Origin of the sequence: Rhodopseudomonas palustris (assembly GCF_003226555.1) — a bacterium.
GTDB lineage: Bacteria > Pseudomonadota > Alphaproteobacteria > Rhizobiales > Xanthobacteraceae > Rhodopseudomonas > Rhodopseudomonas palustris_I.
The window spans coordinates 41,494-96,090 of record NZ_QKQS01000007.1 but is presented as its reverse complement, the minus strand read 5'-3'; the positions used below and the strand labels follow the sequence as shown (position 1 = coordinate 96,090).

At 65.0% G+C, this 54,597-nt stretch carries 61 protein-coding genes (1 of these 61 only partly in view); 30 read left to right on the top strand and 31 right to left on the bottom strand.

The features are described 5' to 3' along the window. The 4 genes from DNX69_RS05130 to DNX69_RS05115 all read right to left on the bottom strand — a co-directional run. On the bottom strand, positions 1-426 hold the 5' portion of the coding sequence (locus tag DNX69_RS05130; RefSeq protein WP_110784944.1) for an ABC transporter permease. It extends 390 nt beyond the left edge of the window; only the first 426 of its 816 coding nucleotides appear in the window; it begins with the start codon at positions 424-426; its stop codon lies beyond the left edge, outside the window. Then, on the bottom strand, positions 426-1,340 hold the full coding sequence (locus DNX69_RS05125; protein WP_110784943.1) for an ABC transporter permease: 915 nt from the start codon (positions 1,338-1,340) through the stop codon (positions 426-428). The genes DNX69_RS05130 and DNX69_RS05125 overlap by 1 nt, the downstream gene beginning before the upstream one ends. Continuing rightward, entirely contained in the window at positions 1,337-2,482 is a 1,146-nt protein-coding gene (locus DNX69_RS05120) for an ABC transporter ATP-binding protein (protein ID WP_110784942.1), read from the bottom strand. The genes DNX69_RS05125 and DNX69_RS05120 overlap by 4 nt, the downstream gene beginning before the upstream one ends. A 99-nt stretch (positions 2,483-2,581) precedes the next feature. Further along, on the bottom strand, positions 2,582-3,388 hold the full coding sequence (locus DNX69_RS05115) for a TrmB family transcriptional regulator (protein ID WP_110784941.1): 807 nt from the start codon (positions 3,386-3,388) through the stop codon (positions 2,582-2,584). A 230-nt stretch (positions 3,389-3,618) separates the two neighbouring features. On the opposite strand from DNX69_RS05115, the gene DNX69_RS05110 reads away from it, so the two are divergent. From DNX69_RS05110 to DNX69_RS05090, 5 genes are all read left to right on the top strand, one after another. Then, a complete protein-coding gene (locus tag DNX69_RS05110; RefSeq protein ID WP_110784940.1) occupies positions 3,619-4,452 on the top strand; it encodes an ABC transporter permease in 834 nt (277 codons plus the stop codon). Between the two features lie 11 nt (positions 4,453-4,463). Continuing rightward, positions 4,464-5,309: an ABC transporter ATP-binding protein gene (locus tag DNX69_RS05105; RefSeq protein WP_110784980.1), complete on the top strand. Its 846-nt coding sequence runs from the start codon at positions 4,464-4,466 to the stop codon at positions 5,307-5,309. Positions 5,310-5,312: 3 nt separating this feature from the next. Then, positions 5,313-6,368 carry an ABC transporter substrate-binding protein gene (locus DNX69_RS05100; RefSeq protein ID WP_110784939.1) on the top strand — a complete coding sequence of 352 codons (1,056 nt, stop codon included), beginning with the start codon at positions 5,313-5,315 and terminating at the stop codon, positions 6,366-6,368. 110 nt (positions 6,369-6,478) lie between these two features. Further along, positions 6,479-7,174 carry a flavin reductase family protein gene (locus DNX69_RS05095; protein WP_110784938.1) on the top strand — a complete coding sequence of 232 codons (696 nt, stop codon included), beginning with the start codon at positions 6,479-6,481 and terminating at the stop codon, positions 7,172-7,174. 12 nt (positions 7,175-7,186) lie between these two features. Beyond that, positions 7,187-8,140 carry a carbon-nitrogen hydrolase family protein gene (locus DNX69_RS05090; RefSeq protein ID WP_110784937.1) on the top strand — a complete coding sequence of 318 codons (954 nt, stop codon included), beginning with the start codon at positions 7,187-7,189 and terminating at the stop codon, positions 8,138-8,140. A gap of 40 nt (positions 8,141-8,180) precedes the next feature. Here DNX69_RS05090 and DNX69_RS05085 read toward each other — a convergent pair whose 3' ends face one another. Continuing rightward, positions 8,181-10,859, bottom strand: coding sequence for a sensor domain-containing protein (locus DNX69_RS05085; protein ID WP_110784936.1), 2,679 nt, complete (start codon positions 10,857-10,859; stop codon positions 8,181-8,183). A gap of 169 nt (positions 10,860-11,028) precedes the next feature. Here DNX69_RS05085 and DNX69_RS05080 point away from each other — a divergent pair, with 169 nt between their 5' ends. Then, a complete protein-coding gene (locus DNX69_RS05080) occupies positions 11,029-12,132 on the top strand; it encodes an NAD(P)/FAD-dependent oxidoreductase (RefSeq protein ID WP_110784935.1) in 1,104 nt (367 codons plus the stop codon). 169 nt (positions 12,133-12,301) lie between these two features. Here DNX69_RS05080 and DNX69_RS05075 read toward each other — a convergent pair whose 3' ends face one another. After that, positions 12,302-12,484, bottom strand: coding sequence for a YdcH family protein (locus DNX69_RS05075; protein ID WP_110784979.1), 183 nt, complete (start codon positions 12,482-12,484; stop codon positions 12,302-12,304). 353 nt (positions 12,485-12,837) lie between these two features. Between DNX69_RS05075 and DNX69_RS05070 the strand changes: the two genes are divergently transcribed. Then, positions 12,838-13,044: a YdcH family protein gene (locus tag DNX69_RS05070; RefSeq protein ID WP_012497433.1), complete on the top strand. Its 207-nt coding sequence runs from the start codon at positions 12,838-12,840 to the stop codon at positions 13,042-13,044. On the opposite strand, the gene DNX69_RS05065 is transcribed toward DNX69_RS05070, so the two are convergent. Further along, a complete protein-coding gene (locus DNX69_RS05065) occupies positions 13,034-13,762 on the bottom strand; it encodes a GGDEF domain-containing protein (RefSeq protein ID WP_110784978.1) in 729 nt (242 codons plus the stop codon). The genes DNX69_RS05070 and DNX69_RS05065 overlap by 11 nt on opposite strands. Before the next feature lie 152 nt (positions 13,763-13,914). Between DNX69_RS05065 and purE the strand changes: the two genes are divergently transcribed. Both purE and DNX69_RS05055 read left to right on the top strand, forming a co-directional pair. Further along, the gene (gene purE / locus DNX69_RS05060) at positions 13,915-14,403 is read left to right on the top strand and encodes a 5-(carboxyamino)imidazole ribonucleotide mutase (RefSeq protein WP_110784934.1); all 489 of its coding nucleotides are present in this window, start codon (positions 13,915-13,917) and stop codon (positions 14,401-14,403) included. Further along, the gene (locus DNX69_RS05055) at positions 14,400-15,509 is read left to right on the top strand and encodes a 5-(carboxyamino)imidazole ribonucleotide synthase (protein ID WP_110784933.1); all 1,110 of its coding nucleotides are present in this window, start codon (positions 14,400-14,402) and stop codon (positions 15,507-15,509) included. Before purE ends, DNX69_RS05055 begins: the two co-directional genes overlap by 4 nt. A 24-nt stretch (positions 15,510-15,533) precedes the next feature. Here the strand turns inward: DNX69_RS05055 and aqpZ are convergent, their stop codons facing one another. Beyond that, positions 15,534-16,256 carry an aquaporin Z gene (gene aqpZ, locus DNX69_RS05050; protein ID WP_110784932.1) on the bottom strand — a complete coding sequence of 241 codons (723 nt, stop codon included), beginning with the start codon at positions 16,254-16,256 and terminating at the stop codon, positions 15,534-15,536. A 256-nt stretch (positions 16,257-16,512) separates the two neighbouring features. Here aqpZ and rpsU point away from each other — a divergent pair, with 256 nt between their 5' ends. Next, positions 16,513-16,779 (top strand): 30S ribosomal protein S21, encoded by a 267-nt coding sequence (gene rpsU, locus DNX69_RS05045; protein WP_110784931.1) that lies wholly within the window; start codon positions 16,513-16,515, stop codon positions 16,777-16,779. A gap of 180 nt (positions 16,780-16,959) precedes the next feature. Here rpsU and DNX69_RS05040 read toward each other — a convergent pair whose 3' ends face one another. Both DNX69_RS05040 and DNX69_RS05035 read right to left on the bottom strand, forming a co-directional pair. Beyond that, positions 16,960-17,826, bottom strand: coding sequence for a hypothetical protein (locus DNX69_RS05040; protein ID WP_110784930.1), 867 nt, complete (start codon positions 17,824-17,826; stop codon positions 16,960-16,962). A 150-nt stretch (positions 17,827-17,976) separates the two neighbouring features. Beyond that, the gene (locus DNX69_RS05035; RefSeq protein WP_110784929.1) at positions 17,977-18,264 is read right to left on the bottom strand and encodes a cupin domain-containing protein; all 288 of its coding nucleotides are present in this window, start codon (positions 18,262-18,264) and stop codon (positions 17,977-17,979) included. A gap of 204 nt (positions 18,265-18,468) precedes the next feature. On the opposite strand from DNX69_RS05035, the gene DNX69_RS05030 reads away from it, so the two are divergent. Further along, a complete protein-coding gene (locus DNX69_RS05030) occupies positions 18,469-18,843 on the top strand; it encodes a VOC family protein (RefSeq protein WP_110784928.1) in 375 nt (124 codons plus the stop codon). Positions 18,844-19,022: 179 nt separating this feature from the next. Here the strand turns inward: DNX69_RS05030 and DNX69_RS05025 are convergent, their stop codons facing one another. The 7 genes from DNX69_RS05025 to DNX69_RS04995 form a co-directional block, all read right to left on the bottom strand. Continuing rightward, positions 19,023-20,426 (bottom strand): NAD(P)(+) transhydrogenase (Re/Si-specific) subunit beta, encoded by a 1,404-nt coding sequence (locus tag DNX69_RS05025; protein ID WP_110784927.1) that lies wholly within the window; start codon positions 20,424-20,426, stop codon positions 19,023-19,025. A gap of 13 nt (positions 20,427-20,439) precedes the next feature. Next, complete coding sequence (locus tag DNX69_RS05020) at positions 20,440-20,763, bottom strand: proton-translocating transhydrogenase family protein (RefSeq protein ID WP_011159716.1); 324 nt, start codon at positions 20,761-20,763, stop codon at positions 20,440-20,442. A 25-nt stretch (positions 20,764-20,788) separates the two neighbouring features. After that, entirely contained in the window at positions 20,789-21,916 is a 1,128-nt protein-coding gene (locus tag DNX69_RS05015) for a Re/Si-specific NAD(P)(+) transhydrogenase subunit alpha (RefSeq protein ID WP_110784926.1), read from the bottom strand. Positions 21,917-22,110: 194 nt separating this feature from the next. Next, complete coding sequence (locus tag DNX69_RS05010; RefSeq protein ID WP_110784925.1) at positions 22,111-22,263, bottom strand: aa3-type cytochrome c oxidase subunit IV; 153 nt, start codon at positions 22,261-22,263, stop codon at positions 22,111-22,113. A gap of 284 nt (positions 22,264-22,547) precedes the next feature. After that, a complete protein-coding gene (locus DNX69_RS05005; RefSeq protein ID WP_110784924.1) occupies positions 22,548-22,940 on the bottom strand; it encodes a type II toxin-antitoxin system death-on-curing family toxin in 393 nt (130 codons plus the stop codon). Further along, positions 22,937-23,197, bottom strand: coding sequence for an AbrB/MazE/SpoVT family DNA-binding domain-containing protein (locus DNX69_RS05000; protein WP_110784923.1), 261 nt, complete (start codon positions 23,195-23,197; stop codon positions 22,937-22,939). Before DNX69_RS05000 ends, DNX69_RS05005 begins: the two co-directional genes overlap by 4 nt. Positions 23,198-23,276: 79 nt before the next feature. Then, positions 23,277-25,193 (bottom strand): M3 family oligoendopeptidase, encoded by a 1,917-nt coding sequence (locus tag DNX69_RS04995; protein ID WP_110784922.1) that lies wholly within the window; start codon positions 25,191-25,193, stop codon positions 23,277-23,279. A gap of 365 nt (positions 25,194-25,558) precedes the next feature. Between DNX69_RS04995 and DNX69_RS04990 the strand changes: the two genes are divergently transcribed. From DNX69_RS04990 to DNX69_RS04975, 4 genes are all read left to right on the top strand, one after another. After that, the gene (locus DNX69_RS04990) at positions 25,559-26,194 is read left to right on the top strand and encodes a TerC family protein (RefSeq protein WP_110784977.1); all 636 of its coding nucleotides are present in this window, start codon (positions 25,559-25,561) and stop codon (positions 26,192-26,194) included. Positions 26,195-26,289: 95 nt separating this feature from the next. Further along, positions 26,290-27,777 (top strand): sigma-54-dependent transcriptional regulator, encoded by a 1,488-nt coding sequence (locus DNX69_RS04985; RefSeq protein WP_110784921.1) that lies wholly within the window; start codon positions 26,290-26,292, stop codon positions 27,775-27,777. Positions 27,778-28,128: 351 nt separating this feature from the next. Beyond that, entirely contained in the window at positions 28,129-30,324 is a 2,196-nt protein-coding gene (locus DNX69_RS04980) for a L,D-transpeptidase family protein (RefSeq protein WP_110784920.1), read from the top strand. Positions 30,325-30,645: 321 nt separating this feature from the next. Then, a complete protein-coding gene (locus DNX69_RS04975) occupies positions 30,646-32,232 on the top strand; it encodes a DUF882 domain-containing protein (protein ID WP_110784976.1) in 1,587 nt (528 codons plus the stop codon). Positions 32,233-32,364: 132 nt separating this feature from the next. Here the strand turns inward: DNX69_RS04975 and DNX69_RS04970 are convergent, their stop codons facing one another. Beyond that, positions 32,365-32,637 (bottom strand): DUF2312 domain-containing protein, encoded by a 273-nt coding sequence (locus DNX69_RS04970; RefSeq protein WP_013504056.1) that lies wholly within the window; start codon positions 32,635-32,637, stop codon positions 32,365-32,367. A gap of 185 nt (positions 32,638-32,822) precedes the next feature. Next, on the bottom strand, positions 32,823-33,122 hold the full coding sequence (locus DNX69_RS04965; RefSeq protein WP_110784919.1) for a DUF1244 domain-containing protein: 300 nt from the start codon (positions 33,120-33,122) through the stop codon (positions 32,823-32,825). Positions 33,123-33,313: 191 nt separating this feature from the next. Between DNX69_RS04965 and DNX69_RS04960 the strand changes: the two genes are divergently transcribed. Next, positions 33,314-33,898, top strand: a complete 585-nt coding sequence (locus tag DNX69_RS04960) for a DUF1036 domain-containing protein (RefSeq protein ID WP_110784918.1) — start codon at positions 33,314-33,316, stop codon at positions 33,896-33,898. Next, entirely contained in the window at positions 33,895-35,328 is a 1,434-nt protein-coding gene (gene pyk / locus DNX69_RS04955; RefSeq protein ID WP_110784917.1) for a pyruvate kinase, read from the top strand. The genes DNX69_RS04960 and pyk overlap by 4 nt, the downstream gene beginning before the upstream one ends. 153 nt (positions 35,329-35,481) lie before the next feature. On the opposite strand, the gene DNX69_RS04950 is transcribed toward pyk, so the two are convergent. The 3 genes from DNX69_RS04950 to ykgO all read right to left on the bottom strand — a co-directional run bounded on the left by DNX69_RS04950 (position 35,482) and on the right by ykgO (position 36,912). Continuing rightward, on the bottom strand, positions 35,482-35,910 hold the full coding sequence (locus tag DNX69_RS04950) for an OsmC family protein (RefSeq protein WP_110784916.1): 429 nt from the start codon (positions 35,908-35,910) through the stop codon (positions 35,482-35,484). A 115-nt stretch (positions 35,911-36,025) separates the two neighbouring features. Next, the gene (locus DNX69_RS04945; RefSeq protein WP_110784915.1) at positions 36,026-36,688 is read right to left on the bottom strand and encodes a tetratricopeptide repeat protein; all 663 of its coding nucleotides are present in this window, start codon (positions 36,686-36,688) and stop codon (positions 36,026-36,028) included. Positions 36,689-36,786: 98 nt separating this feature from the next. Then, positions 36,787-36,912, bottom strand: coding sequence for a type B 50S ribosomal protein L36 (ykgO, locus tag DNX69_RS04940; RefSeq protein ID WP_013504065.1), 126 nt, complete (start codon positions 36,910-36,912; stop codon positions 36,787-36,789). Between the two features lie 301 nt (positions 36,913-37,213). Between ykgO and DNX69_RS04935 the strand changes: the two genes are divergently transcribed. From DNX69_RS04935 to DNX69_RS04910, 6 genes are all read left to right on the top strand, one after another. Continuing rightward, positions 37,214-38,083 (top strand): amidohydrolase family protein, encoded by an 870-nt coding sequence (locus DNX69_RS04935; protein WP_110784914.1) that lies wholly within the window; start codon positions 37,214-37,216, stop codon positions 38,081-38,083. Positions 38,084-38,344: 261 nt separating this feature from the next. Next, on the top strand, positions 38,345-39,085 hold the full coding sequence (locus DNX69_RS04930) for a haloacid dehalogenase type II (protein WP_110784913.1): 741 nt from the start codon (positions 38,345-38,347) through the stop codon (positions 39,083-39,085). A 93-nt stretch (positions 39,086-39,178) separates the two neighbouring features. Beyond that, positions 39,179-39,646: a YbaK/EbsC family protein gene (locus DNX69_RS04925; RefSeq protein ID WP_110784912.1), complete on the top strand. Its 468-nt coding sequence runs from the start codon at positions 39,179-39,181 to the stop codon at positions 39,644-39,646. A 228-nt stretch (positions 39,647-39,874) separates the two neighbouring features. Beyond that, the gene (locus DNX69_RS04920) at positions 39,875-40,396 is read left to right on the top strand and encodes a TRAP transporter small permease (RefSeq protein WP_110784911.1); all 522 of its coding nucleotides are present in this window, start codon (positions 39,875-39,877) and stop codon (positions 40,394-40,396) included. Positions 40,397-40,426: 30 nt separating this feature from the next. Further along, the gene (locus tag DNX69_RS04915) at positions 40,427-41,734 is read left to right on the top strand and encodes a TRAP transporter large permease (RefSeq protein WP_110784910.1); all 1,308 of its coding nucleotides are present in this window, start codon (positions 40,427-40,429) and stop codon (positions 41,732-41,734) included. A gap of 68 nt (positions 41,735-41,802) precedes the next feature. Beyond that, complete coding sequence (locus DNX69_RS04910) at positions 41,803-42,933, top strand: C4-dicarboxylate TRAP transporter substrate-binding protein (RefSeq protein ID WP_110784909.1); 1,131 nt, start codon at positions 41,803-41,805, stop codon at positions 42,931-42,933. 112 nt (positions 42,934-43,045) lie between these two features. On the opposite strand, the gene DNX69_RS04905 is transcribed toward DNX69_RS04910, so the two are convergent. The 4 genes from DNX69_RS04905 to DNX69_RS04890 all read right to left on the bottom strand — a co-directional run bounded on the left by DNX69_RS04905 (position 43,046) and on the right by DNX69_RS04890 (position 45,775). Continuing rightward, positions 43,046-43,348 (bottom strand): hypothetical protein, encoded by a 303-nt coding sequence (locus DNX69_RS04905; protein ID WP_110784908.1) that lies wholly within the window; start codon positions 43,346-43,348, stop codon positions 43,046-43,048. A gap of 160 nt (positions 43,349-43,508) precedes the next feature. Further along, positions 43,509-44,834: a methyl-accepting chemotaxis protein gene (locus DNX69_RS04900; protein WP_110784907.1), complete on the bottom strand. Its 1,326-nt coding sequence runs from the start codon at positions 44,832-44,834 to the stop codon at positions 43,509-43,511. After that, a complete protein-coding gene (locus DNX69_RS04895) occupies positions 44,809-45,330 on the bottom strand; it encodes a PAS domain-containing protein (RefSeq protein WP_110784906.1) in 522 nt (173 codons plus the stop codon). The genes DNX69_RS04900 and DNX69_RS04895 overlap by 26 nt, the downstream gene beginning before the upstream one ends. Before the next feature lie 235 nt (positions 45,331-45,565). Next, positions 45,566-45,775: a hypothetical protein gene (locus DNX69_RS04890; protein WP_234826855.1), complete on the bottom strand. Its 210-nt coding sequence runs from the start codon at positions 45,773-45,775 to the stop codon at positions 45,566-45,568. A gap of 260 nt (positions 45,776-46,035) precedes the next feature. On the opposite strand from DNX69_RS04890, the gene DNX69_RS04885 reads away from it, so the two are divergent. The 5 genes from DNX69_RS04885 (at position 46,036) to DNX69_RS04865 (ending at position 48,783) form a co-directional block, all read left to right on the top strand. Next, entirely contained in the window at positions 46,036-47,397 is a 1,362-nt protein-coding gene (locus tag DNX69_RS04885; RefSeq protein WP_110784904.1) for a lipopolysaccharide biosynthesis protein, read from the top strand. Positions 47,398-47,475: 78 nt separating this feature from the next. Next, complete coding sequence (locus DNX69_RS04880) at positions 47,476-47,793, top strand: BrnT family toxin (protein ID WP_110784903.1); 318 nt, start codon at positions 47,476-47,478, stop codon at positions 47,791-47,793. After that, positions 47,762-48,022 (top strand): BrnA antitoxin family protein, encoded by a 261-nt coding sequence (locus DNX69_RS04875; protein WP_110784902.1) that lies wholly within the window; start codon positions 47,762-47,764, stop codon positions 48,020-48,022. Before DNX69_RS04880 ends, DNX69_RS04875 begins: the two co-directional genes overlap by 32 nt. Before the next feature lie 156 nt (positions 48,023-48,178). Beyond that, the gene (locus DNX69_RS04870) at positions 48,179-48,412 is read left to right on the top strand and encodes a hypothetical protein (RefSeq protein WP_110784901.1); all 234 of its coding nucleotides are present in this window, start codon (positions 48,179-48,181) and stop codon (positions 48,410-48,412) included. After that, on the top strand, positions 48,409-48,783 hold the full coding sequence (locus DNX69_RS04865) for a type II toxin-antitoxin system RelE/ParE family toxin (protein ID WP_110784900.1): 375 nt from the start codon (positions 48,409-48,411) through the stop codon (positions 48,781-48,783). The genes DNX69_RS04870 and DNX69_RS04865 overlap by 4 nt, the downstream gene beginning before the upstream one ends. A gap of 54 nt (positions 48,784-48,837) precedes the next feature. Here the strand turns inward: DNX69_RS04865 and DNX69_RS04860 are convergent, their stop codons facing one another. From DNX69_RS04860 to DNX69_RS04845, 4 genes are all read right to left on the bottom strand, one after another. Continuing rightward, positions 48,838-49,626 carry a 3-hydroxybutyrate dehydrogenase gene (locus tag DNX69_RS04860; protein ID WP_110784899.1) on the bottom strand — a complete coding sequence of 263 codons (789 nt, stop codon included), beginning with the start codon at positions 49,624-49,626 and terminating at the stop codon, positions 48,838-48,840. Between the two features lie 48 nt (positions 49,627-49,674). Continuing rightward, positions 49,675-50,814, bottom strand: coding sequence for a DUF3734 domain-containing protein (locus DNX69_RS04855; RefSeq protein WP_110784898.1), 1,140 nt, complete (start codon positions 50,812-50,814; stop codon positions 49,675-49,677). A 95-nt stretch (positions 50,815-50,909) separates the two neighbouring features. After that, positions 50,910-51,422, bottom strand: a complete 513-nt coding sequence (locus DNX69_RS04850; RefSeq protein WP_110784897.1) for a CAP domain-containing protein — start codon at positions 51,420-51,422, stop codon at positions 50,910-50,912. Positions 51,423-51,611: 189 nt separating this feature from the next. Next, positions 51,612-52,649 carry a glutamine synthetase beta-grasp domain-containing protein gene (locus DNX69_RS04845; RefSeq protein WP_110784896.1) on the bottom strand — a complete coding sequence of 346 codons (1,038 nt, stop codon included), beginning with the start codon at positions 52,647-52,649 and terminating at the stop codon, positions 51,612-51,614. Between the two features lie 284 nt (positions 52,650-52,933). Here DNX69_RS04845 and DNX69_RS26025 point away from each other — a divergent pair, with 284 nt between their 5' ends. Next, a complete protein-coding gene (locus DNX69_RS26025) occupies positions 52,934-53,149 on the top strand; it encodes a hypothetical protein (protein WP_133255971.1) in 216 nt (71 codons plus the stop codon). Beyond that, positions 53,146-53,328 (top strand): DUF2735 domain-containing protein, encoded by a 183-nt coding sequence (locus DNX69_RS04840; RefSeq protein ID WP_110784895.1) that lies wholly within the window; start codon positions 53,146-53,148, stop codon positions 53,326-53,328. Before DNX69_RS26025 ends, DNX69_RS04840 begins: the two co-directional genes overlap by 4 nt. A gap of 99 nt (positions 53,329-53,427) precedes the next feature. Here DNX69_RS04840 and DNX69_RS04835 read toward each other — a convergent pair whose 3' ends face one another. Continuing rightward, positions 53,428-54,363, bottom strand: coding sequence for a glutaminase (locus tag DNX69_RS04835; protein WP_110784894.1), 936 nt, complete (start codon positions 54,361-54,363; stop codon positions 53,428-53,430). Positions 54,364-54,597: the final 234 nt, after the last annotated feature.

The window sequence follows — 54,597 nt, the reverse complement described above, 5'->3', positions numbered from 1 at the left end:
GGTGTGGGCGATCACCACCGTCCAAAACCCGCGCTCGGCGTTGATCGCGACGAACAGCAGCAGCAGCGACAGCCCGGTGATCACTTCCGGCATCACCAGCGGTGCGTACAGCATCCCGGAGAACAGCGTGCGGCCCCTGAAATGCCCGGCGCGCGACAGCGCCACCGCCGCCAGCGTGCCGAGCACCGCCGCCGCGGTAGCCGACGTCAGCGCGACGCGCAGGCTCATCCAGGCGGCATCGAGCATCGGCTGGTCCTGGAAGAACTCGCGATACCAGCGCAGCGACCAGCCGCCCCACACCGTGACCAGCCGGGAGTCGTTGAACGAGTACAGCACCAGGATCACGATCGGCAGATACAGGAACGCCAGCCCCAGCGTCAGCGACACCAGGTTGAAACGGGACAGCCGAGGCGCACGCGCCGCCATCACGACCTCCCCTCGAGCTGACGCCGCTGCGCCCGCTCGTAGATCAGGAGCGGCAGCAGCAACACGCCGAGCAGCAGCACGGCCAGTGCGGATGCGACGGGCCAATCGCGGTTGGTGAAGAATTCCAGCCACAGCGTCTGGCCGATCATCGGCGAGGTCGAACCGCCGAGCAGGTCCGGGATCACGAACTCGCCGACGATCGGAATGAAGCACAGCAGCACGCCGGCGCCGATGCCGGGCAGCGACAGTGGAAACGTCACCAGCCAGAACGCCTGGCGCGGCGAGGCGCCGAGATCGGCGGCGGCTTCCGACAGCGCATGCGGCAGCTTCGCCAGCGTCGCGTACAGCGGCAGCACCATGAACGGCAGATACGAATAGACGATGCCGACATACATCGCGGTGTCGGTCGACAGCCACACCACCGGCTTCGACACGATGTGCAGCGCCAGCAGCAGCTGATTGAGCAGGCCATCGTGCTGTAGAATGTTGATCCAGGCGTAGATCCGGATCAGGAACGAGGTCCAGAACGGCACGATCACCAGCATCATCGCCAGCGGCTGCCAGCCGCGCGGCAGCCGCGCCATGGCGTAGGCGATCGGATAGCCGATCAGCAGCAGGATCGCGGTCGACACCGCCGCGACGGTGAGGCTGCGCACATACGAGACGACATAGAGGTGGTCGCCGAGGATCAGCTTGAAATTGTCGACCGACAGCGCATCGAACGCGGCGCGCAGCGCCGTCCAGCCGGCGGCGAGATCGAACACCGGCGTATAAGGCGGCTGTGCGATCGCGGTCTGCGACAGGCTGATCTTCACCACGAAGCCGAACGGCACCAGGAAGAACAGCAGCATCCACAGATAGGGCGCAACGGCCGCGAGCCGTGCCGGCTTGGTGAAAATCCGGCGGCCGCTCATCGGGTCAGCACCACGCAATCGTCGGGGGAGAACCACGCCACCACGTGCTGACCGGCCTGATAGGCGTCGACGTCGAGCCGCGTGGTGTTGGCCATCGCGGCGAGCAAGGTCGCGCCATGGTCGAGCCGAACCTTGTAGCTGGTCATGCCGCCGGCATAGCCGATATCGGTGATGGTGCCGTCGAGCCGGTTGATCGCATCGGCATGGCCGGCATCGGCCGCCGGTCCGCGCAGCGACAGTTTGATCTTCTCCGGCCGGATCGCCACGCAAATCGCGTCGTCCGTCACAGCATCGCGCGGCTCGGTCGCCACCACCTCCCCGGCCCCGCCGGTCGCGACGGTGACGCGGCCGTGCTCACGCCCCGCGACGCTGCCTTCCAACATGTTGACGTCGCCGACGAACTCGGCGACCCAGCGCGATGCCGGCGCCTCGTAGAGCCGCCGCGGCGTCGCGACCTGATCGAGCTTGCCGGCGCGCATCACGCCGATACGATCGGCCACCGTCATCGCCTCCTGCTGATCATGGGTGACGATCACGAAGGTGGTGCCGAGCCGCTTCTGCAGCGCCATCAGTTCCAGTTGGGTGCTTTCGCGCAGCTTCTTGTCGAGCGCCGCCATCGGCTCGTCGAGCAGCAGCAGCTTTGGCCGCAACGCCAGCGCCCGTGCCAGCGCGACGCGCTGCTGCTGGCCGCCGGAGAGCTGATCCGGCTTGCGCTTGCCGAGCCCTTCGAGCTTGACCAGCGCCAGCATCTCGGCGACGCGCGTTTTGATCTCCTTGCGCGGCAGCCGGGCGCGCTTCAGCCCGAACGCGATATTGGCCGCGACGTTGAGGTGTGGAAACAGCGCGTAGTTCTGGAACATCATGTTGACCGGACGCTCGTGCGGCAGCACCGCGGCGATATCCACGCCGTTCAGCATGATCCGCCCGGCATCCGGCGTCTCGAAGCCCGCCAGCATCCGCAGCAGCGTCGTCTTGCCGCAACCGCTGGGGCCGAGCAGCGCAAAGAACTCACCGGCCTTGATATCCAGCGACAGCCGGTCGACGGCGACGAACCCAGCGAACCGTTTCTCCACGGCTTCGATACGCAACAGCGGCTCACCGGCAATCTCGGCCGGCGCGGGATATCCAGCGTGCTCCGTCATGTCCCCAGCGTCTCTAAGCTCCAAGCCCATTCGGTCAGAACCGCCAGCTGTAGCGGCCTATCGCACGCTCCTCAACTGTCGCGAACGCCGCGCCTTCGCTCATTCCTCGCCGTCGGGCGTCGGAACCGCCAACTCGGCGTCCGGCGTACTGAGACTCCACATCGCGTCGAACATCGAGGCCTGGAACGCGGCAAATTCGGCACTGTCGATGATCAGCCCGTAACTCTCGCGGGCCGACGAGATCAGGCACACTTTGTTGCCGTAGATGAAGCAGGTCATCCCCAGAGTGTGCTCGTGCGGCGCGTAGCGCAGCTCGCGGCACAGCTCCTGGCTGGACGGCCAGATCGGCGCGATGTCGCGCTCGACCGAGCGGATCACTCGCAGCCAAATGCCGCGGCGGGCGCGCTCCTGCAGATAGCGCTCCATTTCCTCCAGCCCGGGCTCGGCCATCAGTTCGCGCATCGACAGCGTGGCGCGCAGCACCTTGTCGCCACCGGACAGGGTATCCCACAGCGTGGTGCGGATCCCCTCGGGCCCCGGGTGGAAGCGCACGTTCGGCTGGCCGCTCTCGTGATGATACATCGAGCGCAGCACCGGCATCACGTCGTCCAGCATCTGCCGACGCGCTTCCAGCCGCTCCATCAGAATTCCTGGGTCCTGCGCGACGACGAAGCGCCGCTTGCCATGGTCGACGAACCGGATCAGTCCCTCGGCCTCCAGCTTGGCGAGCGCATCGTGCGCCGTGGTGCGCGGCAGCCCAGCCTTCGCCGCGACCGCCGTGACCGACGCGCCGCCGAGGCCGACGGCGGTCAGATACAGCTTGTACAGCGTCCCGCTGATGCCGATCCGGGCCAATTTTTCTTCGATATTCAACGTCGTCCCCCAGCGCCGAAGCGCGCCGACCATGTCCGATCTCGGGGGCGGCGTCTATTGTCGGATTTTTCCGTCAATTTATCCCCTAAACCGGCCGCAATGCACAATGCGCCGGCATGTGGCGTCAAGTTAATCGCATATTTCGCGGTTTTGCTCGTTTTATATACCGCCAGAGCTCCGATTCCGGATTGACGAAAATATCCGACATATTTCAAAGTTGGATCGTCACGCGAGCATGAAGCGCGACCAAAGGAGGATTGCAGATGGAAGCGGAAGCCGATGCGGGCCGCCTGCCGGTCGACACCATGAGGCCGCGGTTCACGATGATTCAGAACGCGTTTTCAGGACGACCGATGCGGGCAGCGATTGGCCTGACGGCGTTTTTCGCAATCTGGCAGGCGGTCACCCAGCTCAATCTGGTCGACGGTTTTCTGTTGCCCTCGCCGGTCGCGATCGCCCAGGCGCTGTGGGAGCTCGCGCTCGACGGTTCACTGTGGGTACACCTCGGCGCCAGCCTTCAACGCGTCGCGGTCGGCTTTCTGTTCGCCTGCGTGGTCGGACTCGCACTCGGCCTGCTCTGCGGCTGGTGGCGCACGGTGTCAGACTACGTGCGACCAGTGATCGAGGCGCTGCGGCCGATCCCGCCGCTGGCCTGGATCCCGATCACCATCCTGTGGTTCGGGCTCGGCGACGCCGCCTCCTACTTTCTGGTCTTCCTCGGCGCGGTGTTTCCGGTGTTCATCGCCACCTACACGGCGATCCGCGGCCTCGACCGCAACCAGATGAACGCCGCGCTCTGCCTCGGCGCCAAGCCCTGGCAGCTGTTCACCGACGTGCTGATCCCGGCGTCGCTGCCGATCATCCTGCCGGGCCTGCGCATCGCGCTCGGCGTCGGCTGGATGTGCGTCGTCACCGCCGAGCTGATCGCCGCCCAGACCGGCCTCGGCTACCTGATCCAGCAATCGCGCATGCTGTTCCAGATCAACAACGTCGTCGCCGGCATGGTCGCGATCGGACTGATCGGCTTCGCGATGTCCGCCATCCTTGAACGTATCGAGCGGCGCGTGAACGCGTGGGCTCCTTCCGAGCGCAGCTGAGGGCCCGCACCATGAACGCACAATTCGCACCTGCCACCCTTGCCGCCGCCGAACTCGCGGTGCCGCAAGCCTCGACCGCCGAGATCCAGATCGACATCCGCAACGTCGGCAAGGTCTACGACTCCAAGACCACCCACCAGGCGGTGATCGCGCTCGACGGCGTGTCGCTGCGCATCAAGAAAGGCGAGTTCATCTCGCTACTCGGCCCGTCGGGCTGCGGAAAGTCGACGCTGCTCGGCATCATCGCCGGCTTCCAGTCCGCCTCGAGCGGCCAGATCCTGCAGAACGGCCGGCCGATCTCCAAGCCCGACGCCTCACGCACGGTGGTGTTCCAGGACTACGCGCTGTTCGGCTGGATGACGGTGCAGCAGAACGTCGAGTTCGGCCTGAAGGCGAAAGGCCTGCCGAAAGCGCAGCGTGCCGAGATCGCCCGCTCGCTGATCAAAACCGTTCATCTTGCCGGTTTCGAAGACAAGTACCCGCATCAGATGTCCGGCGGCATGAAGCAGCGCGCCGCGATTGCGCGCGCGCTGGCGCCCGATCCCGACATCCTCTTGATGGACGAGCCGTTCGGCGCGCTCGACGCGCAGACCCGCGTGCTGCTGCAGGAAGAAATCGCGCGGATCTCCACCGAGGCCGGCAAGACGGTGATCTTCGTCACCCACGGCATCGACGAGGCTGTGTTCCTCGCCGACCGCGTCGTGGTGATGAGTCCGCGGCCCGGCCGGGTGCGGGACGAAGTGCTGGTGCCGCTGCCGCGGCCGCGCACCGCCGAAATGCGCTCCGATCCATGGTTCGTCTCCACCGTCAAAGACCTGTGGGAGACGCTGAAGCCTGAATGGCAAAAAGGGGAATAGACAGTGACCAACACGCTCTCGCGCCGCCGCTTCGGTCAGCTCGCTGCTGGCCTTGCCGCCACCATGCCGTTCGCGGCACCGTCGATCCTGCACGCCCAGAGCGGCGATGTGGTCAAGATGGGCTGGTTCAATACCACCACGGTGTCGGCCCAGATCGCCCATGTGCTGATGCGCACCGACATCGCCGCGCGCAACGGCCTGAAGATGGACATGATCCAGCTCGCCGCCTCGCCGGCGATCACCGAAGCGCTGGTCTCCGGCGCGGCCGACATCGGCACGCTGTCCGACTTCGCCGCCGTCACCACGATGGCAATCGGCGCGCCGGTGACCACGGTGTCGTCGCAGGCGATCTTCCGCTCGGCGGTGCTGACCACCAAGAAGTCCGGCATCAATGATCTCGCCGGCCTCAAGGGCAAGCAGGTGTTCGGCACCTTCGGCATCACCGCGTTCCAGAATGCGCAGGAAGCGGTGTCGAAGGCCGGGCTGGTGCCGGGCAAGGACGTCACCTTCGTCAATGTCGGCCCTGCCGAACTCGCCGACGCGGTCGGCGCGCAGCGGATCGATGCATTCTTCACCTACGATCCGTTCGTGTCGTTCTTCGAGAACGCCGGCTTCGCCAAGGTGGTGTCGCAGAACGTCACGCCGGTGATCGCGCTCGCTGCGAACAACCGCTTCTTCAAGGAACGCCCGGACGTGCTGAAGCGCATGCTGAAGGCGAACTCCGAAGCGCTGTTCTTCGCCAGCCAGAACCACGATCTGGTCAACGGCTGGTTCCGGACGCTGGAGCCGGCCAAGAATATTCCGGTCGAAGTCCTGGAGAAGGCCTCGAGCTACGATCCGGCCTGGAGCGCCAAGTCGTTCACCGACATCAAGGCCACTCTGACGCCGGCACAGATCGCCAAGATGGACACGCTCGCCAAATGGGGCGTGGAGAACAAGCTGCTGCCGCGCGTGCCCGACGTGACCAAATTCGTCGACACCACGGTCGCCAGCGCGGCCGACAAGGAAGCAGCAGCGCAGGGCTTCGACCCGAAGAGCGTGAAGATCACCCGCGCCTGATCGGGCCCAGGTTGGACGTCTGAGTTCGTCATGCCCGGCCTTGTGCCGGGCATCCACGCCTTGGAGTGCCAACTTAAGGAAAGACGTGGATGGCCGGGACAAGCCCGGCCATGACGAAAGCCGCGAGTAAGCGAGTGCACGACTTGGTATCACAGCCGCAACGCCACTTCGACTTCGCCCAGATATCCGGTGCGGATCGCTATCGGTTGATGGCCTCGACCATCATGCCGCGCCCGATCGCATGGGTCGTCACGCGCTCGCCCGACGGCTGCATCAACGCCGCGCCCTATTCGTTTTTCAACATGTTCGGCTCCGACCGGCCCGTCGTGGCGTTCGGCATTCTGGCACGGCCCGACGTGCCGAAAGACACAGCCGCCAACATCCGCGCCACCGGCGAATTCGTCGTCAACCTGGTGCCGTTTGATCTCGTCGAGGCGATGAACGCGACCTGCGTCGAGGCTCCGCCGGAGGTCGACGAGCTCGATCTCGCCGGGCTGGAGACGCTGCCGAGCATTGCTGTTGCTCCGCCGCGCATCGCCGCCTCGCCGGTCGCGTTCGAATGCCGGCGTACCCATTGGCTCGACACCGGTCCCGGCCAGGTGATGGTGGTGGGTGAAGTGCTGCACGCGCACTACGCCCAGCATGTTCTGACCGGAGATCCGCAGCGTCCGCGTGTCGATCACGCCGCGCTCGATCTCGTCGGCCGGATGCACGGCGCCTCCGCCTACACCCGCACCCGCGATCTGTTCGATCTCGACCGTCCCCTCTGGCAGGACGCGCAGATTACCCCTACTGACGCATCATAAGGATCTACTCAGATGGCCAAGTTGAAAGTCGCTGCCGTTCAGGCGACCACCTTTCCGTTCGACGCCGCGGCCGCGACCGCCCGCACCGTCGCGCTGATCGGCGAAGCCGCCGCCAAGGGCGCAAAGATCGCGGTGTTTCCGGAAGCGTTCATCGGCGGCTATCCGAAGGGCCTCGATTTCGGCTGCGCGATCGGACGACGCACGCCGGAAGGCCGCGAGGATTTCGCCCGCTATGTGCGCGGCTCGATCAGCATTCCGGGTCCCGAGGTCGACCAACTCGTCGCCGCCTGCGCGGAGCACGACGTCCACGCCGTGGTCGGCGTGATCGAGCGCGACGGCGGCACACTGTATTGCACGGCGCTGTATCTGGCTCCCGGCCGCCTGCTCGGCATCCATCGCAAGCTGATGCCGACCGGATCGGAGCGGCTGGTGTGGGGATTCGGCGACGCGTCGACCCTGACCGTGGTCGACACCCCCTACGGCCGGCTCGGCGGCGCGATCTGCTGGGAACACTACATGCCGCTGATGCGCGCCGCCTACTACGCAAAGGGCGTGCAGATCTGGGCTGCGCCGACTGCCGACGATCGCGAGACCTGGATCGCTACGATGCGCCACATCGCGCTGGAAGGCCGCTGTTTCGTGATCGGCGCCTGCCAGGTGATGCGGCGCTCGGACTTCCCGGAAGACTATGCCAGCCGGATCGAAGCTGGCCCGGACGAGTGGATGATGCACGGCCGCTCGGTGATCGTCGGCCCGCTCGGTGAAATCCTCGCCGGACCGCTGCTCGACGAAGAGGGCATCCTCACCGCCGACATCGACACCGACGACATTCTCGGCGCCACCCTCGACTTCGATGCCGTCGGGCACTATTCGCGACCGGATCTGTTCAAGCTCCATGTCGATGAGCGGCCGCAGACCCCGGTGGCGTTCGGCGGAAAATCGGTGGCGGGCGGAACCGGCGCCTGACGCCCCGCACAGCAGCCGCGGCGCGTCGCGCGAAAGGCGGTCAGCTCGCTTCGCACGCGCGCTGCAGCACGCTGCCTTCGCCGGCGTCCTGCCCGACCAGCCAACGATATTGCTCGATCGGCGCCGGCTTGCCGATCAGATAGCCCTGCACCGCATCACAGGACTCGTCGACCAGGAAGTCGAGCTGCTCCTGGGTCTCGACGCCTTCAGCCACAAGCGTCACGCCGAGACCGTGTCCGAGCCCGATCACGGCGCGGACGATCGCCGCCGATTGCGGGTTGCGGCCGAGATTCATGATGAAGGCGCGATCGATCTTGATCTTGTCGAACGGGAACGCCTGCAGATAGGTCAGCGAGGAATAGCCGCTGCCGAAATCGTCCATCGACACCCTGACGCCCAGCGCCTTCAGCCGCCGCAGCAGCGACAGACCGCGATCGAAGTCGTCGATCAGCACGCCTTCGGTGATTTCCAGCTCCAGCCGTCCCGGCTCGAGGCCGGTCTGCAGCAGCACTTCGTGCACGAACCCGACCAGATCGGTGTTGAGGAATTGAGCAGGCGACAGGTTGACGGCGACCTGCAGCGGCCTTGCCCAGGACGCGGCCTGACGGCAGGCTTCCCGCAGGATCCATTCGCCGAGCTCGACGATCAGGCCACTTTCTTCAGCGAGCGGGATGAACTCGCTCGGAGGGACGAAGCCGCGGGTCGGATGCCGCCACCGCGTCAGCGCCTCGAAGCCGACGATATCGTTGTTGCCGACACGCTTGGTGCTCGACGCCTGCGGCTGATAGTACAGCGACATCTCACCATTGCGGACGGCGTTCGACAGGTCCTGATGCAGCACCCGTCTGTCGCGGATCTGCATATCCATCTCCGGCTCGAACACCGTGACCGAGCCGCGCGCATTGGCCTTGGCGCGAAACAGCGCCGCGCCGGCATTGGCGAGCAGCGCGGCTGCGTCGGTGCCGTTGGCGGGGAACAACGCGACGCCGGTGGTGACACCGATCCGCACCGTCTTGCCATCGATGACGAAGCCCGGCGCCAGCGCTTTGGCCACCAAGCTGGCCAGATTGCGCGCGGCCGCAGGCTGCGGGCCGTCGATGATCAGGCCGAACTCGTCTCCAGACAGGCGCGCCACGACGCCGCCCCGTGCGGCCCATTCGATCCTGCGCGCCACCTCGACCAGCAGCTTGTCGCCGATCGCGTGACCGAACACGTCGTTGATCTCCTTCAGACCATCGAGATCGAGCGACAGCACAGCGAACTCGTCGACCGCATTGTCGCAGGCTTCGATCATCTGACTGAGCGACTTCAGGAAGGCGTCGCGGTTCGGCAGGTCGGTGAGGCCGTCGTGATAGGCCATATGGGCCATCCGCGCCTCGGTCTGGCGGCGGTCGGTGACGTCGACATGGGTCTTGATCAGGTAGTGCGCCTGATCGGCCTCGTCGGTAACGGTCATCCGCCGGGTGACGAACAGGCGCAAGCCGCCGGCGGTCGAGATCGGATGCTCCTCGACCACCAGACCACCCTTGCGGATCGCCAGGTCGTCGCGTTCGGCGATCAACCGCGCTTCCTTGGTGTTGAAGATCTCGGCGGAGGTCAGCCCGGTGGCATCCTCGCGGCGGCGGTTGAAGATGATCTCGGCGCCGCGGTTGGCGAGCACGTAGCGGCCGTCGGCGGTGTTCTGCACCGTCAGGGCGACCGGAATATTGTCGATCACAAGCTCGAGGAAGCGCTTGGTCTTCTCCAGTTCGAGCGATAGAGCGCGCCGATGGGTGACGTCTTCGAACAACGCGATCAGGAATTCCGGCTCGCCGCGTTCATTGCGGGCGACCACACGATTGCTGGCGAGAACCCGCTCGCTCCGCCCCATCTCGACGGTCAATTCGGAGGTGTAGGCGCCGCTGTTCGATTGCAGCGCATGGTGGTCCGCTTCGCGGATGTTCGCCGCCGATCGGGCCGGATACAAATCGTCCGCAGTGGCGCCGATGATCCGCTCGCGGCTCATCCCCGACATCGTCTCGAACGCACGATTGGCGAGGATGTAGCGGCCGTCGTCGATACTCTTGGCGGCGACGCAGACCGGAATATTGTCGATCACCGATTCCAGAAACTGCTTGGTGGTCGCCAGCTGCTTCGACACTCGGCGCAATTCGCTGCAGTCGTCATGAGTCGCGATCGTTCCGCCGTTGGCGAGCCGCGAAAACTTGACCTGGATACAGCGGCCGTCCTGAAGCTCGCAGACGTAGCCCTGCGGCAGGCCGGCATTGCGATAGAATTCGTCATTGGACACATCGAGCATGCCGCGGGAGCGACGGAGCTCCAGCAGCTCGCGCCCCGGCAGGCCGCGCGGCACCTCGGCGCGGGTCAGGCCGTACATCTCGAGATAACGGTCGTTGCAGAACACGATCCGGCCGGACGAGTCGGCGATCACCACGCCTTGCTGCAGCTTGTTGAGGACCGAATCGACCAGCATGTTCTTGCGGCGCTGGGCGCGACGCTGCTTGCGCAGCATCGATGCCGCCCACAGCGCAACCGCGCAGGTGAAGGACGCCACGACGAAACCGCCGATCAGCAATTCCCACATGATCTCTGGTTCGACGCCACCGATGTAGTTGGCTGGCACGAAGCTCTGCGCCGCGATCGCTCCCGATGGAGAAAGACCGGTCGTCACCGCAGCCAATGCTGCCCCGCTGCCCGCCTTCCCTATCCACGCCGTCATACAGCACCCAGCAATTACGGTCCGAGTCTGATGCAAGACACCTTTGGAACATGTAAACAACGTCTGCGGGACGGATCGGTATCACGGCAATTTTCTTCAATTGACCGGAGATGGTTAACCCGATCATAAACGCTTCCCGGCAAATGAATCGCAACAAGAGCTTGGATCGATGGAAGAAGTTGAGTGCGTCGTGGTTGGCGCGGGTGTGGTCGGCTTGGCGATCGCGCGAAAGCTGGCACAGCAAGGCCGCGAGGTAATCGTCGTCGAACAGGCCGAGGCGATCGGAACCGGCACCTCCTCGCGCAACAGCGAAGTGATTCACGCGGGCATCTACTATCGCGCCGGCAGTCTGATGGCGAAGCTCTGCGTCGCCGGTCGGCACGCGCTCTATGCGTATTGCGCCGACCACGGCATTCCGCATCGGCAATGCGGCAAGCTGATCGTCGCGACCACCGCGGCGGAAGCCGACAAGCTGGAGTCGATCCGCGCCCATGCCGCCGCCAACGGCGTCGATGATCTGCGCGCGATCGACGGTGCCGAAGCGCAACGGATAGAGCCCGCGCTCTCCTGCGTGGCCGCGCTCGTTTCACCCTCGACTGGCATCGTCGACAGCCACGCGTACATGCTTGCGCTGCGCGGTGATGCCGAAGCGGCCGGCGCGGCCTTCGCGTTTCACGCGCCGCTGCTGTCAGCGCGCCGGGAAGGCGAAATGCTTGCGCTCGAGATCGGCGGCGAGATGCCGATGGCGCTCGGCTGCCGGCTGCTGATCAATGCCGCGGGTCTCGGTGCGACCGCCGTGGCGCGCGCGATCGCCCCGATGCCGCCGGAGCTGGTGCCGACCGCGTATCTCGCCAAAGGCAATTACTTCACCTGCAGCGCACGCGCGCCGTTCTCGCACTTGATCTATCCAGTACCGGAGCCAGGCGGGCTCGGCGTGCATCTGACGCTGGATTTGGGCGGTCAGGCCAAATTCGGCCCCGACGTCGAATGGATCGACGAGATCGACTACGTTGTCGATCCGGCGCGCGCGACGCGGTTCTATCCGGCGATCCGCAAATACTGGCCGGGTCTGCCGGACGGCGCGCTGTCGCCGGGCTATTCCGGGATACGTCCCAAGATCGTGCCGCCGTCGATCGCGGTGCAGGATTTCGTGTTGCAAAGCCCGCGCGAGCACGGCGTCCCGGGACTCATCAATCTGTTCGGGATCGAATCGCCGGGACTGACGGCATCCCTGGCAATTGCCGATCACGTCGCCGAACTCGTGGCGGCGTGACCGGCGCCGACAGTTCTGAGCGGGACTACTTCAGTCACCTCTGGCACCGCCCGGAAGGCTCTTCGGCGTCAGAGGTCAACAGTATCCCGAGTCTGTCGCGACCACGTCATGCGCATCGCGGATGCGGATCAACGCGAAGGACAGTTTTGCTGCAGTGCAGTGAAGAGAGTCAGTGCAGGCTGGGAGCGGTCTGCCTCAGTTTCGCGATTTGATCTCGGACCATAAGCTTGCGGCGCTTCAGGTCGGCGATACGGGCATCGTCAGTGGAGGGATGGGCGAGAGCGTCGTGCAATTCGGTCTCCAGAACCTTGTGCTTGCGTTCCAGTTCGACGAGATGCGCTTGAATTGCCATACGAAACCTCCTCATTTGGTGAGACTGAGTTTCCATCCGGACGACGAAGTCTACATCTCTGGTGGCGTCTGTCGATAGGTTTGAAATATCCGCGTCATAATTTCGCGGTTGAGGAAACGAATCGCCAGCGGCGATGATCTCGTCCCCGCACAACACCGAGGACACCGGGACTTCGTTGGGCCGCGACCTCGCTCGGCCCATGTTCGTGGATTATTCACCTAACGAAGGTCGTAAGCGGCTGCCGCCAGGGTCGCGCCGCTTGCTCGTAGCACCGCAAAAGCGATAATGACGCCGAACTGATCGATCCTCCAACCGGCCCGCCGCTCGCGAGTTGGTTCAAGCCGACACTGAACATGACCGACGAAGACGAGGGCGACCTCGGTGCCGAGCTGGCCAAGCTGCAACAAGAGCATCGCGATCTCGACGCTGCGATCGATGCGCTGCATCATTCGCCGGCGCCCGATCTGCTGCGGCTGCAGCGGTTGAAGAAGCGGAAACTGGCGCTGCGCGATCGCATCGCCTTCATCGAAGATCAGATCACGCCCGACATCATCGCCTGAGCGCTGTACCCGACGCGGCGCGGCGTTCGGCCTTGCGGGCATACATGGCCCGGTCTGCGCATGCGAACGCCTCGGCGGCATCCATCTCCGGCGACAGCATCGCTACGCCTGCGGAAATCCCGACCTCGATGGTCTGATCGCCATAGCGGATCTCGAGCGCGTCGACCGCGGCTTCCAGACCCAACGCTTTCGCCCGCGCATCGGCTTCGTCGAGATTCCAGAGCAGCAACGCGAACTCGTCGCCGCCGAGCCGCCCGATCAGGTCGGAGGCGCGGACGTGACGCAACAGGGCTTCGGTCACCGATTTCAGCACCACGTCGCCGGCGGCATGGCCGAGCGTATCGTTGACCGGCTTCAAGCGGTCGACGTCGAGCATGATCAGCGCGCCGCTCGCGCTGTAGCGCTTGATATAGGCCAGCGCCCGGCCGAGCTCGCGCTCGAAGCCGCGGCGGTTGGCGATCCCGAGCAGGAAGTCGGTTTCGGCCGAGGCGCGCAGCACGTCGATCTCCGCCAGCGCGGCGGCGAGCTGAGCTTTCAGCCGCCGGATCTTGAGCTGCGGATCTGCCGGCAGCCGCCCGCCGGCAACCCGCGCCCGCGGCGTCGCCGGCGCCGGGCGCGGCCCGGCAGGCGGCAGTTTTCGCTTCTTGGCGGCAGGCTTGGCTGTCCCCCGGCCGACCGATCGGCGGGAGGACGGGGGGCGGATGGGCTTCTTTTTCATGAGAATCAGCCGGAGAACCACCACAACACTTGCCGCTCTTCACCAAGAAAGGATAGTGCATTCCGGACGCCTTGGCCGGACCGGCCTGCGTTCCTATAATTCCCACCTATGTTTCTGGATTCACGACAGAATCGTTCGAAAGACTGGTTTGAATGACAGCTCCCGTCGCGATCATCATGGGCAGCCAGTCGGACTGGGAAACGATGCGGCATGCCGCCGAGACCCTGACCGCCCTCGCCATCGCCCATGACGCCCAGATCGTTTCCGCGCACCGCACCCCCGACCGCCTCTACGCCTTCGCCAAAGGGGCGAAGGCCGCCGGCTATCGCATCGTCATTGCCGGCGCCGGCGGGGCTGCGCATCTGCCGGGGATGACCGCGGCGTTGACGGAGCTGCCGGTGTTCGGCGTGCCGGTGGAATCCAAGACCATGTCCGGCCTGGATTCGCTGTATTCGATCGTGCAGATGCCGGCCGGCATCCCGGTCGGCACGCTGGCGATCGGCAAGGCCGGCGCGATCAACGCCGCGCTGCTCGCCGCAAGCGTGCTGGCGCTGACCGATTCCGAGCTGGCGACCCGGCTGGCGACGTGGCGCAAGGCGCAGACAGACTCGGTCGCTGCCCGGCCGGAGGGCGCGGCGTGAGCGGATCCCGTCGTGAACCGCTGAAGCCCGGCGACACCATCGGCATTCTCGGCGGCGGCCAGCTCGGCCGGATGCTGGCGCTCGCCGCAGCGAGGCTGGGGCTGAAGTGCCAGGTGTTCTCCCCCGACCCGGATTCGCCGGCCTTCGACGTCGTGCAGAACGCCACCTGCGCCGAATATGCCGACGTCGAGGCGCTGGAATTGTTCGCCTCCGAGGTCGACGTCATCACCTACGAGTTCGAGAACGTCCCGGCCTCCGCCGCGCTCGTGTTGGCGGCACGCAAGGCGGTGCTGCCGAGCCAGACCATTCTGGAGACCACCCAGGACCGGTTGGCCGAGAAGGACTTCGTCACCAAGCTCGGCATCGGCACCGCCGGCTATGCCGACGTCACCTCATCGCAGACGCTGCGCGACGCAGTCGCCCGGCTCGGCCTGCCGGCCGTGCTGAAGACCCGGCGGTTCGGCTACGACGGCAAGGGCCAGGTGATGTTGCGCCCGGGCGACGACCCGGAGGCCGCCTGGGCCAGCCTGGAGACCCGCGCCGCGATTCTTGAGGCCTTCGTGCCGTTCGAGCGTGAGGTTTCGGTGATCGCCGCACGTGGCGCCGACGGTCATGTGGTCTGTTACGACCTCACCGAGAACGAGCATCGCGACCACATTCTCAAGACCTCGCGCGTGCCCGCCAACGTCCCTGACGTGGTCGCCAAGGAGGCGCGGCGAATCGCCACCAGCATCGCCACCGCGCTCGATTACGTCGGTGTGCTCGGCGTCGAGATGTTCGTGGTGCCGGGCGCGGACGGCCCGAAGGTGCTGGTCAACGAGATCGCTCCCCGGGTGCACAATTCCGGCCATTGGACCCTGGACGGCGCCTCGGTGTCGCAATTCGAGCAGCACATCCGGGCAATCGCCGGTTGGCCGCTGGCAGAACCCCTGCGCCACGGCGCGGTGACCATGACCAACCTGATCGGCGACGATGTCCACGACTATCCCCGCTGGCTGACCGTGCCGGGCGCCACCGTGCACCTCTATGGCAAGCGCCATGCCCTGCCCGGACGCAAGATGGGCCATGTGACCGTGGTCGAGACGAAGACTTCACACAAGACGTGATGCCTCCGCCTCAGCCTCGGCAAGTTAGCTCCGGTTGCCCTCGATGATGCCGGCGGGCGAATCGGGGCTGAGCCAGCGGTAGAGCAGCCCGCCGAGCACGCCGCCGATCAACGGCGCCACCCAGAACAGCCACAGCTGCTGGATCGCCCATCCGCCGACGAACAAGGCAGGACCAGTGCTGCGCGCTGGATTGACCGAAGTGTTGGTGACCGGGATGCTGACCAGGTGGATGAGCGTCAGCGCCAGCCCGATGGCCAGCGGCGCGAAACCGGCCGGCGCCTTGCCGTGAGTGGCGCCCATGATGACGAACAGGAACATCATGGTCATCACAACTTCACTCACAAGGGCGGCCACCAGGCTATAGCCGCCCGGCGAATGCGCGCCATAACCGTTTGCGGCAAACCCCTTGGCAAGATCGAAACCCGCGGTCCCGCTGGCGATCACGTACAGGACGGCGCTGGCAACTACGGCGCCCACAACCTGAGCAATCACGTAGGGGACGATCTGGCCCGGCGGAAACCGGCCGCCCGCGGCCAGACCCAGCGTCACAGCCGGGTTGAGGTGCGCTCCGGACACATGCCCGATCGCATAAGCCATAGTGATCACGCTGAGGCCGAACGCGAGCGATACGCCAACCAAGCCGATGCCGACCTGCGGAAAACCGGCGGCAATCACGGCACTGCCGCACCCCGCGAAGGTCAACCAAAACGTACCGATGAATTCGGCCGCATATTTCTGCAAACTCATAGTCGGCGCTCCTGTGGCAATTCTTATATGTTCTGCGAGAAGTTCGGAGCCCTGGGGTTCCGGTGCCTGACTTGGATCCAAAAAGAGATTCGGAGAAGCCTTTTTACTGCCACCAGATACCTTTGAGAGGCCGCGGGCGCTGTGGACATGCCGGGACCGATCTGATATATCCGCGCGCCTGAGGTGAGGGAAACGGCCGTTGTCGCCCCCTGCCCGCCAGATTTCAAATTCCGGTTGACTGAAAAGAGGATGCCGCGTGCAGGTTCTCGTTCGCGATAACAATGTCGATCAAGCTCTCAAGGCGCTGAAGAAGAAGATGCAGCGCGAGGGCATTTTCCGCGAGATGAAGCTGCGCGGACACTACGAGAAGCCGTCTGAGAAGAAGGCGCGCGAAAAGGCGGAAGCCGTACGCCGCGCCCGTAAGCTCGCACGCAAGAAGCTGCAGCGCGAAGGCTTGCTGCCGAGCAAGCCGAAGCCGGCTTTCGGCGCTGATCGTCGTCCGAGCGCAGCGGCGGCGCGCTGATCACGCCTCTTCGGCGGCGAAACAAACTGAGTTTGAAGAACGCGGGCCCTGGGCTCGCGTTTTTCGTTGCTGCTGCGCCTCGACGATCGAAGCAGATCGTCTGCGCCGGAAACGACGGGCACAAAAAAGGCCCGGTACATATCCGGGCCCGAGATCAGTCCGCTAGTACCGGCTTGGTCGCTACCGTGGCAGCACCGAGTGGATCACCGATTTAGCGGTGAACAGCACGTCCTCCGCGACGCTCGGCTTGCGGACAACATGGCCGTCACCGGACGCATCCGCGCGGGAGCCAGGAATATCAGCCGGCGGCGTCGGCGGGCTCTGGTCGCTATCGCTCAGCTCGGTCGAGCCGGCAGGACGACCGTTCGCCGGCATCGAGACAGTCGTCGCCGGCGGATCGGCATAGGGCGCAATCGAGACGGCAGCCGGCGCAACGTTCACAGCCGGCGGCAGCACCGGCGCGACGACGCGCGCCGCCTCCTGAAAGTGCGGAGTCTCCTGGGCAAGCGGCGGCTCGGATCCCTTGAGCACCTCTGGCGCACGGCTGGCCGTTTCGCGGGCGCGCGAGGACACCTCGCCCGGTGCAGATGCGCGCAGCCTTTCGACAGCCTGACGCAGGACCTCGTTGGGGTCGCGGGCAGCCTCGTTTCGCTCCTCCTGCGCCTTGACCGATTCCGGCGCGGCGGAGGCCGTGCTCACCGCGGCCTTGGCCGAGGCCTTCTCGTGCGCGGTGAGCTGATGTTGTCGGCCGACCGGACGCTCCGAAGACTTCTCGGCCGAAGACTTCTCGGCGGAGATCTTCTCGGCGCCGAGCTTGGCCTTGAGCGGTTCGCTCTTGGCAGGCTCGGAAGCCGTCACCGCGGCAACGGACTCGGCCGGCTTGACGGCCGCCTTGGCTGAATCGAACGGCTGAGCCGCGGGGGCGGCCGGCGGCGGCGCGTCGGGTCTCGTGACGATGTACTGATTGACCACATAGGCGCCGATCACGGTGGCGACCACCGACGGCAGAATCTGCCCGAGCAGTTTTTCGGTGATGAATTTCAGCATGGCCGGCCTCTTCCTCGCAAAGGGTGATGCTGGAAGTTTGAGGCTGATTGAGGGATCAACTGCGACCGATCGGTGGCATCCAGAACGAAGCGTTCCGAACGCCACCGGACAGGTCGCCGGCGAAGCTGGAGCCTGTGGCTTAACGAGGGGTTAAGCTTTCAATTCGATCTCGAGAAACACAATCTCTGCTGTGGATTCGTTGCGGACGTCGTGCTCGACGCCGGCCTTCCGGGCATACGACCGTCCCGCCTTGATCTGCGCAAGCGAGCGCGAACCGTCGGGTGCCACGATGGTCATCTCGCCGTCGGCCATCGGCACCACCACGTAGTCCATGCCGTGGGTGTGATGGCCGGTCGCCGCCCCCGGAGGCAGCCGCCACTCGGTGACTCGCACTTCGGCGTTGTCGATCTGAACTTCGGATTTTGCCGCAACAGTCATGTCGTTCCTTTTCCGGGCGGGAGCAACTGCCAACCGAGACAGCGATACCATCTATCGCCCCGCCCGACACCCGATGATCCGACGCTGGGGCCATGCGCGCAATCAGCGCAGAGATGCTCCGGCGGTATCGCCAGATGGCCGGCGAACGGTATAGTCGGCGGGCACCCTCAGGGTGAAAGCACCAAGGAGCACACGGGAAACGCCATGTTTTCACACATCATGATCGGCACCAACAACCTCGAAGCGGCGAAAGAATTCTACGACAAGCTGCTCGGCACCCTCGGCGTTCCGCCGGCGGTGGTCGATCGTCATCGGATTTTTTACCGGACCAAGACCGGCACCTTCGCGGTCAGCAAGCCGATCAACGGCGAGCCCGCGACCGCCGCCAATGGCGGCACCATCGGCTTCGTGGCGAAATCCCAGGAAGAGGCCGACGCCTGGCACGCCACCGGCGTCGCCAACGGCGCGACGAGCTGCGAGGACCCGCCCGGCGTGCGCGCGATGGGCGATATGAAGCTGTACCTTGCTTACCTGCGCGATCCCGACGGCAACAAGCTCTGCGTAATGCACCGGATGTGAGGCCTGAACAGCAACTCCACCATCATTGCGAGGAGCGAAGCGACGAAGCAATCCAACTCCCTGCACTGGACTGGATTGCTTCGCTTCGCTCGCAATGACGGCGTGAGCGCATCGCCTCCCCAAACAAAAAACGCCCGGCCTTTCGGCTGGGCGTTTCGTTTTGGGCAGGGCGCCGGCGCTTAGTGCGCCATCGCCTTGACGATGTTCTCGGTCATCTTCTTGGCGTCGCCGAGCAGCATCATGGTGTTGTCGCGATAGAACAGCGGGTTGTCGATGCCGGCGTAACCGGAGGCGAGCGACCGCTTGATGAACATCACGGTGCCGGCCTTCCAAACCTGCAGCACCGGCATGCCGTAGATCGGCGAGGACGGATCCTCTTCGGCCGCCGGGTTGGTGACGTCGTTGGCGCCGATCACGAACGCGACGTCGGCCTGCGCGAACTCCGAATTGATGTCCTCGAGTTCGAACACCTCGTCGTAGGGCACGTTGGCTTCGGCGAGCAGCACGTTCATGTGGCCCGGCATACGGCCGGCGACCGGATGAATCGCGTACTTCACCTCGACGCCTTCCTTCTTCAGCGTATCGGCCATTTCACGCAGCGCGTGCTGGGCCTGCGCCACCGCCATGCCGTAGCCCGGCACGATGATGACCTTGGAGGCGTTCTTCATGATGAAGGCCGCGTCGTCCGCCGAGCCGAGCTTGGCCGGGCGCTGTTCGCCGCCGCCACCGCCGGCCGCAGCGGTTTCACCGCCGAAGCCGCCGAGGATCACCGAGATGAACGAGCGGTTCATGCCCTTGCACATGATGTAGGACAGGATCGCACCCGAGGAGCCGACCAGCGCGCCGGTGATGATCAGCGCCGAGTTGCCGAGCGTGAAGCCGATGCCGGCCGCGGCCCACCCCGAATAGGAGTTGAGCATCGAGATCACCACCGGCATGTCGGCGCCGCCGATCGGGACGATGATCAGAATGCCGAGCAGCAGCGCGACGCCGGTGATCACCCAGAAGGCGACCTCGCTCTGCGTGATCACCATGTAGATGATCGCCGCGAACATGATGACACCGAGCGCGATGTTCACCACGTGCCGAGCCGGCAACAGGATCGGCGCGCCGCTCATGCGGCCCGACAGCTTGAGGAACGCGATCACCGAACCGGTGAAGGTCAGCGCGCCGATGGCGACGCCGAGCGACATTTCAACGAGGCTCTGGGCGTGGATGTTGCCCGGCTCGCCGATGTCGAACGCACCCGGCGCATAGAACGCACCGGCCGCGACCAGCACCGCGGCCATGCCGACCAGCGAGTGGAAGGCGGCGACCAGTTCGGGCATCGAGGTCATCGGCACCTTCTTGGCGATCACCGCGCCGATGCCGCCGCCGATGGCGATACCGGCGATCACCAGCACCCAGCCGAGCAGGTCGGCCGGCGGGTGACCGGCGAGCGTCGTGACGATCGCGATCGCCATGCCGCTCATGCCCATCAGGTTGCCCTGACGGCTGGTGGCAGGCGACGACAGACCGCGCAGCGCCAGAATGAACAGGACGCCTGCGATCAGATACAGAAATGCGGAAAGATTGGCGCTCATCGACGGCCCCTAATCACTTCTGCTTCTTCTTGTACATCGCCAGCATGCGCTGGGTGACAAGGAAGCCGCCGAAGATGTTGATACATGCGAAGATCAGCGCGACGAAGCCGAAGCCGCGCGCCCACAGCGGACCGTTGTCGTTGCCGACCAGCGACACACCGACGGCGAGCAGCGCACCGACCACGATCACCGAGGAGATCGCGTTGGTCACCGACATCAGCGGCGTGTGCAGCGCAGGCGTCACCGACCACACCACGAAATAGCCGACGAACACGGCAAGGACGAAAATCGACAGCCGAAACACGAACGGATCGACCGCTTGAACCATATGCTCCATAGCAACTCTCCTTAAGCGGTCGCGCTCACGCCGACTTGGGCTGGAAGTTCGGGTGAACGACGGCGCCGTCGCGGGTCAGCGCGGTGGCCTTCACCAGTTCGTCGTCCCAGTTCACCGCCAGAGCCTTCTCCTTGTTGACCATGGTCTCGAAGAAGCTCAGCAGATTGCGCGCATAGAGGGCCGAGGCCGACGCAGCGACACGGCCGGCGACGTTGGTGTAGCCGACGATCTTGACGCCATCGATCTCGACGACCTGACCCGGCTGCGCGCCTTCGACGTTGCCGCCGCGTTCGACCGCAAGGTCGACCAGCACCGAGCCGGGCTTCATCGACTTCACCATCTCGGCGGTGACGAGGCGCGGCGCGGGCCGGCCCGGAATCAGCGCCGTGGTGATGACGATGTCCTGCTTCTTGATGTGCTCGGCGGTGAGCGCGGCCTGCTTGGCCTGATACTCTTTGGACATTTCCTTGGCGTAACCGCCGGCGGTCTGGGCGTTCTTGAACTCCTCGTCCTCGACGGCGAGGAATTTGGCGCCCAAGCTCTCGACCTGCTCCTTGGTGGCGGGACGCACGTCGGTCGCGGTGACGATGGCGCCGAGACGGCGCGCGGTGGCGATCGCCTGCAGACCGGCAACGCCGACACCCATGATGAACACCTTGGCGGCAGGCACGGTACCGGCCGCGGTCATCATCATCGGAAAAACGCGGCCGAAGGTTTCGGCGCCGTCGATCACGGCTCGATAGCCCGCGAGGTTGGCCTGGCTCGACAGCACGTCCATCACCTGGGCGCGGGTGATGCGCGGCATCAGCTCCATCGCGAAGGCGGCAATGCCGGCATCGGCTATGCTCTTCAACGCGGCGTCGTTGCCGTAGGGGTCCATGATCGCCAGCACCAGCGCACCGCGCTTATAGCTGGCAAGTTCGGACGCCTCCGGACGCTTCACTTTGAAGACGACATCGGCGTCCTTCAGAGCGTCGGCGGACACTGTGGCCCCGGCGGCGGTGAAATCGGAATCCGGCAGGCCGGACTTGAGGCCCGCGCCCGGCTCGACCGCGACTTCGGCGCCGAGAGCTTTCAGCTTCTTGACCGTGTCGGGCGTCGCCGCGACGCGCGGCTCGGCGGGATCTTGTTCTTTGGCAACAGCAATCTTCATGGAGCCTCCGGCGGCGCGAAGCACGCGCGTGAGCGAGCGAGATATGCGCGCATCCCGCAAAAGTGGGACCGGTTTTGCGACCGGGATGCGCGCTTACTTGTTTGTTTGGAGAACGTCCGGGGGCAAACCGGACTCCACTTTGCCTGGGCGTTCTCCGAGAGAGCGCCGCGTGTAACGGCGCACTCCAGGACAGATCAAGTCAGGAAAATGCCCATCAGCGAGACGAGCACGATCACGGCGACGGTGCCGTACTTCACCAGCTTGATGAACCCTTCATAGGTCTGCTCATGCGCGGCGTAGTCGTTGCCATCGGCAGTCGTGTAGGCATACTCGTGGTGCTCTGCCATTCGTCTCTCCGACATCTTCGATAAGAGGGGGATGCAATTAGCGCAATCTTATTGCGAGAGCAACGGCACTGCAGCAATTGTCAGCCTAGCCAGTTTGGGTTCGTTCGAAAGTCTAGGCCGCCGTCACCGATCGCCCGCGCAGTGTGATCGCAACAAACGATTAGAACAAGCTCTTACGAAGCGATCGCAACAAGTGGATGATTATTCCGCGCTGCGGAGCAGCCGCGCTTTCTCGGGAAGATGGATTGAGTTTCGGGGTGACCGCGCGATCGTCGGACCGCACCTCAGGCAGGCCAATTGTCCCGGATCCAGCGCGTCAAGCTGGCCTCGCTGACTTCGCCGGCGGCGAGGGCAAGAATGATCTCCGTTGCTTCGCCGGGTAGCGGCGCAAATTTGATCTCGTTGATCCGAAGAAAAGCGATCATGGCCAAAAACGCGATCCGCTTGTTTCCATCGACGAACGGATGATTACGCGCGAGGCCGAACGCATAGGCGGCGGCAAGCGCCGCCATATCGGTTTCGCCATAGTGCCATTGGTTGACCGGCCGCATCAGCGCCGACTCGAGCATCCCTCGATCCCGGATTCCCTCCGGGCCGCCAAAAATCGCGAGCTGCTCGGCATGCATGTCGATGACTTCGTCAACATCGAGCCAGACCGGTTCAACCGGCTCGGTCATTTGGCGAGCGCCGCAAGCGTATCGCGATATTCGCGCATGACATCGCGGGCGATCTTCATCGTTCGGGCATGCTTCGGATTGTATGGCGTCAATCTCAAGCTGCCATCCGGCTGCTCGACCGGGTAGAACTTGTCGCCCTCTTTCAGATTGAGGCGCGCAAGGAGTTCTTTCGGCAGGATGACCCCGACCGAGTTGCCGATCTTCCGGATCTGAAGGGCAGTCGCTTCGATTTCGAGATCGCGGGTCTGTTCGTTCATCTGCTGATCCTCTGTTATACAAACGTTTAACAGAGGATCAGGTTACGTTCAACAAACGTTTTACGACGCTCTGTGCGCCCTACCCCATCGCCTCCAGCTCGTCGATCATCCCGGCGATCACCGACAGGCCGCCGTCCCAGAAGCTGGGGTCCTTGGCGTCGAGGCCGAAGGGCGCGAGCAGCTCCGAATAATGCTTGGTGCCACCGGCCGCCAGCATCGCCAAATAGCGCTCGGCGAAGCCTTCCTGGGCGTGCTCGTAGACCGCATACAGCGAGTTCACCAGGCAATCGCCGAACGCGTAGGCGTAGACGTAGAACGGCGAATGGATGAAGTGCGGGATGTACATCCAGAAGCTCTCGTAGCCCGGCTTGATCTCGATCGCCGGGCCGAGGCTCTCGCCCTGCACCGACAGCCAGATTTCGCCGATCCGCTGCGCGGTGAGCTCGCCGCTGCGCCGCTCGGTGTGGATCGCGCGCTCGAACGAATAGAACGCGATCTGCCGGACCACCGTGTTGATCATGTCCTCGACCTTGCCGGCAAGCAACGCCTGACGCTGCTTGCGGTCCTTGGTCTGCGCCAGCAGCCGCCGGAAGGTGAGCATTTCGCCGAACACGCTTGCGGTCTCCGCCAGCGTCAGCGGCGTCGGCGCCATCAGCGCGCCGTTCTTGGCGGCGAGCACCTGGTGCACGCCGTGGCCGAGTTCATGGGCGAGCGTCATCACGTCGCGCGGCTTGCCCTGATAATTCATCAGCACGTAGGGGTGCGCCGACGGCGTAGTCGGGTGAGAGAACGCGCCCGGCGCCTTGCCCGGCCGCACCGGCGCATCGATCCAGCGGTCGGTGAAGAACCGCTCGGCGATCTGCGCCATCTCCGGCGAGAACGCCTTGTAGGCGGTCAGCACCATGTTGCGCGCGTCCGACCAGCCGATCGTGCCGGTCGCGGCGAACGGCAGCGGCGCGTTGCGGTCCCAATACGGCAGCTTCTTCTTTTTGAACCAGCCGGCCTTGAGCTTGTAATAGCGATGCGACAGCTTCGGGTAAGCGCCGCGCACCGAGGCGACCAGGGCATCGACCACTTCGCGCTCGACCCGGTTGGCGAGGTGGCGGCTGTCGGCGACATCCTCGAAGCCGCGCCAACGGTCGGAAATTTCCTTGTCCTTGGCCAGCGTATTGGTGATCAGCGCAAACGTGCGCTCGTTGGCCTTGAAGGTCTTGGCCAGCGCTTCGGCCGCCGCCTTGCGTTTGGCAGGCGCGCGATCCTGCATCAGATTGAGCGTCGGCTCGATCGCCAGCTCCTTAGCCCCGACCTTGAAGCGCAGCGACGAGATGGTCTGGTCGAACAGCCGGTTGAAAGCGCCGTAGCCGGTCTGCGACTTCTCGTGAAACAGCTGCTCGATGCGATCCTCGAGCTGATACGGCTTGTCCTTGCGCAGATCCTCGATCCACGGCCGGTAGTGGCCGAGCTCCGGCGTCTGCATCGCCGCCTCGAGCACCGCATCGTCGACGCGGTTGAGTTCGAGGGTGAAGAACAACAGATGCACCGAGGCAGCCGTCAGCCGCTCGGAGACGTCGCCGTAGAATTTCGACTTCACCGGATCAACGCTATCGCCGGCGTGCACCAAGCCCGCATAAGAGCCTAGCCGGCCGGCGAGATCCTCGATCGCCTCGTAGCGCTTCACCGCGCCGGCAAGCCACAGCGCGCCGCCGTCCTTCGCGGTCTCCTCGGCAAGCCGGCCTTTGAAGTCGGCTTCGAACGACGCGCATTCGGCATCGAGCCGATCGAGATCGGCGGCCACCTCCGGCGAGTCGATCGCCGGATACAGATCCGTCAGATTCCACTCCGGCAGCTTTGCCGGCTTGGCCACCACCTTGCGGCCCGCGGCCACAGGTTTGGCAGCTTTCGCCTTGCTCGGCGCGGTCTTGCGCGGTGCAGGTTTGGCGGGAGTGGACTTGCGGGAAGAGGTCTTCGCGGTTCGGGAGGTCGCAGATTTCGCCATGGTGCTTTCAGATCGCGTGCGATTTGCCTTGCGAAACGCTACTAGCTCCGTCACCAGCTCCGCAAGTCACAGTTTCCTTCACGGGAACTGCCCTGCGACAAGGCAGCGCGCCTCGCCAAGGCCTCTGCCGCCTTGATCGAGCACGGCGGCAGGATTACGACACCGCTGCAAAGCGTTCGTTCCCCAACATTCGGCTCCGACTGCGCGGCAATTGACCATCGCGCGGTCTGGTGATGGTATCGGTGCAACTCACGCAATCTGGCGCAGTTTTATAGACTGCGCAGCATGCCACCACGTCCTGGACCGGGCCCCTCTGGCAGTTCATCCGAACTGTGATGTCGGACTGGACGCTCACGGAGCGCCCGATGACCGACTTTCTCGCGATCTTCACTCCCGAAGGCCTCGCCGCATTCGCCCAGGTCGTGATGATCGACTTGGTGCTCGCCGGCGACAACGCCGTCGTGATCGGCCTCGCCGCCGCCGGCCTCCCCAAAAAGCAGCGCGGCAAAGCGATCCTGATCGGCATCCTGGTCGCCACCGCACTGCGGATCGCCTTCGCCAGCGTCACCGTGCAGCTCCTGCAGATCATCGGCCTGCTGCTCGCCGGCGGCGTGCTGCTGCTGTGGGTGTGCTGGAAAATGTGGCGCGAACTGCGCAATCCGCCGGAAGACGTCGATGCGCTCGATGGCGAAGGCGGCGCGGCAAGCGGCGCACCGACCAAGACCATGGCGCAGGCGGTGTGGCAGATCACGCTGGCCGACGTCTCGATGTCGCTCGACAACGTCCTGGCGGTGGCCGGCGCGGCGCGCGAGCATCCGGTGATTCTGGTGTTCGGCCTCGGCCTGTCGATCGCGCTGATGGGCCTCGCCGCCAGCTTCATCGCGCGGCTGCTGCACAAGCACCGCTGGATCGCCTATATCGGCCTCGCCATCATTCTCTATGTCGCATTCGACATGATCTATCGCGGCGTGCTCGAGATCTGGCCGCATGCCTTCGGATAACGGCGGATAACCGGCGACATTTTCACCAAGCGTTAACGCATTCGTCGCAATCCTGCACCAATTCGGGACACTTCGGGTTGGGGCAGTAGCGAGTAATGGTTGAGCGTATTCTGATCGCCGACGACGATGCAGTACAGCGTCGGCTGGTCGAGAACATGGTGCAGAAGTGCGGCTACGAGGCGATTTCAGTCGATAGCGGCGATGCCGCGGTGGAGGCCCTGACCGCGCCCGACGCGCCGGCGATCGATGCCGTGGTGCTCGACCTGGTGATGCCCGGCCTCGATGGTCTCGGCGTGCTGTCGAAGATTCGCGCGAGCGGCCTCGACGTGCCGGTGATCGTGCAGACCGCGCATGGCGGCATCGACAATGTGGTGTCGGCGATGCGCGCCGGCGCGCACGACTTCGTCGTCAAGCCGGTCGGCATCGAGCGACTTCAGGTGTCATTGCGCAACGCGCTGAACGCCAGCGCGATGAAGGGCGAGCTGCAGCGCATCCGTCATGCTCGCGAAGGCCGGCTGACGTTTTCCGACATCATCACCCGCAGCGAGGCGATGGCCCCGGTGTTGCGCGCGGCCGAGAAGGCCGCGGGATCGACGATCCCGGTGCTGATCGAAGGCGAATCCGGCGTCGGCAAGGAGCTGTTCGCGCGCGCCATTCACGGCTCCAGCGACCGTCGCACCAAGCCGTTCGTCGCGGTGAACTGCGGCGCGATCCCCGACAATCTCGTCGAGTCGATTCTGTTCGGCCACGAGAAGGGCGCGTTCACCGGCGCCACCGAGCGCCACGACGGCAAGTTCGTCGAGGCCTCCGGCGGCACGCTGTTTCTCGACGAAGTCAGCGAGCTGCCATTGACGGCGCAGGTCAAACTGCTGCGCGCACTGCAGGAAGGCGCGGTCGAAGCGGTCGGCGCACGACGGCCGGTGAAGGTCGATGTCCGGATCATCTCGGCCACCAACCGCCGATTGCTCGACCGGGTGAAGGCCGGCCAATTCCGCGAAGACCTCTTCTACCGGCTGCATGTGCTGCCGCTGACGGTGCCGCCGCTGCGCACCCGGCGCGAGGATATTCCGCCGCTGCTGCGGCACTTCCTGATGCGGTTCTGCGCCGAAGAAAACCGCAGCATCGGCGGCATCACCGGCGACGCGATGGCGCGGCTGGCGCAGCTCGACTGGCCGGGCAATATTCGCCAGCTCGAAAACGCCGTGTATCGCGCGGTGGTGATGAGCGACGGCGACCAGCTCGGCCTCGCCGACTTCCCGCTGGCGATCGCACCGTCGGTCGTGCCGGCCGAAGACATGGCCGGCGAGCCGTTGGTGATCGAGCGCAGCGAGCCGCAATTTGTCGCCGCGAGCGAAGTCCCGATTGCGCCGCTGCGGACGGTGGGCAATCTGTCGATGCTGACGGCGGACGACGAAGTGCGGCCGCTCGACGAGATGGAGCGCGAGATCATTCGGTTCGCGATCTCGCATTATCGGGGCCAGATGTCCGAAGTGGCGCGGCGGCTGAAGATCGGCCGCTCGACGCTGTATCGCAAGCTCGACGAGATCGAAGCCGACCGCGCCGCCCAGGCCGAGGCGCGATAACGAACTTCGCTCGGGCCCGCGCACGATGCGGGGGCCGCGGAGCAAATATGGCTGCCGAACGGCGGCTCGCGGAACCGCTGATTCGCGGAACCTGTCGGACCGTGGCGCGGGAGTGACAGACAACCGAGGCGGCTCGTGCCACAAGCCCAAGCTGCCCCAGTGACCGGAGCGTTTTGGGGTCAGTTTGTCGTGAGTCTGCCCGGCCGATGCTGGCCGCTCGAACCGGGCCTGTGTATCCTCCGACTGAAGCGATGGGTCGGCCTTGCGCCGGTCCACGGGCGGAGGCCTGACGCGAGGCCGAACTGCAAGTCACGAACTGCCGGACGGGCAGCTTTCCCAAGGGGTAGACGAATGCGAGATCTCTCGACTGGACGCCGTGGTTTTGAGGGCGTGCTGATGGCCGTCGCGGCGACCTTCCTCACCGTGTCCGCGACCTCGGCCCTGGCGCAGTCGCCGACGCGGTCTCCGGCAGATCTCGCGATCGACGCCGCCGTGCCGGTTCCGAGCCCCGTCGACCTGCCGCCGCCCTCGATCGGTGACTTCAAGCTCGATCCCCCGGCCAAGCCCGCAACCACCGAGTCGTCCAACGACGCTGCCGCGCCCGCTGCAGCCGCCGACGACAAGTCGAACGCGACCGCCGCCGCTCCTTCCGCTGCCGGTCCGAGCAAGGACACCGCCGCAACCACGCCGGCTGCCGACGCCCCGAAGGCCGAAGCGCCGGCTGCGACCGCTGCCGCCCCGGCGGCCGAGCCCGCCAAGCCGACGACCGAACAGGCGACCTCTCCGAAGCCGACCGAACCGCAGCAGCCGGTGAGCAAGGTCGCGACGGCCGATCAGCCGGTGGCCGATCAGCTTCGCGATCTGATCGCCAAGAGCGCGAACCGCTATTTCGAGCGCAAGGCCGAGCGTAGCGCCGTCGAGAAGTTCTACGAGGCCCGCGACTACGCGCCGGTCTGGACCAACGCCGGCGCACTGACCGCCCCGGCCAAGGGCGTAATCGCGCGGCTGAAGGACGCCGCTGCCGACGGCCTCGATCCCGACGACTATCCGGTGCCGAACTTCACGGCCGCGACCTCGCCCGAGACGCTCGCCGAGGCCGAGCTGCGGCTGACCGAGAGCATGATGGATTATGCGCGCCAGGCCCAAAGCGGGCGTATGCACTGGTCGCAGGTGTCGGGCGACATCCAGTATCCCGAGCATCCGATCGATCCGTCTCAGGTGCTGGCCAAGGTCACAACCGCGTCGGACGCCTCGGCGGCGCTCGACAGCTACAACCCGCCGCACAAGCTGTACCAGGAGCTGAAGAAGAAGCTTGCCGAACTGCGCGGCGAAGGCGACCGGCCGGTGGTCAAGATCGCGGAGGGCGCCACGCTGCGCTACGTGCCGGCCCAGAAGCGCCGCGCCGAGGCGACGATGGACGATCCGCGCGTGCCGCAGCTGCGCGCCCGGCTCGGCGTCACTGAGAACGCCGACAGCACCACCTACGACGCCGCCGTCGCGGAGGCGGTGCGCAAATTCCAGCACAGCGCCGGCCTGAATGCCGACGGCATCCTCGGCGACCGCACCGTGCAGGCGATGAATACGCCGAAGCGCGACCGCAGCATCGACACCATCATCGTCAACATGGAGCGCTGGCGCTGGCTGCCGCGCGATCTCGGCGCGCCGGCGCTCGGCGACGCCTATGTGATCCTCAACATTCCGGACTACACGCTGAAGGTGATGCAGCACGGCGCCGAAGTGTGGTCGACCCGGGTCGTCACCGGCAAGCCGGGCAAGCACGCCACCCCGCTGCTGACGGAGACGATGAAGTACATTACCGTCAATCCGACCTGGAACGTGCCGCCGTCGATCATCTACAACGAATATCTGCCGGCGCTGCAGCAGGATCCGACGGTGCTCGACCGGATGGGCCTGAAGCTGTCGCGCAACCGCGACGGTTCGATCCACATTTCGCAGCCGCCGGGCGAAGCCAATGCGCTCGGCCGCATCCGCTTCAATTTCCCGAACAAGTTCCTGGTGTATCAGCACGACACCCCGGACAAGAACCTGTTCGCGAAGACCGAGCGCGCCTACAGCCACGGCTGCATGCGGGTGCAGAATCCGGATCAGTATGCCGCGACGCTGCTCAACATCACGATGCCGGAGAAGAACTACACCCCGGCGAAGATCCGCTCGATGTACGGCCGTAACGAGGTCAACCTCAACTTCCCGACCCCGATCCCGGTCAACATCACTTACCAGACCGCGTTCGTCGACGATTCCGGCAAGCTGCAGCTCCGCAAGGACATCTACGGCCGCGATGCGACGATGCTGGCGCTTTTGAAGAACGACAAAGGCAAGAACCTGGAAGCGGTGGTGGCGCACGCCCAGCCGAACTACACCCGCCCGACCCGGCTGCCCGACGGCGTGAGCGTCGCCGGAGACTACACCGGCTCCTCGGGGGCCTCCTCCAACCCGTTCTCGTTCTTCGAGAATCTGTTCGGAGGACCGCAGCCGCGGCCGCAGCAGCCGGCTGCGCGCAATCAGCGCCGGGTCTACACCCGCTGAGCAGCTTTCGCGTCTTTCGGGCGCGCAAAGTTAGTGAACGATTTCAAGGGCTCGCCGCGAGGCGGGCCCTTTGTCGTTAACTTAGATTAACCATCCTCCATCTAGATTGCGGCACCGGGCTCGATTTCGCCATAGTCAGAGGGTTAGGGTTGACGATCGACTTGGGGTCACGGGCGCCGTTTCCGGATCGCTAACTTCGGTGAACGGCGCGTTTACCCTGCCACGCAAGCTTGGGGTTCGCGGGCAAGGGTTTGTTGGTCGACCATTGGTGGGGCTGTTTTCGTGCTGGCTGCTTTTGCGCGCCGTCTGAAATCACTGTCGATGCCCAGAGCCGGTTACGGCGCCGTCTTGACGACGGCACTGCTGCTGGCGGGTGCCGGTTCGGTCCATGACGCCTCCGCGGTCGGCGATACCCGGACGCTGTCGTTCCACCACACCCATTCGGGCGAAAGCCTCACCGTCACTTTCAAGCGCAGCGGCCGCTACGACGAAGACGCGCTGAAGCAGCTCAACCATTTCATGCGCGACTGGCGGTCGCAGGACCAGACGGTGATGGACCGCCGGTTGTTCGACATTCTCTGGGAAGTCTACCGGGACGTCGACGCCAAGCAGCCGATCCAGATCATATCCGCCTACCGCTCCCCCTCCACCAATGCCATGCTTCGCCGTCGCTCTTCGGGCGTAGCGCGCCACAGCCAGCACACGCTGGGACATGCGATGGACTTCTTCATTCCCGGCGTGGCGCTGGAGAAGATCCGTTTCGCCGGCCTCCGGCTGCAGCGCGGCGGTGTCGGCTTCTATCCCACCTCGGGCTCGCCGTTCGTCCATCTCGATACCGGCGGTATCCGGCACTGGCCGCGGATGACCGCAGACCAGCTCGCCCGCGTGTTCCCGGACGGCCGCACCGTGCACATCCCGTCCAATGGCAAGCCACTTCGCGGTTACGAGCTGGCGATGGCGGATATCGAGAACCGCCGCGACGGCAGCAGCGCGGCGCCGGCCAAGACCAATTTCCTGACGGCGCTGTTCGGCGGCAAGTCGCGCGACGACGAGGACGAACAGGGCACCGCTGCAGCCCCATCCGGCGCCAAGCCGATGGCTGACATCAAGGTCGCTGCGGCCGACGCCGTGGCGGCGGCTGCCGGCGTCAAGACCGCCGATGCCGCAAGCAGCGATCCGGTGCCGATGCCGCGCGCCAAGCCGGCCGCCGCGATCCAGCTCGCCTCCGCCGGAGACGTGGTGCTGCCGGCGCCTCGCCCGGCCAAGGCCACCCAGGCGGAAGCCAAATCCGCCGAGCCGAAGCTGCAGACTCCGGCCGATATCATCAACGCCCGCGGCTTCTGGGACGATTTCCCGCTGGCCTCCGAACAGGCGAAGCGACCTCAGGTCGCCGCGATCAGCGCGCGCGAGGCCCTGGCCGCCGCCGACAAGTCGGACGAGGCGATGAATGCGCTCGCCTATGCTCCGTCCCCCCAGGACAACAGCTCGCAGCACGAACGAAGCCGGCACCCGCGGGTCGTCACCGCCAGTGCGCCGATCCCGCGCGGCTTCCGCCCGCATGCGCAACGCCATGCTGCAGTGTCGGACAAGATCGACACCGTGATCGGCAAGTCCGAACAGGGTAAGACGGTGGTGGCTAATTCAGCGCGGCTCGCCGCCGCCGGCAGCCGGGACAACGACGTCTGGATCCGCGCGATGATCCTGATGCCGCGGGCGATCCGCACCGCCGCAACGGTGATCGGCGACACCGACATGACGCTGCTGACCGGCTATTTCGTCAAACCGGACGCCACGCTGGCGATGGGCTTTGCCGACGATCCGCAGCCGGGCCTGTATGCAGACGCTTTCAGCGGCACGGCCGTCGCAACGCTGACGACGACGACGTTCCCGGGCGCAGCATCGCGCTGACAGCTTCGACCAGAACGTATCCATGAAAAATGCCCGGGATTGGTCCCGGGCATTTTTCATTCTGGGCAATCTGTTTGCCGGACCGGCAGAGGGATCGAGATGGTCCGGCGCAGGCTCCGGCCGAGGCCGGCCTCAGAGCATCCCGAGCGCCTGCATGTAGGTTTCCAGGATCGTCTCCTGCTCGGCGCGCTCGTTGGCGTCCTGCTTGCGCATCCGCACGATGGTGCGCAGCGCCTTGACGTCGAAGCCGTTGCCCTTGGCTTCCGCATAGACGTCGCGGATATCGTCGGAGATCGTCTTCTTCTCTTCCTCAAGACGTTCGATCCGCTCGATGATCGCCCGAAGCTGGTCTTTGGCAAAATTGGTCGCGGGATCGTCCTGGACGGCGGCAGCGGAGGTGGCCATCGTGCACTCCTGGCAGATAATGATTGGGAAAAGCGGCGGGGCGGTGCCTCGCGCGCCGCATCTGCGCCGGACACTCTTCGCCGCGGCGCCTCCCGTCAAGGGGCATCACGCCGATCCACAGCGACCCACAGCGGAAATCGCTGGTGCCGAAATTGCGCCTTGATGCGCCGCCCGAAGGCGCCGTGTCAGTGACTGTGCGGATGCGACTTCTTGAACGCTTCGGCCTGCTCCGCTGTGGCGGCGCTCTGGTACTTCGCCTTCCACGCTTCGTAAGGCATGCCGTAAACCGCCTCGCGGCTCTCGTCCCGGCTCATCGCAACGCCTTGCGCGTCGGCGGCGTCCTTCAGCCAGTTCGACAGGCAGTTGCGACAGAACCCGGCGAGATTCATCAGATCGATGTTCTGGACGTCGGTGCGCTCCCGCAGATGCGCCACCAGACGGCGAAACGCCGCCGCTTCCAGTTCGGTCCGGGTGCTGTCGTCCATGCGATCACCTTATGCTGAAGCCCTTGGTTCTCCCCAGATGGGGACGGGCTCAGATTTTGCCACATCTGAAGGCTACAGCCGATTCTGCTGCACCGCGGCTCCGGTCCCCGACGGCTTCGGCGGGCGGCGCGCCCGTTGACAGGCCGGCCCTGTCACGCGAAATCATCAGCAAATTGGTATAGCTTGGCTGCATGATCATCATAGATTCCCTCCCCTTCCGGCATATCTGGACCCGCCCCTCGGCAGCCGCGACGGCGGTGTTGGCGTTTGGCGCGCTGCTGTGCGGCAGCGCCCCGGCCGCCGCCGACTTCCGACTGTGCAACAACACCTCGAGCCGGGTGGGAATCGCGCTGGGCTACAAGGACGTCGACGGCTGGACCACCGAAGGCTGGTGGAACGTGTCGTCGCGAAGCTGCGAGACGCTGCTGCGCGGCGCTTTGGTGGCCCGCTACTACTACATCTACGCGCTCGATTACGACCGCGGCGGCGAATGGTCCGGCCAGGCCTTCATGTGCTCGCGCGACAAGGAATTCACCATCAAAGGGACCGAGAACTGCCTGGCGCGCGGCTTCGACCGCACCGGCTTCTTCGAGGTCGACACCGGCGACCAACGGGCCTGGACCGTGCAATTGACCGAAAGCAACGAACAGAACACGCAAAAGCTGCCGGGACTGCCCGGAGCGCCCGGCACCGGACTGCCGGGCATTCCTCCGACGCCGGGCCGCACCGCACCCGCCACGCCTGGCGCGCCGGGCGAGGCCGGGACCAAGCCATGAGACGCCTGCGCCGGATCAAGATCCTCGCCACGCTCGGCCCCGCCTCCTCCGACAGCACCATGATCCGCAAGCTGTTCGAGGCCGGCGCCGACGTGTTCCGGATCAACATGAGCCATACCCCGCACGACAAGATGCGGGAGCTGGTGAAGACCATCCGTAACGTCGAAAGCAGCTACGGGCGTCCGATCGGTATCCTGGTCGACCTGCAGGGACCGAAGCTGCGGCTGGGCTCGTTCGCCAACGGTCCGATCCAGCTCAACAACGGCTCGAGCTTCGTGCTCGACTCGATCAAGGAGCCGGGCGACGAGACGCGCGTGTATCTGCCGCATCCGGAGATCCTGGCCGCGCTGAAGCTCGGCGACGCGCTGCTGCTGGACGACGGCAAGGTGCGGCTGATCTGCGAAGAGACCGAGGGTGATCGCGCGGTGACCCGCGTGGTGATCGGCGGCAAGATGAGCGACCGCAAGGGCGTCAGCCTGCCCGACACCGACCTGCCGATGTCGGCGATGACCAACAAGGACCGCGCCGACCTCGAAGCCGCCTGCGAAACCGGCATCGACTGGGTGGCCTTGAGCTTCGTGCAGCGCGCCGAAGACGTCGTCGAGGCCAAGCGGATGATCCGCGGCCGCGCCGCGGTGATGGCCAAGATCGAGAAGCCGCAGGCGATCGACCGGCTGGAGGACATCCTCGATGTCTCCGACGCGCTGATGGTGGCGCGCGGCGACCTTGGCGTCGAGATGCCGCTGGAACGGGTGCCGAGCCTGCAGAAGCAGATGACCCGCATGGCGCGGCGCGCCGGCAAGCCGGTTGTCGTCGCCACGCAGATGCTGGAGTCGATGATCTCGAGCCCGGTGCCGACCCGCGCCGAAGTCTCCGACGTCGCCACCGCAGTCTATGAAGGCGCCGACGCGATCATGCTGTCGGCCGAATCCGCCGCCGGCAAATATCCGGTCGAGGCGGTGTCGACGATGAACCGGATCGGCGAAGAGGTCGAGCGCGATCCGCTGTATCGCGGCGTCCTGACCGCGCAGCGGCCGGAGCCTGAACCAACCGCAGGCGACGCCATCGCCGGCGCGGCGCGCCAGATCGCCGAAACCCTCGATCTGTCGGCGATCATCTGCTGGACTTCGTCCGGCTCGACCGCGCTGCGCGTCGCGCGCGAGCGGCCGAAGGTGCCGGTGGTCGCGATCACGCCGAACCTCAACACCGGGCGGAAACTGTCGGCGGTGTGGGGCGTGCATTGCGTCGTCGCCGAAGACGCTAAGGATCAGGACGACATGGTCGACCGTGCCGGTCGCATCGCGTTCCGCGACGGCTTCGCCAAGTCCGGCCAACGCGTGATCATCGTCGCCGGCGTCCCGCTCGGCACCCCCGGCGCCACCAACATGGTCCGCATCGCCTATGTCGGGCCCAGCGATACGGATGTGTGACTCAGGCTCTGCGATTAGAAACTAACCGGTCGTCATTCCGGGGCGCCGCGTAGCGGCGAGCCCGGAATCCCGAGATGTCCTGCCTCAGCCTAACAACCTCTGGATTCCGGGTTCGCAGGCTTCGCCTGCGCCCCGGAATGACTGAAGAAGAGCTCAGCTCACCAGCTTGGCATCCAGCGTGATCTTGGTATTGAGCAGCTTCGAGACCGGGCAGCCGGCTTTGGCCTTGGCGGCGCAGTCCTGGAAGGTCGCGTCGTCGGCGCCGGGGATCTTGGCGGCCAGCGTCAGGTGGATCGCGGTGATGGCGAAGCCGTCGCCCTGCTTCTCCAGCGTGACGTCCGCCTTGGTTTCCATCTGCTCGGCGGTGAGCTTGGCTTCGCCGAGGATCAGCGACAGCGCCATGGTGAAGCAGGCGGCGTGCGCGGCACCGATCAGCTCTTCGGGGTTTGAGCCCGGCTTGCCTTCGAACCGACTGGCGAAGCCGTAGGGATAATCCGACAGCGCGCCGCTCTTGGTCGAGATCGCGCCCTTGCCGTCCTTGATGCCGCCCTGCCACTTCGCCGAACCGGATGTCGTGCTCATGCGGTGCTCTCCTGTGCTGCCGTCGATGATCAACCGCAGCCCTATCGGCCGCGGCAGCGGAGACTGGATGTAGGAATGTCCGGCCGCATTGAAAGGACGAGCGCGCCAAAGCGCGTCAGATGTCGCGGCCTTCGACCTTCTCGGACAGCGTCTTGACGAGGTCCGGCACCTTATCGAGATGCGGATTGAGCGCGAGCGCCCTGCGGAACGCATCGAGCGCGCGTTTGTCGTCGCCGAGTTCCTGCATGATCATGCCGAGCCCGGCCAGCGCGCCGAAATGGCGCGGTTCGCGCGCCAGCACCTGCTCGATGTCTTCGAGCGAGCGCATGTAGTCGTTCTGCAGATAATAGATCGTCGCGCGCCGGTTCCAGCCTTCGACGTAATCCGGCCTCAGCTCGAGCACGGCATCGAGCAGCTTCAGCGCGACGCCATATTGCTTGGCGTCCATCGCCACTTTCGAGCGTGCCATCAGCAGCGCGGTGGTGTCGCTGCTGGTCTGGCTCCACAACGCCCAGATCCGGCCCTCGACATGCTTGGCGCTGGCTTCGTCCGGCGCAGCCTTCAGGGCGCCGAACAGGAAATCGAGTCCCTTGGTGCGGTCGGTCGGCACTCGTGGCAGCTTCTCCGGCGGGGCCGGCGGCTGAGCCAGAGGTTTCTCCAAGGGATGCTTGGGCCCGTCGGGCGCCTGCGCCCGCGCCCCGCTCGGCGCACCCAACAGCAACGCGCCAACTGCCAGCGCGCAAGGGAAAATCCGCAAATGTCGGGGGACGAGCACCATTGCGACAGTCTAGACACGACAAAGCGCGCTGCAAAGCAGCGCGCGCGTCACAGCGGCGTGAAATGCTAGGCGCGAGGCCGCGAAGCGGCCCGTCGCGATCAGCCCTGGCGGGCCTTGAAACGGCGCTGGGTCTTGTTGATGACGTAGAGCCGGCCCTTGCGGCGAACCAGACGGTTTTCGCGGTGGCGGGCGAGCAGCGACTTCAGCGAGTTACGGACCTTCATGGGTCTATCCTGACTGTTTGAAAGGCCGTGACAACTGGCCGAATGCAAAACACTAAAATCCCGCTGGCGGAAGCCCGCCCGGGACGGTGTCTATCTATCCAGCGACTCCCGGCCTGTCAATCGATCCGCCGCCGGAACCCGCAAGGCGTTGCGGAAAACCCGGCCACCACATCGTAGCCGAGCGCCGCACGGGTGCGCCACCCCGCGCGTGGAACCGCTTCACAGCTCCACAAAATAATTATAGACCATAATCAATTCGCCACCGCCAAGAAGGCGAGCAAACGCCCGAAGGAAACGCCAGATGCTCAATCCCGACGATCTCGTCGCCATCGACATCCACACCCACGCCGAGGAGCCGTGCGGCTGCCACGCCGACGACGGCTACGACGACTTCCAGGCGCGCATGGCCGAGTATTTCGGCTCGCCCAACAAACACCCGCCGACCGTGCCCGAGACCGCCGCGTATTATCGCGCCAAGAAGATCGCCGCGGTGATCTTCCCGGTCGACGCCGAGCGCGAGACCGGCTTCCGCCGCTACAACAACGACGAAATGATCGAGATCGCGAAGGCGAATTCCGACGTACTGATTCCGTTCGCCTCGATCGATCCCCACAAGGGCAAGCTCGGCGTGCGCGAGGCGCGGCGCCTGATCGCCGACTACGGCATCAAGGGCTTCAAGTTCCACCCGACGATGCAGGGCTTCTACCCCAACGACCGGCTCGCCTACCCGCTGTACGAAGCGATCCAGGAAGGCGGCGCGATCGCGCTGTTTCACACCGGCCAGACCGGCGTCGGCTCCGGCATGCCGGGCGGCATGGGCATGCGGCTGAAGTACTCCAACCCGATGTATATGGACGACGTCGCCGCCGACTTCCCCGACATGAAGATCATCTTGGCGCACCCCTCCTTCCCCTGGCAGGAAGAGGCGCTGTCGGTGGCGACCCACAAGCCCAACGTCTATATCGACCTGTCGGGCTGGTCGCCGAAATACTTCCCGCCGATCCTGGTGCGCTACATCAACACCATTCTGCAGGACAAGATGCTGTTCGGCTCCGACTGGCCGGTGATCACGCCCGACCGCTGGCTGTCGGATTTCGCCAAGCTCGAGATCCGCGACGAGGTGCGGCCGAAGGTGCTGAAGCACAACGCCCGCAAGCTTTTGGGGATCTGAGCTTGTCACCTCTCCCCGCGCGCGGGGAGAGGTCGGCAGGCATCGTCAGATGCATGCCGGGTGAGGGGGCGTCTCAGCCAGGCCGAGACTCAGTGCTCGCGCCGCCCCTCACCCCAACCCTCTCCCCGCTAAAGCGGGGCGAGGGAGCCGGCCGCAATCCTTGCACCGCTTCCCGAAGCAACGCGCCCGCGCTTCTCATCGCTCGAACACTGAGATAGCGTCGCTCTACCAACAAAATTGCAGCAACGACCGAGAGCCCCCATGCCGATCAAGGCCGTCGTGTTCGATGCTTACGGCACGCTGTACGATATCCAGTCCGTCGCCGCGGTCACCGAGACCGAGTTTCCCGGCTACGGCGAGGTGATCACTCAGATCTGGCGGATCAAGCAGCTCGAATACACTTGGCTGCGCTCGCAGATGGGGACCTACGAGGACTTCGCGGTCGTCACCCGAGATTCGCTCGCCTACACGCTCGATTGCCTCGGCATCGAAGCCGGCGGCGGTGCGTTCGAGCGGATCTTCGCGAAGTATCTCGATCTTGCGCTCTACCCCGAAGCGCTGACAGCGCTGGATGCGCTCGCGCCCTGCAAGCGCGCTATCCTGTCCAACGGCAGTCCGGACATGCTCGGCGCCCTCACCCGCAACACCGGGCTCGACCGTGCGCTCGACGACGTCATCAGCGTCGACGCCGCGAAGGTGTTCAAACCGCATCCGCGCGCCTATGCGCTTGCCGAAGCGCGGCTCGGCTTGACGCCACGCGAGATGCTGTTCGTCTCGTCGAACCCATGGGACGTCGCCGGTGCCAAGGCGTTCGGCTTCACCGTCGCCTGGATCGAACGTGTCAGCCGCGACGCGATGGCACGCGAGCTGCGGCGCCCGGGACCGCTGCCGCCGCAGACGTTGTTCAAGGCGCTGCGCACGCAGATGGACGTGCTCGGCTTCGAGCCGGACCATCGCATCGGATCGCTGACGGCGCTGGCGGAGATCGTGGCCGGCGGCTGAACCGCGACCGCAGCGGCCCAAGTTTGCCCGCGGCGGGCGATTCCGGCATATCGGGCGCAAAGGCCGGCACAGATCGCTGGTCGAAGGAGCCGCATGAGTCTGGAATCCGTTCGCGCCTGGTTCGCCCAACAGGCCCCCGACATCGCCGTCGAGGAATCGACGATGAGTTCGGCCACCGTGCCGCTTGCCGCCGAAGCCTATGGGGTGCCGCCGGAGCAGATCGCTAAGACGCTGTCGCTGCGCGTCGGCGAGCGCGTGGTGCTGATCGTCACCAGCGGCACGATGCGGCTCGACAACAAGAAGGCCAAGGCGCTGCTCGGCGGCAAGCCGAAGATGCTCGGCGTCGACGAAGTCGCCGATCTCACCGGCCACGAGGTCGGCGGCGTCTGTCCGTTCGGGCTAAAGGAACCGCTGCCGATCTATTGCGACCTGTCGCTGCGACAATTCGACGTCGTGGTGCCGGCCGCCGGCTCGATCCACAGCGCGGTGCGGATCGCGCCGCAACGGATGGCCGAGCTGGTCGGTGCCGAATGGGTCGACGTCTGCGAAGCGCGTGATTGACGGCGAGCCTGCGATCGGTTCTCCGCCGTCGCAGCAACGATTAGTCTGCGCGGCGCGGTCGCCGCCATGTAGTTCCGCAACGCGCCATTCGATCCCTTCGAAAAAGGATCGGGCCGACGGGCTTGACATCGAGCGCCGCGCGCTGGACCCTGTCGCCAACGAAAAATACGGACAGCAGAGCAACAGACGGGAAAACCCGCGGGCGCTGCGATCCATCTGGGGGGACACATGCTGGGCAGACTGCTCGGTTACGCATCGGCGTTGCTCGCTTGGCTCGGCGGCATCGCACTGGTGCTGATGATGCTGCACATCGCGGCGGACGTCGTTGCTCGCTACATTTTCAATGCACCGCTGCACGGGACGGTTGAGATCGTCTCCGCCTACTACATGGTCGCCGTGGTGTTTCTGCCGCTGGCGATGATCGAGCGCGCCAACGGCCACATCGTCGTCGAGCTCGCGACCCAGCATTTCCCGAGCAAAGTCCAGGACATGCTGATCGGCGTGGTGGCACTGCTGTCGGCGGCCTATTTCGGCGCGTTCGCCTGGCAGACCGGCGGTGACGCCATCAAGAAATACGAAATCGGCGAACAAGCGCTCGGTACCGTCGCGGTCACGGTGTGGCCGACGCGATTCTTCCTGCCGATCGGCTGCGGCATGATCGCGCTGGTCCTCGTCTACAAAGCGGTCCGGCTGTTCAGGGGCGATCGCAAGGTCCTGCAGCCTCACGTCGCGCGCGAAGCGATCGAATAACAAGAAGCCGAGCGCAGGGGGACGCCGAGAATGGATGATCTGACGCTGAGCGGGGTCGTGCTCGGCCTACTGATCGTGGCGATGCTGTTGCGGGTGCCGGTCGGCGTCGCCCTCGGCGGACTGTCGTTCGCCGGAATCTGGGCGATGCTCGGCCCGCGCGTCGCGTGGGGCACGCTGACATCGATGCCTTACGATTTCATCTCGCACTGGACGCTGAGTTCGGTGCCGATGTTCCTGCTGATGGGCTACATCTGCTTTCACTCGCAGCTCACCGACGGCCTGTTCCGGGTGGCCCGGGCCTGGCTGTCGTGGATGCCGGGCGGACTCGCGGTGGCCTCGGTCGGCGCCGCCGCCGGCTTTTCGGCGGTCACCGGCTCGTCGCTCGCCTGCGCCGCCGCGATGGGGCGGATCGCGATCCCCGAAATGCTCCGCAGCAACTATCAACCGGGCCTCGCCGCCGGCACCGTCGCAGTCGCCGGCACGATCGGCTCGATGATTCCGCCGAGCATCCTGCTGCTGGTCTACGGCATCTACGCCGAGCTGCCGATCAGCAAGCTGTTCATCGCCGGCGTGGTGCCCGGGCTGCTCACCGCCGTGCTGTACGCCGCGATGATCGTCACCCGCGTCAAGCTGAACCCGTCGCTGGCGCCGCGGATCGACGAGAAGGTCACCTGGGCCGACCGCTTCGGCGCGTTCCGCGGCACCTGGCCGGTGCTGGTGCTGATCTTCGGTGTGTTCGGCGGCCTGTTCGGCGGCGTCTTCACCCCGACCGAAGCCGGCGGCATCGGGGCGCTGCTGGCGTTCGTGATCGGCTTTGCTCAGCGCACCCTGACCTGGGACAAGATCAAGCTCGCCATCACCGAGACGCTGGTCACCACCGGCTCGATCTTCATCATCGCGATCGGCGCGTTGCTGCTGACCCGGTTCCTGGCGCTGTCCGGCTTCACCGATTTCATCTCCGGCGTCGTGATCGAGGGGCAGATCTCGCCGATGATGCTGGTGCTCGGCACCATGGCGGTGCTGCTGTTCCTCGGCTGCTTCCTCGATCCGATCGGCATCATGCTGCTGACGCTGCCGGTGTTCCTGCCGGCGGTCGAGAAGCTGCACGTCGACCTGATCTGGTACGGCATTCTGCTGACCAAGCTGCTCGAGATCGGGCTGATCACCCCGCCGGTCGGGCTCAACGTCTTCGTCATCAAGGGCATCGTCGGCGACACGATTCCGATCGAGACGATCTTCCGCGGGATTCTGTGGTTTCTGGTCGCCGACCTGATCTGCGTCGCGCTGCTGGTCGCATTCCCGCAAATCGCCACCTACCTGACCACGCTGGTCAACTAGCCGGAGCAGCCGAAGGACGTACCCAGGACGGCGCAAAGCCGCACACCACAAGCACAGGGAGAAACGACATGAAGACAAAATGGATGGCCGCGACCGCACTGGCGTTCGCGTTCGCACTCGGCGCCTCGGGCAGCGCCTCGGCGGTGACGCTGAAGGCGGTGCACTATCTGTCGCCGAAGCACCCGGTCGGTCTCGGCTACGAGACCTTCGCCGAAGAAGTGAAGAAGAACACCAATGGCGAAGTCACCGTCCGCATCTTCCCGGCCGAATCCCTGCTCGGCGCCAAGGCGATCTCCGACGGCATTCGCGACCAGGTCGCCGACGTCGGCTTCGCCACCATGAGCTACACCCCGTCGTATTATCCCTACGGCGTGATGCTCAACGACCTGGCGATGGTCGGCGAGAACGACATGGCGGCCGCGATGGCGATCACCGAATTGTTCAACCTGCACTGCAAGCCGTGCCTCGCCGAATACACCAAGCAGAATCAGCTGTTCGGCAGCGGCATGAGCACCGCCCCCTACGTGCTGATCGCCAAGAACGACATCAACTCGCTCGACAAGATCAAGGGCAAGAAGCTGCGCGCCGGCGGCGCGCTATGGGACCGCTTCGCCAAATCGGTCGGCGCCACCGGCGTCAACGTGCCGTCGTCCGAGATGTACGAGACGCTGTCGCGCGGCATCATCGACGCTGCGGTCTATGCGGTCGGCGGCCTCAAGACCCACGGCCTCGCCGACACCGCCGGCCAAGTCGTTTTGCTGAATCTCGGCTCGTTCCGCTCCGGCAATCTGTATTCGATCAATCTCGACACCTGGTCGAAGATGACGACGCCGCAGCGCGCCGGAATCCTCAAGGCGATCCCGGTGGCGGTGGTCAAGACCGTCAACGAATATCACGCCGGCGACAAGGCTGCACTCGAACTCGCCAAGGAGAAGAAGGTGCCGGTGGTGCAACCGGACCCGGCGCTGCTCGCCGCGCGCAAGGACTTCGTCGAGAAGGATCTGCCCGGCATCGTCGACGCCGCCAAGAAGAAGGGCATCGAGAACGCCCAGGAATTCGTCGACAAGTATAAGGAGCTGCTGGCGAAGTACGAGAAGCTGATCGGCCCGATCGAGAACGATCCGAAGAAGCTCAGCGACATGTTCTACAACGAGGTCTACGCCAAGCTCGATCCGGCGACCTTCGGCGTGAAGAAGTAGCGGCGAGACGCCTCTACTCGGCCCAAACGCGAAACTCGACCCGAACGCGAAAGGGGCGGCCTCGCTGCGCAGGCCGCCCCTTCTTTCAATTGGCAGATCAGGCGTCGTCCGCTCACCAGCGGCGCCAGCCATGATGCCGCCCATACGGCCGAGGACCGTAGAATCGCGGACCGTAATAACGCGGGCCGTAGAATCGGGGACCGTAGTAGCCGTACGCGCCGTAATAGTTCGGCCGCCACCAGCATCGGCCCCATTGGTTACAGACGTAGCGAACCTGATCGACCTGGGCAGATGTGCGGCCGGCGACCTGCGCGGTGCCGGGAAGACCGTTCGGCATCGCCGCCGACGCGATGCCCGGAGCGAACGCAACCGCGCCCAGAGTGGCAGCGGCAGCAACGGCGAGTTTCAGTCTCATCGAACAACCTCCTTCGGATCGAGAACCATCAGAACTGTCCCGACCTTAGGAAGTTGCAGCTGAACGAGCGCTGACGAACGAGTTCATCTAGATGAACTCGAATTAAGGTGTGCGACGTAAATTGGGATCTGCCGCGGCACGCGAGGACGCTGAAGCCGACTCAAGCGGCCTTGCGCGCCTCCGCTCCATCGCGATGGAGCGTGCGAAGGAAAGCGCGCACCGCATCGCCGAGCGAGCTGGCCTGCTGCGCCAGCGTCCCGGACGCCGACAGCGTCACCTCGGCGTGCTGTTCAGTCTCGCTGATGTTGCTGCCGACGCTTTGGATGTTCCCCGAGATGTCGCGAATGCCGGCGAACGCCTCTTCGATGTTGCGCGCGACCTCGCCGGTCGCGGCCGTCTGCGCCTCGACCGCGAGCGCGACCTGATGGGTGATGTCGTCGACCTCGCCGATCGAGCGACCGATGCCGGAGATGGCGTCGACTGCGGCGCGGGTAGTCTCCTGCACTTCGGCAATGCTGCGCGAGATGTCGCGCGTCGCATTCGCGGTCTGCTCGGCGAGCGACTTCACCTCCTGCGCCACCACCGAGAAGCCCCGCCCCGCCTCGCCGGCGCGCGCCGCCTCGATCGTTGCGTTGAGCGCCAGCAGGTTGGTCTGGGACGCGATCTCTTCGATCAGTTGCACGATCGCGCCGATCCGTTCGGTGGCGGTCGACAGGCTGCCCACAGTGTCGCGGGCATGATCGGACGCGGCGACTGCCGCCTGCGCGATCGTCGCCGAACGGTTCACACTGCCGAGGATCTCGTTGGCCGAGGCGGTCAGTTCGGCGGTTGCCGCTGCCACCGTCTCCATATTGGTCGACGCCTGCTCGCTGGCCGCGGAGACCGCGAGGGTTCGATCGCGCGTCGCGCTGACGCCGCGGCTGAGGCTGCCGGCGGTCTCGCCCATATTGCTGGAGGCGGCGCCGACCGCATCGATCACCGTGCCGATCGCGGTCTCGAATTCCGCGGTGTTGGCGTTGAACGCTGCGACGCGCGTCTCGATCGCCTGCATCGCCTCGTTGATGGTGCGGCTGGCGATCAGCAGCGAGCCGCGCAGCCCCTGCGGCAGGATGTGGCGATAGTATTTGTCGTCGCGGATCGCCGCCATCGCCGCACTGGATTCGCGTACGAAGGCGTCACAGCGGTCAATCATGTCGTTGAAGCGGTCCTGCAGTTCGAGCAGGCGGCCAGCGTCACGACACCCGATCAACCGCGCTTCGAAGTCGCCGTCCGCGATGCGGCCGCAGACCTGGTCGATCTGGGTCAGCATTCGGTTCAGCCGCATCAGCATCGCGGCCACGCCGACCGCGCCGATCAGCGAGGCCCCCAGGCCGATCTGTTGGAGCAGCGGCACGCCGAGCACGAGCCCGGACAGAGCAGCCAGCGTGCCACCGACAGCGACGACGACAAAGACGCCGGCCTTAAAGAGAGAAGACGAGTTGATCATAGGAAATGTTCTTCGACCTGACGAAATCGATCATGTGCTGATAGCCGGCCGCCAATGCGTCCTTGCCGTTGCGATGCTGCGCTTCCTGCGCAAGCAGCTCGGCATAGACCGGCTCCAGCGCGGCGACGACCCGGCGCTCCGGCACGCGGCGGTTGGAGTGATAGCCGATCACAGCCCCTGCGGCATCGAACGACGGCGTGACGTGCGCGAACACCCAGTAGTGATCGCCGTGTTTCGTCATATTCTTGACGTAGGCGAAGATCTCACGGCCCTCGGCGAGGGTGTCCCACAAAAGCTTGAATACGCAGCGCGGCATGTCGGGATGCCGCACGATCGAATGCGGCTGGCCGAGCAATTCGGCTTCGCTGTAGCCGCAGATGTCGGTGAACACGCGGTTGGCGTAGGTGATCCGGCCTTTCAGGTCGGTCTTGGACACGATGATATCGTCGGCGTCGAAGAACACTTCAACGCCCGTGGGCTTGACGGAAGAAGTCACGGCGAATTCCGGTTCAGCGGCTGAGAACTGCTTGCACGGACACTGATCAAGGCCCCGGTCCGGCTACGCAAAGCTACGAGGCAGGTCTTAATAGTTAGTTCGCCCAACTAGCGACCGGACTGCCCATCCGCGGCAATGAAAGCCGACGTACTTCGATCTTCCGGTCAAACGGACGTCATACTATCAACTCGAGTTGTAGTATTTTTCCTGACAAGAGCGAGTTGCCGTCCGGGCGTCACCGATTGTCGTTCTGACGACGGCCGATGCCCGCGATCAAAAGGAAGGCAACAACCAGGCTGGCGAGATTCAACGCCCACTCCCGAACCGATGCAGCGGGCAATCCCAGGCCGCGCATTGTCGCGATTCCGAGAACAGCGGCGATCACGATCGCCGCGACGCCGGCTCCGACGAGGCGTCCGACGTTATTTCGCGATAGCTTCGGCATCGGCCATTTTGGCATCTGAAGACGTCCACATGTAAGGACTTGGCCGGTCCGCCTGCGCGGCTCCGAGCATCGCGGCGACGACACTCGGCCGCACAGCCCAACGCGCCGTAGCGAACCCGGTTCCAACACCGAAACCTGCCGCTTCGTCGCGGAAAAGCAGGGTCGGCCCCGCCCAACCGATTCTTAATATCCGGTTGCTAGATCAAGGCGATGCCGCGTCGTGTCCGACACGGCGGGTTCGGGGAAACGCTTTGGCCGTCATGGACTCTCCACCAGCAACGCCCCTGGCGACGCTGAAGGCGCGCCTCACCGCCCTGTTCGGAGGCTCCAACGAAGCCTCGCTCACCACCCGGCTCGCCGGCACCATCTTCCTGATCCGCGTGGTCAGCGCCGGGCTGGCCTACGGCGCCCAGATCCTGCTGGCGCGATGGATGGGGGCGTCGGACTACGGCATCTACGTCTATGTCTGGACATGGGTGCTGCTGCTCGGCTCGATGCTGGATTTCGGCATCTCCGCCTCGGCGCAGAAGATCATCCCGGAATATCGCGCGCGCGGCGAGCTCGACCGGCTGCGTGGTTTTCTGTCCGGCAGCCGCTGGGGCACCCTGGCGGCCTCCAGCCTGATGTCGCTGCTGCTCGCCCTGCTGGTGTGGGCGCTGTCGCCGCTGATCGGCGACGCCACGGTGCTGCCGCTGTATCTCGGCTGCCTGACGCTGCCGGCCTTCGTGGTCGCCAATACCCAGGATGGCATCGCCCGCACGCACGATTGGATGCGGCTCGGGCTGATGCCACAGTTCATCATCCGCCAAGCTCTGATCATCGGCTTCACCGCCGGGCTATTTGTGCTCGGCTTCGACCTGGGCGCGGTCGCGGCGATGGCGGCGAGCTGTGCGGCGGTCTGGATCGCGATGCTCGGTCAGATGATCGCGCTGAACCGCCGGCTCGCCGATTACATCCCCGCCGGACCGCGGGCCTACGACGTCCGCGGCTGGCTCGCCACCTCGTTGCCCATCCTGCTGGTCGAAAGCTTCTATCTGCTGTTGTCCTACACCGACGTGCTGGTGCTGCAGCAGTTCAGCACGCCGGAAGAGGTCGGCATCTACTATGCGGTGGTGAAGACGCTGGCGCTGGTGTCGTTCATTCATTACGCGATGTCGGCGAGCACCGCGCACCGCTTCACCGAATACAGCGTCGCCGGCGACAATGTGCGGCTGGCGGCCTATGTGCGCCATGCGATTCAGTGGACGTTCTGGCCGTCGCTGGCGGCGACGCTGGCCTTGCTGGCGCTCGGCAAGCCGCTGCTGTGGCTGTTCGGGCCGCAGTTCACCGCCGGCTACGGCATCATGTTCGTCGCCGCGATCGGCCTGATGGTCCGCGCTGCGATCGGGCCGGTGGAACGGCTGCTCAACATGCTCGGCCACCAGCACGTCTGCGCCCTCGCCTATGCGCTGGCGTTCGCAGTCAATCTGGCGTTGTGCCTGATCCTGGTGCCGCGCTTCGGCGGCTACGGCGCCGCCGCCGCCACCTCCGCGGCGCTGACCTTCGAAACCGTGCTGCTGTTCTGGATCGTCCGCAAACGCCTCGGCCTGCACGTGCTGGCGTTCGGGACGAACACGCGCTGAAGACAGTCTGAGCCGTTTCCGACGCGCCCCAGAGGCGGGCGGCAGATTGACATTTGTCTATACAAATGCCTATTTTAGATAAAGGCTTCCGATGGAAGTGCCGACTTTGATTGGGATCTCGGCAATCGCGCCAAATGCGCCAAGCACGGCGTGACAGTCGCGGAGATCGAAGGCTTATTCCGCGGACCGATCAGCGTGTTTCCCGATCCGGCGCATTCCTCATCCGAGGATCGCTTCAAGGCCATCGGCCGGACCGAAACGGGACGGATGGTGTTCGTGGTGTTCACGCTCAGGACGCGTTCCGGTCGAACGCTAATTCGCCCGATCGGCGCCCGCTATATGCACGCCAAGGAAATCGCCGCCTATGAAGAAGAAGCTGCCAAAGCTGGAAAGTGATGCCGAGGCGGAAGCCTTCGTCGCGAAGGCCGACCTCGCTGATTACGACCTGTCGGGCATGGTCACCATGCAGTTCGAGATGAAGCCGAAAGACAAGTCGGTCAACCTCCGACTGCCGGAACAACTTCTGTCCGCGGTGCGCCAGCAGGCGAAGGCCGCGGGTGTCCCCTATCAACGCTACATCCGGATGGCTCTGGAGCAAGCGGTGCAAAAGCGGGCGAAGAGATAGTCGCAAGCATCAAGCGGCGCCGACTTTCGAAGCCGTGCTGCTGTTCTGGATCGTCCGCAAACGCCTCAGCCTTCACGTACTCGTTCGGCAGCAAAGGCTAGATTAAGCGGTCTGCCGGCTGCTGACCGCCTCATCGCCTCATGCTATAGTTTCAAAATGAGCGCGGACAACCTCGAGGCTTTGATCAAGCGGGCGGAATCCTGGCCGGAAGCGGCGCGGGAGGAACTGGCCGCGGTGGCTCGCGAGATCGAAAGCGAGCTTCAAGCCGACCGGTATCACGCAAGCGACGAAGAGCTGCGGATCATCGATGCTGCCGCCGCTACTCTCGACACGGGCGAACAGGCCACCGACGACGAAATCCGAATTGCGTTCGCTAAGTTTGGGCGATGAAGGTCGTCTACTCCCGGCAGGCTCTCGCCGACCTCGACCAGATCTCCGCCTATTACGGCAAGCACGCAAGTCAGAGAGTTGCCCGATCGATCGGCGCGCGGATCGAAAACGTGATCGCTCGAATAGCATCGGCTCCCGATTCGGCCCCCAGGGTCGCACAACGTCCCGGCATTCGATCGGCAGCCGTTGTGCGCTATCCGTTTCGGGTTTTCTATCGCGTGCGAGACTCCAAGATCGAGATCCTGCACATCCGTCACCGCGCGAGCGCCGATGAAGCAGGGCGATTAGGCGCCCTGCTCATCGACCGACATCGTCACCGGCTTGACCGGGCGATCGGTCATCCCAGAGTCCTGATGCTCTGGGAGACGTGATGTTGCGAACGGGCAGATCGACAAAAATGGTAAGCGCCCGCGCCGAACCCCGCCTTATGCGGCAGTCCAGCCGCCGTCCATCGACAGGTTGGCGCCGGTGATCTGGCTGGCGTCGTCGCCGCAGAGATAGACTGCGAGGGCGGCGACCTGCTCTGGCGTGACGAACTGCTTGGTTGGCTGGGCAGCGAGCAGGACGTCGTTGATCACCTGCTCCTTGCTGAGGCCGCGCGCCTTCATGGTGTCGGGGATCTGCTTTTCGACCAGCGGGGTCCAGACGTAGCCGGGCGAGATGCAGTTGCAGGTGATCTTGTGGGTGGCGAGCTCCAGCGCCACCGTTTTGGTCAGGCCGGCGATGCCGTGCTTGGCGGCCACATAGGCCGACTTGAACGGCGATGCCACCAGCGAGTGGGCCGAGGCGGTGTTGATGATGCGGCCCCAACCGCGCTTCTTCATCCCCGGCACCGCGGCGCGGATGCCGTGAAACGCCGACGACAGATTGATGCCGATAATCGCGTCCCACTTCTCGATCGGGAAGTCCTCGATCGGAGAGACGAACTGGATGCCGGCATTGTTGACCAGGATATCGACCGATCCGAAGGTGGTCTCGCCGAGCTTGATCATCTCGGCGATCTCGGCCGGCTTCAGCATATCGGCCGGCGAATACACCGCCTTGACGGCGAAGTCGCTCTCGATCGCCTTGCGCTCCTTCTCGATCGCGTCAGCTTCGCCCATGCCGTTGATCACGACGTTGGCGCCGGCCTTGGCAAAGGCGCGCGCATAGCTGAGCCCGATCCCCGAGGTCGAGCCGGTCACGACCGCGGTCTTGCCTGTCAGATTCGTCATTATCCGCTCCTGTTCGCGAAGTTGAGAAAGCGGCGCAGAACAGGCCGCTTATTCGAAAGCATCCCGGGTGAGGTCCCAGGTCACCATGGTCTCGCCGTCCTGCGGCGCCCGCTGCCAGCTCTGGTCGCGCATCGAGACGTAGACGTCCTGCTCGCCGGCCTTCCAGTGCTCGGCCATGTTGAGCCGGGAGAAATCGTAGTCCTTCGACGACGCCTCGTAATCCCGCTTACGATAGATCAGATGCACGACAGTGACGGTGTTCTCCTGCGCCGCCTTGTGCAGGATGGCGTAGGCCGGATCGTCGCGCAATTCCGCGGGCAGCCGGTCGATCAGGTCGCGCAGCGCCTTGCGGGTGTTGTGGATCATTTTGTTCTTGTCGGTATTCAGCCGAGTGCGACTTGAATAACGGATGTCCTTCTCGCGCTCGGCGGCCTCCAGCAGCGTCTCCGGCAACCGGCCGCGGGCGCTGAACAGGTCGACCTGGAAGATCAACAGATCGTCGCGCTGCTCGCAGTCGAGCACGTAGTCGAGCGGCGTGTTGGATGCGACACCGCCGTCCCAATAATGCTCACCGTCGATCTCGATCGCCGGAAAGCCGGGCGGCAGCGCGGCCGAGGCCATGATGTGCTCGGGGCCGATGGTCTGCTTGGTGGTATCGAAATAAACGAAATTGCCGGTGGCAATGTTGACCGCACCGACGCTGAGACGGATGCCATTAGTGTTGAGGCGGTCGAAGTCGACCAGCCGCTCCAGTGTCGAACGCAGCGGCGCGGTGTCGTAGTAGCTGAGATTGGACGGCTTGCCCGACGGCAGCAGGTGCGTCGGCGGAAACCGCGGCGTGAAAAAGCCCGGCACCCCGAAGGTGGCGATCACCGCCGCCGAGGTCTCGTTGAACAGCGAATGCACGTGGTCGTCGTGCAGCAGCGGCTGCCACGGCACCGGCGACGACGCCATTTCCCAGAACTGCTTCAGCTTATCGACGCGCTGCTCGCGCGGGTTGCCGGCGATGATCGCGGCGTTGATGGCCCCGATCGAAATGCCGGCGAGCCATTGCGGTTCGAAATCGTGATGGCACAGCGCCTGATAGGCACCGGCCTGATAGGCGCCGAGCGCGCCGCCGCCCTGCAGCACCAGCACGCGGCGTGCGTCGCAGGGCCTCGCGGCCTTCCTTTGCGGTGTCGGGTCCATCCGGTCGATCACACCTCGAGCAAGAACGCCGGAAACTTGGTGATGCGGGGCGCCAGCGTCAATTGCGCCAACGGCGCAGCGGGATCACGCCCGGTTTATCGTGGCGTGTCGGTGGAAGCGAGGATCATGGTCCAGAACACCTTGTATTTGGTGCCCGGCGCATAGCTGGCGGCGATGCCGATACGGTCGACGCCGGCCTTCAGCATATTGGCGCGGTGGGGCGGCGAATCCCGCCAGCCCGAAAACGCTTCCGCCAGCGTGTGATAGCCGGCCGAGACGTTCTCGACCGCGATCGCCGCCGGATAGCCGGAGGCGTTCAGCCGCTGCGCCAGAGGCGCCTTGACGTCGTGGTCGAGCTTGTTGCGCCTCGCCATGGTCGAGGACTGGTCCTCGGCGAGCTTGGTCAGCGCCGGATCGACCGTCACCGGACCGAGGCCGTTGTTCTGGCGATATTGCGAGATCATGACGGCCGCCGCCGCGACGTCGACCCGGGCACCTTCGTGCGCCATGCTCTGATACATCGACGGCTTGTCGACCGACGGTGCGACATCGCCGGCACAGCCTGCCAGCACCAACAGGCCGAGAACGGCCATCACCCCGCGAAACATTGTCCAGATTCCCCATTCGCGCGCGATCGGCACTGCCGGCCCGTCACCGGCTCACGCCGCGCCGGCCAGTTGTTGCACGTCAACAGTGGCTGAAAGGTGAAGATAGGACCGGCAGGAAAGCGCGTCCGGGGCCTTGAAACGGCAACGGCCCGGACTTGCGTCCGGGCCGCGAGCGGTCGCCGTGGAGGTTCAGGCGGCGGCCGCCGACTTCGAGGTGGGGACCGACGAAATCGTCTTCAGAACCTGGGACGCGATCTGGTAGGGGTCGCCCTGCGAGTTCGGGCGGCGGTCTTCCAGATAGCCCTTGTAGCCGTTGTTGACGAAGGAGTGCGGCACGCGGATCGACGCGCCGCGGTCAGCGATGCCGTAGGAGAACTTGTTCCACGGCGCAGTCTCGTGCTTGCCGGTCAGGCGCATGTGGTTGTCCGGACCGTACACCGCGATGTGGTCGTCGAGATTGGCCTCGAACGCCTTCATCATCGCTTCGAAATACTCCTTGCCGCCGACTTCGCGCATATAGGCGGTCGAGAAGTTGCAGTGCATGCCCGAGCCGTTCCAGTCGGTGTCGCCGAGCGGCTTGCAGTGGAATTCGATGTCGATGCCGTACTTCTCGGTGAGACGCAGCATCAGATAGCGGGCCATCCACATCTGGTCGGCGGCGGTCTTCGAACCCTTGCCGAACACCTGGAATTCCCACTGGCCCTTCGCCACTTCGGCGTTGATGCCTTCGTGGTTGATGCCGGCGGCGAGGCAGAGATCGAGATGCTCTTCGACGATCTGGCGGGCGATGTCACCGACGTGCTTATAGCCGACGCCGGTGTAGTACGGGCCCTGCGGCGCCGGATAGCCGGCCTCGGGGAAGCCGAGCGGGCGGCCGTTCTTGTAGAAGAAGTATTCCTGCTCGAAGCCGAACCAGGCGCCTTCGTCGTCCAGAATGGTGGCGCGGGTGTTGGTCGGGTGCGGGGTGACGCCGTCCGGCATCATCACTTCGCACAGAACCAGGATGCCGTCCTTGCGCGCAGCGTCCGGGTACATCGCGACCGGCTTGAGCACGCAGTCCGAGCTGTGGCCTTCGGCCTGCAACGTCGACGAGCCGTCGAATCCCCACAGCGGAAGCTGCTCGAGCGTCGGATAGACCTCGAATTCCTTGATGGTGGTCTTGCCGCGCAGGTTCGGCGTCGGCTTGTAGCCGTCGAGCCAGATGTACTCGAGCTTGTACTTGGTCATGCGGTCCTCTCGTTGGAGATGCCATCGGCGTTCGTCCCGACGGCGGACCCGGAACCGCACCCGGCGGCCTTCGGTCCTGCGAACATGAAGCATTTAATATGCCAGAATGAGCCAAATCGCCGCAGGCGTGACAGCCGCGGCGTCGCGGCCACTTCTGCGCAAAAGAGAGGCGCGGCCTCTCGCCGCCACGAGCCGCAAAACGCCCGATTCCTCCGTATTTCCCCGCATCCATGGCGGTGAACAAAATTAACCCCTCGGGCGCACGATTTTCTCGGGAAAGGGGAATGCGCAACCAAGCCATCCCGGCCGCGTTGCATCAGTCCAGTGCCGCGTTCGGCAGCAGACGGGTGAGTGCGCAAAGAATCGCCAATGACTGGTTCTTTGTTGATCATTCTGCCTGCACGCGGAGCAATCGCGTTATCATCCGTTGCGACGCGCGGCCGGACCGTCCGTCGAGCCAGCTTCATCGACACGAAGGAGAGAAAGGAGAGATCGCGTGAGCAGCCTGAATCAGACCTCCGCCAAGATCTACCAGTTCCCGGTCGGCGGCCGGGATGGAGACAAACGCAGCGCGCTGCCGAGCAGCGAAGCGGCGTCGAATCCGGCCAATATCCTCACCTGCTCGAGCTGGTATCACGAGATCGCGATGCTCGAAGAGCAGTCCACCAAGCGGCCATGACGCCGCAACTTGAGCGGCACTGCCGCCACCAGCACAGCGACTGACGAAGGGCCGGCGGACGCGTTCGGCCCTTTTTGCTGCGGGCTGGCGCGGTGGCCGTCAGACGCCGAAGATCGACCAGCCCATGCGCTTGGTCAGCGCCTCCAGCGCGACGCGGCCGAGATGGGAATTGCCGGCGGCATCGAGCCCGGGTGCCCACACCGCGATCGAGGCTCTGCCCGGCGCGACCGCCAGCACCCCGCCGCCGACGCCGCTCTTGCCCGGTAGGCCGACCCGGTAGGCGAATTCACCCGAACCATCATAGTGGCCGCAGGTCAGCATCAGGGCGTTGATGCGCCGGGCGCGCTCGCTCGACACCACGTTATGACCGGTCGACGGGTTCTGGCCGCTATGCGCCAGGAACCGCCCGGCCATCGCCAATTGCCGGCAGCTCATCGCAATCGCGCAGTGATGGAAATAGACGCCGAGCGTGTATTCGACCGGATTATCCAACACCCCGAACGATTTCATGTAATTGGCGAGCGCGGCATTGCGAAACCCGGTGCGCTGCTCGGACCTGGCCACCGCCTCGTCGATCGCGATCGAGGAATCGCCGGCCAGGAACTGCATGAAGCGCAGGATCTCGCCGAGCGCCTCGCGCGGCTGGTGGCCGGACAGGATCAGATCGGTGACGGCGATCGCGCCGGCATTGATGAACGGATTGCGCGGGATGCCGCGCTCGTGCTCGAGCTGCACGATCGAGTTGAACGCCGAGCCCGACGGCTCGCGGCCGACCCGGTGCCACAGCCGGTCGCCGGCCTTGCCAAGCGCCAGCGTCAGCGTGAACACTTTCGAGATGCTTTGGATCGAGAACGGCACATCGGAATCGCCGGCGGCGGCAACGTGGCCGTCGGCGTCGATCACCACCAGCCCGAAGCGCCGCGGATCGACCCGCGCTAGCTCCGGAATGTAGCTCGCCACCTCGCCGCGGTCCGCCCGCTGCGCCATCTCGTCGGCGATTTCGGCAACGACACGGTCGAGAAGCTGATTGCTCATGGCGGCGGAGAGAAGGACAAGCTCGGCGGGAACGCAAGGCCAAAGAGGAAGCAGGATTGCGTGCAGGCAGGGACATCGCCGCGAGCAAAGCCGGCTCCTTCTCCCCGCGCGCGGGGAGAAGGGTGGGATGAGGGGGCGTCGCGCCGAGGCCGAGCGCCCTGCCATCGATGACATCCAGTCCAGCCAGTTGAGCTAACGCTCTGACTCGTGGAGATGCCCCCTCACCCGACCCGG

Coding starts and splice junctions, on each gene's coding strand:
- DNX69_RS05000 (WP_110784923.1), bottom strand. CDS start 23,197: ATGAACGAACAGACCCGCGATCTCGAAATCGAAGCGACTGCCCTTCAG.
- DNX69_RS04915 (WP_110784910.1), top strand. CDS start 40,427: ATGGATGATCTGACGCTGAGCGGGGTCGTGCTCGGCCTACTGATCGTG.
- DNX69_RS05010 (WP_110784925.1), bottom strand. CDS start 22,263: ATGGCAGAGCACCACGAGTATGCCTACACGACTGCCGATGGCAACGAC.
- DNX69_RS04855 (WP_110784898.1), bottom strand. CDS start 50,814: ATGGACCCGACACCGCAAAGGAAGGCCGCGAGGCCCTGCGACGCACGC.
- DNX69_RS04995 (WP_110784922.1), bottom strand. CDS start 25,193: ATGGCGAAATCTGCGACCTCCCGAACCGCGAAGACCTCTTCCCGCAAG.
- DNX69_RS04900 (WP_110784907.1), bottom strand. CDS start 44,834: ATGATCAACTCGTCTTCTCTCTTTAAGGCCGGCGTCTTTGTCGTCGTC.
- DNX69_RS04925 (WP_110784912.1), top strand. CDS start 39,179: ATGAGTCTGGAATCCGTTCGCGCCTGGTTCGCCCAACAGGCCCCCGAC.
- DNX69_RS04890 (WP_234826855.1), bottom strand. CDS start 45,775: ATGCCGAAGCTATCGCGAAATAACGTCGGACGCCTCGTCGGAGCCGGC.
- DNX69_RS04850 (WP_110784897.1), bottom strand. CDS start 51,422: ATGTTTCGCGGGGTGATGGCCGTTCTCGGCCTGTTGGTGCTGGCAGGC.
- DNX69_RS05095 (WP_110784938.1), top strand. CDS start 6,479: ATGACGAAAGCCGCGAGTAAGCGAGTGCACGACTTGGTATCACAGCCG.
- DNX69_RS26025 (WP_133255971.1), top strand. CDS start 52,934: ATGCGCAACCAAGCCATCCCGGCCGCGTTGCATCAGTCCAGTGCCGCG.
- DNX69_RS04980 (WP_110784920.1), top strand. CDS start 28,129: ATGCGAGATCTCTCGACTGGACGCCGTGGTTTTGAGGGCGTGCTGATG.
- pyk (WP_110784917.1), top strand. CDS start 33,895: ATGAGACGCCTGCGCCGGATCAAGATCCTCGCCACGCTCGGCCCCGCC.
- ykgO (WP_013504065.1), bottom strand. CDS start 36,912: ATGAAGGTCCGTAACTCGCTGAAGTCGCTGCTCGCCCGCCACCGCGAA.
- DNX69_RS04910 (WP_110784909.1), top strand. CDS start 41,803: ATGAAGACAAAATGGATGGCCGCGACCGCACTGGCGTTCGCGTTCGCA.
- DNX69_RS04930 (WP_110784913.1), top strand. CDS start 38,345: ATGCCGATCAAGGCCGTCGTGTTCGATGCTTACGGCACGCTGTACGAT.
- DNX69_RS04970 (WP_013504056.1), bottom strand. CDS start 32,637: ATGGCCACCTCCGCTGCCGCCGTCCAGGACGATCCCGCGACCAATTTT.
- DNX69_RS04845 (WP_110784896.1), bottom strand. CDS start 52,649: ATGACCAAGTACAAGCTCGAGTACATCTGGCTCGACGGCTACAAGCCG.
- DNX69_RS05065 (WP_110784978.1), bottom strand. CDS start 13,762: ATGAAAAAGAAGCCCATCCGCCCCCCGTCCTCCCGCCGATCGGTCGGC.
- DNX69_RS05030 (WP_110784928.1), top strand. CDS start 18,469: ATGTTTTCACACATCATGATCGGCACCAACAACCTCGAAGCGGCGAAA.
- DNX69_RS05005 (WP_110784924.1), bottom strand. CDS start 22,940: ATGACCGAGCCGGTTGAACCGGTCTGGCTCGATGTTGACGAAGTCATC.
- DNX69_RS04990 (WP_110784977.1), top strand. CDS start 25,559: ATGACCGACTTTCTCGCGATCTTCACTCCCGAAGGCCTCGCCGCATTC.
- DNX69_RS05035 (WP_110784929.1), bottom strand. CDS start 18,264: ATGACTGTTGCGGCAAAATCCGAAGTTCAGATCGACAACGCCGAAGTG.
- DNX69_RS05085 (WP_110784936.1), bottom strand. CDS start 10,859: ATGACGGCGTGGATAGGGAAGGCGGGCAGCGGGGCAGCATTGGCTGCG.
- DNX69_RS04885 (WP_110784904.1), top strand. CDS start 46,036: ATGGACTCTCCACCAGCAACGCCCCTGGCGACGCTGAAGGCGCGCCTC.
- DNX69_RS05080 (WP_110784935.1), top strand. CDS start 11,029: ATGGAAGAAGTTGAGTGCGTCGTGGTTGGCGCGGGTGTGGTCGGCTTG.
- DNX69_RS05120 (WP_110784942.1), bottom strand. CDS start 2,482: ATGACGGAGCACGCTGGATATCCCGCGCCGGCCGAGATTGCCGGTGAG.
- DNX69_RS05070 (WP_012497433.1), top strand. CDS start 12,838: ATGACCGACGAAGACGAGGGCGACCTCGGTGCCGAGCTGGCCAAGCTG.
- DNX69_RS04960 (WP_110784918.1), top strand. CDS start 33,314: ATGATCATCATAGATTCCCTCCCCTTCCGGCATATCTGGACCCGCCCC.
- DNX69_RS04945 (WP_110784915.1), bottom strand. CDS start 36,688: ATGGTGCTCGTCCCCCGACATTTGCGGATTTTCCCTTGCGCGCTGGCA.
- DNX69_RS04860 (WP_110784899.1), bottom strand. CDS start 49,626: ATGACGAATCTGACAGGCAAGACCGCGGTCGTGACCGGCTCGACCTCG.
- DNX69_RS04935 (WP_110784914.1), top strand. CDS start 37,214: ATGCTCAATCCCGACGATCTCGTCGCCATCGACATCCACACCCACGCC.
- DNX69_RS04985 (WP_110784921.1), top strand. CDS start 26,290: ATGGTTGAGCGTATTCTGATCGCCGACGACGATGCAGTACAGCGTCGG.
- DNX69_RS05125 (WP_110784943.1), bottom strand. CDS start 1,340: ATGAGCGGCCGCCGGATTTTCACCAAGCCGGCACGGCTCGCGGCCGTT.
- DNX69_RS05115 (WP_110784941.1), bottom strand. CDS start 3,388: ATGGTCGGCGCGCTTCGGCGCTGGGGGACGACGTTGAATATCGAAGAA.
- DNX69_RS04870 (WP_110784901.1), top strand. CDS start 48,179: ATGAGCGCGGACAACCTCGAGGCTTTGATCAAGCGGGCGGAATCCTGG.
- DNX69_RS04875 (WP_110784902.1), top strand. CDS start 47,762: ATGAAGAAGAAGCTGCCAAAGCTGGAAAGTGATGCCGAGGCGGAAGCC.
- DNX69_RS05020 (WP_011159716.1), bottom strand. CDS start 20,763: ATGGAGCATATGGTTCAAGCGGTCGATCCGTTCGTGTTTCGGCTGTCG.
- DNX69_RS05110 (WP_110784940.1), top strand. CDS start 3,619: ATGGAAGCGGAAGCCGATGCGGGCCGCCTGCCGGTCGACACCATGAGG.
- DNX69_RS04965 (WP_110784919.1), bottom strand. CDS start 33,122: ATGGACGACAGCACCCGGACCGAACTGGAAGCGGCGGCGTTTCGCCGT.
- DNX69_RS04865 (WP_110784900.1), top strand. CDS start 48,409: ATGAAGGTCGTCTACTCCCGGCAGGCTCTCGCCGACCTCGACCAGATC.
- DNX69_RS05015 (WP_110784926.1), bottom strand. CDS start 21,916: ATGAAGATTGCTGTTGCCAAAGAACAAGATCCCGCCGAGCCGCGCGTC.
- DNX69_RS05040 (WP_110784930.1), bottom strand. CDS start 17,826: ATGCTGAAATTCATCACCGAAAAACTGCTCGGGCAGATTCTGCCGTCG.
- DNX69_RS05075 (WP_110784979.1), bottom strand. CDS start 12,484: ATGGCAATTCAAGCGCATCTCGTCGAACTGGAACGCAAGCACAAGGTT.
- DNX69_RS05090 (WP_110784937.1), top strand. CDS start 7,187: ATGGCCAAGTTGAAAGTCGCTGCCGTTCAGGCGACCACCTTTCCGTTC.
- DNX69_RS04905 (WP_110784908.1), bottom strand. CDS start 43,348: ATGAGACTGAAACTCGCCGTTGCTGCCGCTGCCACTCTGGGCGCGGTT.
- DNX69_RS05105 (WP_110784980.1), top strand. CDS start 4,464: ATGAACGCACAATTCGCACCTGCCACCCTTGCCGCCGCCGAACTCGCG.
- purE (WP_110784934.1), top strand. CDS start 13,915: ATGACAGCTCCCGTCGCGATCATCATGGGCAGCCAGTCGGACTGGGAA.
- DNX69_RS04975 (WP_110784976.1), top strand. CDS start 30,646: ATGCCCAGAGCCGGTTACGGCGCCGTCTTGACGACGGCACTGCTGCTG.
- DNX69_RS04950 (WP_110784916.1), bottom strand. CDS start 35,910: ATGAGCACGACATCCGGTTCGGCGAAGTGGCAGGGCGGCATCAAGGAC.
- aqpZ (WP_110784932.1), bottom strand. CDS start 16,256: ATGAGTTTGCAGAAATATGCGGCCGAATTCATCGGTACGTTTTGGTTG.
- DNX69_RS05025 (WP_110784927.1), bottom strand. CDS start 20,426: ATGAGCGCCAATCTTTCCGCATTTCTGTATCTGATCGCAGGCGTCCTG.
- DNX69_RS04835 (WP_110784894.1), bottom strand. CDS start 54,363: ATGAGCAATCAGCTTCTCGACCGTGTCGTTGCCGAAATCGCCGACGAG.
- DNX69_RS04920 (WP_110784911.1), top strand. CDS start 39,875: ATGCTGGGCAGACTGCTCGGTTACGCATCGGCGTTGCTCGCTTGGCTC.